This is a genomic window from Chitinophaga rhizophila (assembly GCF_019492185.1).
In the GTDB taxonomy this organism is placed as follows: Bacteria; Bacteroidota; Bacteroidia; order Chitinophagales; family Chitinophagaceae; genus Chitinophaga; species Chitinophaga rhizophila.
On sequence record NZ_JAICCF010000004.1, the window covers coordinates 1,038,083 to 1,095,753 of the forward strand.

The 57,671-nt window shown below is 45.1% G+C and carries 40 protein-coding genes (2 of these 40 running past the window's edge); 14 read left to right on the top strand and 26 right to left on the bottom strand.

The genetic code is table 11. The annotated features are described in order from the left end of the window. The 14 genes from K1Y79_RS23670 to K1Y79_RS23735 form a co-directional block, all read right to left on the bottom strand. Nucleotides 1–859 carry the 5' portion of a glycosyltransferase family 4 protein gene (locus K1Y79_RS23670; protein ID WP_220252669.1) on the bottom strand. 299 nt of this gene lie to the left of the window's left edge, so the window shows 859 of its 1,158 coding nt (coding positions 1–859); its start codon is at nucleotides 857–859; its stop codon lies off the left edge, out of view. Nucleotides 860–886: 27 nt separating this feature from the next. After that, entirely contained in the window at nucleotides 887–1,954 is a 1,068-nt protein-coding gene (wecB, locus tag K1Y79_RS23675) for a non-hydrolyzing UDP-N-acetylglucosamine 2-epimerase (protein ID WP_220252670.1), read from the bottom strand. A 159-nt stretch (nucleotides 1,955–2,113) separates the two neighbouring features. Next, on the bottom strand, nucleotides 2,114–3,427 hold the full coding sequence (locus tag K1Y79_RS23680) for an oligosaccharide flippase family protein (RefSeq protein ID WP_220252671.1): 1,314 nt from the start codon (nucleotides 3,425–3,427) through the stop codon (nucleotides 2,114–2,116). 2 nt (nucleotides 3,428–3,429) lie between these two features. Then, complete coding sequence (locus K1Y79_RS23685; RefSeq protein ID WP_220252672.1) at nucleotides 3,430–4,461, bottom strand: Gfo/Idh/MocA family protein; 1,032 nt, start codon at nucleotides 4,459–4,461, stop codon at nucleotides 3,430–3,432. Continuing rightward, complete coding sequence (locus tag K1Y79_RS23690; RefSeq protein ID WP_220252673.1) at nucleotides 4,462–5,034, bottom strand: acyltransferase; 573 nt, start codon at nucleotides 5,032–5,034, stop codon at nucleotides 4,462–4,464. A 6-nt stretch (nucleotides 5,035–5,040) separates the two neighbouring features. Continuing rightward, the gene (locus K1Y79_RS23695; RefSeq protein WP_236059786.1) at nucleotides 5,041–6,204 is read right to left on the bottom strand and encodes a DegT/DnrJ/EryC1/StrS family aminotransferase; all 1,164 of its coding nucleotides are present in this window, start codon (nucleotides 6,202–6,204) and stop codon (nucleotides 5,041–5,043) included. A 7-nt stretch (nucleotides 6,205–6,211) separates the two neighbouring features. After that, the gene (locus K1Y79_RS23700; RefSeq protein ID WP_220252674.1) at nucleotides 6,212–7,123 is read right to left on the bottom strand and encodes a hyaluronidase; all 912 of its coding nucleotides are present in this window, start codon (nucleotides 7,121–7,123) and stop codon (nucleotides 6,212–6,214) included. Beyond that, complete coding sequence (locus tag K1Y79_RS23705; RefSeq protein ID WP_220252675.1) at nucleotides 7,120–8,388, bottom strand: O-antigen ligase family protein; 1,269 nt, start codon at nucleotides 8,386–8,388, stop codon at nucleotides 7,120–7,122. The genes K1Y79_RS23700 and K1Y79_RS23705 overlap by 4 nt, the downstream gene beginning before the upstream one ends. A 56-nt stretch (nucleotides 8,389–8,444) precedes the next feature. Continuing rightward, nucleotides 8,445–9,761, bottom strand: coding sequence for a nucleotide sugar dehydrogenase (locus K1Y79_RS23710; RefSeq protein WP_220252676.1), 1,317 nt, complete (start codon nucleotides 9,759–9,761; stop codon nucleotides 8,445–8,447). Between the two features lie 48 nt (nucleotides 9,762–9,809). Beyond that, nucleotides 9,810–12,206, bottom strand: coding sequence for a GumC family protein (locus K1Y79_RS23715; protein ID WP_220252677.1), 2,397 nt, complete (start codon nucleotides 12,204–12,206; stop codon nucleotides 9,810–9,812). A gap of 20 nt (nucleotides 12,207–12,226) precedes the next feature. Continuing rightward, entirely contained in the window at nucleotides 12,227–13,072 is an 846-nt protein-coding gene (locus K1Y79_RS23720) for a polysaccharide biosynthesis/export family protein (RefSeq protein WP_220252678.1), read from the bottom strand. Nucleotides 13,073–13,153: 81 nt separating this feature from the next. Beyond that, a complete protein-coding gene (locus K1Y79_RS23725; protein WP_220252679.1) occupies nucleotides 13,154–15,085 on the bottom strand; it encodes a polysaccharide biosynthesis protein in 1,932 nt (643 codons plus the stop codon). Between the two features lie 819 nt (nucleotides 15,086–15,904). Beyond that, nucleotides 15,905–16,189 carry a hypothetical protein gene (locus K1Y79_RS23730; RefSeq protein ID WP_220252680.1) on the bottom strand — a complete coding sequence of 95 codons (285 nt, stop codon included), beginning with the start codon at nucleotides 16,187–16,189 and terminating at the stop codon, nucleotides 15,905–15,907. Between the two features lie 297 nt (nucleotides 16,190–16,486). Beyond that, the gene (locus K1Y79_RS23735) at nucleotides 16,487–17,044 is read right to left on the bottom strand and encodes a hypothetical protein (RefSeq protein WP_220252681.1); all 558 of its coding nucleotides are present in this window, start codon (nucleotides 17,042–17,044) and stop codon (nucleotides 16,487–16,489) included. A 506-nt stretch (nucleotides 17,045–17,550) separates the two neighbouring features. On the opposite strand from K1Y79_RS23735, the gene K1Y79_RS23740 reads away from it, so the two are divergent. Continuing rightward, nucleotides 17,551–19,995, top strand: coding sequence for a S8 family peptidase (locus tag K1Y79_RS23740; protein WP_220252682.1), 2,445 nt, complete (start codon nucleotides 17,551–17,553; stop codon nucleotides 19,993–19,995). A gap of 105 nt (nucleotides 19,996–20,100) precedes the next feature. Here K1Y79_RS23740 and K1Y79_RS23745 read toward each other — a convergent pair whose 3' ends face one another. Further along, entirely contained in the window at nucleotides 20,101–21,129 is a 1,029-nt protein-coding gene (locus K1Y79_RS23745; protein ID WP_220252683.1) for an AAA family ATPase, read from the bottom strand. A gap of 227 nt (nucleotides 21,130–21,356) precedes the next feature. Between K1Y79_RS23745 and K1Y79_RS23750 the strand changes: the two genes are divergently transcribed. The 5 genes from K1Y79_RS23750 (at nucleotide 21,357) to K1Y79_RS23770 (ending at nucleotide 25,820) form a co-directional block, all read left to right on the top strand. Continuing rightward, nucleotides 21,357–21,962 (top strand): hypothetical protein, encoded by a 606-nt coding sequence (locus tag K1Y79_RS23750; RefSeq protein WP_220252684.1) that lies wholly within the window; start codon nucleotides 21,357–21,359, stop codon nucleotides 21,960–21,962. A gap of 353 nt (nucleotides 21,963–22,315) precedes the next feature. After that, nucleotides 22,316–23,578 carry an MFS transporter gene (locus K1Y79_RS23755; RefSeq protein ID WP_220252685.1) on the top strand — a complete coding sequence of 421 codons (1,263 nt, stop codon included), beginning with the start codon at nucleotides 22,316–22,318 and terminating at the stop codon, nucleotides 23,576–23,578. Nucleotides 23,579–23,582: 4 nt separating this feature from the next. Then, nucleotides 23,583–24,332 (top strand): DeoR/GlpR family DNA-binding transcription regulator, encoded by a 750-nt coding sequence (locus K1Y79_RS23760; RefSeq protein ID WP_220252686.1) that lies wholly within the window; start codon nucleotides 23,583–23,585, stop codon nucleotides 24,330–24,332. A gap of 16 nt (nucleotides 24,333–24,348) precedes the next feature. After that, nucleotides 24,349–24,747 (top strand): VOC family protein, encoded by a 399-nt coding sequence (locus tag K1Y79_RS23765; RefSeq protein ID WP_220252687.1) that lies wholly within the window; start codon nucleotides 24,349–24,351, stop codon nucleotides 24,745–24,747. A gap of 56 nt (nucleotides 24,748–24,803) precedes the next feature. After that, on the top strand, nucleotides 24,804–25,820 hold the full coding sequence (locus K1Y79_RS23770) for a GntR family transcriptional regulator (protein WP_220252688.1): 1,017 nt from the start codon (nucleotides 24,804–24,806) through the stop codon (nucleotides 25,818–25,820). Nucleotides 25,821–25,881: 61 nt separating this feature from the next. On the opposite strand, the gene K1Y79_RS23775 is transcribed toward K1Y79_RS23770, so the two are convergent. Continuing rightward, nucleotides 25,882–26,982 (bottom strand): hypothetical protein, encoded by a 1,101-nt coding sequence (locus K1Y79_RS23775; RefSeq protein WP_220252689.1) that lies wholly within the window; start codon nucleotides 26,980–26,982, stop codon nucleotides 25,882–25,884. 797 nt (nucleotides 26,983–27,779) lie between these two features. Here K1Y79_RS23775 and K1Y79_RS23780 point away from each other — a divergent pair. The 4 genes from K1Y79_RS23780 to K1Y79_RS23795 all read left to right on the top strand — a co-directional run bounded on the left by K1Y79_RS23780 (nucleotide 27,780) and on the right by K1Y79_RS23795 (nucleotide 31,242). Then, nucleotides 27,780–28,157 (top strand): hypothetical protein, encoded by a 378-nt coding sequence (locus K1Y79_RS23780; RefSeq protein WP_220252690.1) that lies wholly within the window; start codon nucleotides 27,780–27,782, stop codon nucleotides 28,155–28,157. A 286-nt stretch (nucleotides 28,158–28,443) separates the two neighbouring features. Beyond that, on the top strand, nucleotides 28,444–29,262 hold the full coding sequence (locus tag K1Y79_RS23785) for an MbnP family protein (RefSeq protein ID WP_220252691.1): 819 nt from the start codon (nucleotides 28,444–28,446) through the stop codon (nucleotides 29,260–29,262). An 11-nt stretch (nucleotides 29,263–29,273) separates the two neighbouring features. Next, nucleotides 29,274–30,308: a cytochrome-c peroxidase gene (locus K1Y79_RS23790; protein ID WP_220252692.1), complete on the top strand. Its 1,035-nt coding sequence runs from the start codon at nucleotides 29,274–29,276 to the stop codon at nucleotides 30,306–30,308. Between the two features lie 10 nt (nucleotides 30,309–30,318). Beyond that, nucleotides 30,319–31,242, top strand: a complete 924-nt coding sequence (locus K1Y79_RS23795; RefSeq protein ID WP_220252693.1) for a transporter — start codon at nucleotides 30,319–30,321, stop codon at nucleotides 31,240–31,242. A 109-nt stretch (nucleotides 31,243–31,351) separates the two neighbouring features. Here K1Y79_RS23795 and K1Y79_RS23800 read toward each other — a convergent pair whose 3' ends face one another. The 8 genes from K1Y79_RS23800 to uxuA all read right to left on the bottom strand — a co-directional run bounded on the left by K1Y79_RS23800 (nucleotide 31,352) and on the right by uxuA (nucleotide 46,045). After that, complete coding sequence (locus tag K1Y79_RS23800) at nucleotides 31,352–33,907, bottom strand: glycosyl hydrolase 115 family protein (RefSeq protein WP_220252694.1); 2,556 nt, start codon at nucleotides 33,905–33,907, stop codon at nucleotides 31,352–31,354. 642 nt (nucleotides 33,908–34,549) lie between these two features. After that, on the bottom strand, nucleotides 34,550–36,013 hold the full coding sequence (locus K1Y79_RS23805) for a DUF3526 domain-containing protein (RefSeq protein WP_220252695.1): 1,464 nt from the start codon (nucleotides 36,011–36,013) through the stop codon (nucleotides 34,550–34,552). 16 nt (nucleotides 36,014–36,029) lie between these two features. Beyond that, nucleotides 36,030–37,421, bottom strand: coding sequence for an ABC transporter permease subunit (locus tag K1Y79_RS23810; RefSeq protein WP_220252696.1), 1,392 nt, complete (start codon nucleotides 37,419–37,421; stop codon nucleotides 36,030–36,032). Beyond that, the gene (locus K1Y79_RS23815; protein ID WP_220252697.1) at nucleotides 37,421–38,128 is read right to left on the bottom strand and encodes an ABC transporter ATP-binding protein; all 708 of its coding nucleotides are present in this window, start codon (nucleotides 38,126–38,128) and stop codon (nucleotides 37,421–37,423) included. The genes K1Y79_RS23810 and K1Y79_RS23815 overlap by 1 nt, the downstream gene beginning before the upstream one ends. 18 nt (nucleotides 38,129–38,146) lie before the next feature. Beyond that, nucleotides 38,147–40,516 carry a TonB-dependent siderophore receptor gene (locus K1Y79_RS23820; RefSeq protein WP_220252698.1) on the bottom strand — a complete coding sequence of 790 codons (2,370 nt, stop codon included), beginning with the start codon at nucleotides 40,514–40,516 and terminating at the stop codon, nucleotides 38,147–38,149. Nucleotides 40,517–40,580: 64 nt separating this feature from the next. After that, a complete protein-coding gene (locus K1Y79_RS23825; protein WP_317197502.1) occupies nucleotides 40,581–42,356 on the bottom strand; it encodes a PAS domain-containing protein in 1,776 nt (591 codons plus the stop codon). Nucleotides 42,357–42,475: 119 nt separating this feature from the next. Further along, entirely contained in the window at nucleotides 42,476–43,225 is a 750-nt protein-coding gene (locus tag K1Y79_RS23830) for an SDR family NAD(P)-dependent oxidoreductase (RefSeq protein WP_220252700.1), read from the bottom strand. A 45-nt stretch (nucleotides 43,226–43,270) separates the two neighbouring features. Beyond that, nucleotides 43,271–46,045, bottom strand: a complete 2,775-nt coding sequence (uxuA, locus tag K1Y79_RS23835; RefSeq protein WP_220252701.1) for a mannonate dehydratase — start codon at nucleotides 46,043–46,045, stop codon at nucleotides 43,271–43,273. Between the two features lie 299 nt (nucleotides 46,046–46,344). Between uxuA and K1Y79_RS23840 the strand changes: the two genes are divergently transcribed. From K1Y79_RS23840 to K1Y79_RS23855, 4 genes are all read left to right on the top strand, one after another. After that, the gene (locus K1Y79_RS23840; RefSeq protein ID WP_220252702.1) at nucleotides 46,345–47,379 is read left to right on the top strand and encodes a LacI family DNA-binding transcriptional regulator; all 1,035 of its coding nucleotides are present in this window, start codon (nucleotides 46,345–46,347) and stop codon (nucleotides 47,377–47,379) included. A gap of 76 nt (nucleotides 47,380–47,455) precedes the next feature. After that, entirely contained in the window at nucleotides 47,456–49,948 is a 2,493-nt protein-coding gene (locus K1Y79_RS23845; protein WP_220252703.1) for a glycosyl hydrolase 115 family protein, read from the top strand. A gap of 33 nt (nucleotides 49,949–49,981) precedes the next feature. Further along, nucleotides 49,982–51,085 carry a glycoside hydrolase family 43 protein gene (locus K1Y79_RS23850; RefSeq protein ID WP_220252704.1) on the top strand — a complete coding sequence of 368 codons (1,104 nt, stop codon included), beginning with the start codon at nucleotides 49,982–49,984 and terminating at the stop codon, nucleotides 51,083–51,085. Further along, nucleotides 51,082–52,995, top strand: coding sequence for a sialate O-acetylesterase (locus K1Y79_RS23855; RefSeq protein ID WP_220252705.1), 1,914 nt, complete (start codon nucleotides 51,082–51,084; stop codon nucleotides 52,993–52,995). The genes K1Y79_RS23850 and K1Y79_RS23855 overlap by 4 nt, the downstream gene beginning before the upstream one ends. A 70-nt stretch (nucleotides 52,996–53,065) precedes the next feature. Here K1Y79_RS23855 and K1Y79_RS23860 read toward each other — a convergent pair whose 3' ends face one another. Further along, the gene (locus K1Y79_RS23860) at nucleotides 53,066–54,637 is read right to left on the bottom strand and encodes a RagB/SusD family nutrient uptake outer membrane protein (protein WP_220252706.1); all 1,572 of its coding nucleotides are present in this window, start codon (nucleotides 54,635–54,637) and stop codon (nucleotides 53,066–53,068) included. A gap of 24 nt (nucleotides 54,638–54,661) precedes the next feature. Continuing rightward, nucleotides 54,662–57,671 carry the 3' portion of a SusC/RagA family TonB-linked outer membrane protein gene (locus K1Y79_RS23865; RefSeq protein WP_236059787.1) on the bottom strand. 176 nt of this gene lie beyond the right edge of the window, so only the last 3,010 of its 3,186 coding nucleotides appear in the window; its start codon lies beyond the right edge, outside the window; its stop codon occupies nucleotides 54,662–54,664.

Below are 57,671 nucleotides of genomic sequence, written 5' to 3' on the forward strand. Positions count from 1 at the left end.
TGTTTGTCACTGCCGCTATCCTGACTACCTGTATCTTGTCTGTTACACGGCCTACATGATCGTTAAATGTCTGTTCGTATGCGTTCTCCATATTCCCGATGAACAAGGCTGTCACTTTCCTGTCTCCCAGCACATCCTTTAGCTTCTCCAACGCCATCAGTATATTATGCGGCCCTTTTTTGAATGTATGCTTACCCGTGTAAGTGATGACAACTGCTTCCGGATCTATACGATGTTTCCTCCTGAAACCTTCACCTAATTGTTTGTTAAAGCGGAACAAATCTATATCTGCACCCAGCGGAATCATCTCCACCCTGGACCGTGGGAATTTATACTGGTCTACGATGTACTCTACACATTCGTCTGCCACACCTACTATCCTATCTGCCTTTTCATAAATATTACGGAAGTTGAAAGCTTTGTAATACAGCTGTCCCAGCAATGAATGATTCTTTTCTGATATCAGCATATGATCATCTACTACCAACCTGAATCCCAGTCTGCCTTTCAATTTAGCTGCCCGTAATGCATTGAAGTTGCCAATACCATGGCAAATCACTACGTCCGGTTGAATACGCTTTAATACCCGGGTTAATCCTCTCAGCCATACCCGCTTGCTGAACTCAAAAGCAATATCGAGTTTTATTACCCTGAATCCTTCATAGTCAAATTCCCCCGGGTCACCAATTCGCTTACCCAATACCGGAAACACCGTATTATCGTAGTCAGGAAAGGGAAAATATCTTTCGGATGTTACTACTGTTACCTCATGGCCCATCTTGGAATGCTCGTTGGATAAAAAGTATTCCTGATACCCTAGTTTTGGCTGAAAGTAGTTGCACAAGTGTACGATCCTCATAATGCTTGCTATTAAATGTTCAGGACTTTATTTTAGCAGTTCGGCAACGATCTTTGCTGATGCGTCACCTTTTCCATATAAATCTGCAGAGAAGTCATTGTCCTTCTGCAACATCGTATGATATCCCTCCAGGATGCGGGCGGTATCACTGCCTACACAAACATTAAAACCGTTGTCTACCAACTCAACCCATTCTGTTTCGTCCCGGAGTGTCACGCAGTTTTTACCAAAGTAAAATGCCTCTTTCTGTAATCCGCCACTGTCTGTCATGACCAGCTCACTTTTGGTGATAAGGCTGATCATATCAAAATACCCTACCGGATCTATTGCTTCAAAGCCTACAGGTATGTTATTCTTGCAGATAATACTCTTTGTACGTGGATGTATCGGCACTACTACCCTTGTCTTTGAGGAGATTTCATTGATAGCTGCTACAATTGACCGTAGCCTGTCCAGATCATCCGTATTCTCGGCACGGTGTATTGTACACAGGATAAATTTCTCTAATCCCAGCCGCTGGATGATGTCAGACTTTTGCGCTGCCTTTACAGCATAAAACAATGCGGCGTCCAGCATCACATCTCCGGTTTTGTATATTGCTGCATCCAATGCTGCATATCCCTCTTTCATCAGATTATCAACGGCCGTCTGCGTCGGACAAAACAACTTATCTGATATCCTGTCTGTCAGTATCCGGTTGATCTCCTCCGGCATGCGGATGTTAAAACTGCGTAGGCCTGCCTCTACATGTGCTACCTTTATATGAATCTTTTTGGCGGCCAACGCTCCTGCGATAGTTGAATTAGTATCGCCATATACCATGACATAATCCGGCTTCTCCGTTAACAGTATGCCCTCAATTCCCTTCAGCATCTCTCCTGTCATCGCCCCGTGGGATAGCCCGTTGATGTTAAGATTATAGTCAGGCAATGGAATCTCCATCTCTTCAAAGAAGATATCAGACATATTTTTATCATAATGCTGGCCGGTATGAATGATCACCTCTCTGATATCCTTGTCCTTTTGTATTTCGCGGCTAACGACAGCCGCTTTTACGAACTGTGGCCTTGCTCCCAGAATTGTTACAATCTTCATGCTATATCGCTTTTTAGTACACGGACAGACAATTGTAGTCCGGCAACTGTGAATAACGGAATCTGCCAGTACAAATGAGAGATATAAACCAACTCATTCTGACATAGGAAAGGACAAAACAGGTGACTTATCTCCGGATACCTATCCGAAGGCCTAGTATCAAAGCCGGTATTGTGCTTTTGAATACCTGTAAGTCATATAAATCGTCAGCAGACTAAACACACAGTTAGTCAGTGTGAACAGACTGATTGACATGTAAGCATCCTTAAAAAACGCTTCCCCTGCCCACAATGCGCCGATACCTGTTACTGTGTTCAGACATTGCAACCATAGATATGCTTTCTGCTTACCAATCACATAGAACAAGGTGCTGAGGGGTGAGGCTATAAAATCAAGCGCCAGCATAATACATATGATCCTGGCAAAGTAACCCGAAGCCTCCCAGTCCTTCCCGAAGAAGATGACAAACAGCAATGGCGATACTATCCAGAGCACTGCATATATCGGTACAGAAAGCAACGTCAGCTTACGCAGCGTAGCCATGTACAGGTTTCCGAAATGTCCGCCCGAGCGGATGCTATCTATTGCATCATTCCTGAACACATTGCCGATAGAGGTAGTCAGCACAATATTCGGTACTCTCAGCATCCTGTTGGCCAGTGAAAAGAAGCCTACTATGGCTGCGTTGAACAGGAAGGAAAATATGATCGGCACCACCTGTTGCGACGTTGTCAGTAACAAACCAGAGAACGTCATATACTTTGGAAAATCAATGAACTTCCTCGCTACTGAGCCTATGCGTGTCAGGCTGATGCCTTCAAAGCTGGCGGTCTGTCGCATCTTTATCAGCAGGAATACATTACCTCCCAACTGTCCCATCAGCAAACCTGCTATCAACCCCCACGCCTTCAGACCAATCAGGCCCAATACAATGTTGATGAGGGTAGAAAATACCGCCTGTATCACCGTTGATCCTGAGACCTCCATATAGGACTTCTTCCTTTGGTTCCAGTACACCAGGCAGGAGTAATTAGCTGCCAGGAATGTGTATGCAGGCACCAGGTACATCGCAGGCTGATATAGCAGACTGTCTGCTGGTATGGCTTTCCATGCGATCTGCCTCAACAGCATGATGATCAGCAGATAACACGCCGATATCATGAATGCAGTCAATACGGTCAAGGCGAATACATTCAGCGCTTCCTTTTCCGCTTCAGGCAAACCGATGGCCAGTTCATATCTTCCCGTGGTCAGTATGGCAGCTAGCATACTGATACTGGTAAAAAGCGCCAGTACTCCAAAATCCGCCGGACTATATATCCTGGTCAGAAAAGGCGAAGCGCCAAAAATGATAAGCTGACTTAGTACAGTGCCGGCGGCTAGTGTTGACACGCTCTTCAGAAAAGCCGACCTCCGTACTCTTGTTATATATCCATTTAATGACACACTTTTCAACACGCTGTTTTTACTCATTGTTAGCAATGTTCTGCCTGCTGATAGATCCGCTCTATGATGTCTACCACCTTCAATCCTTCCAGGGCATTGGTAGTAATTGTAGCGCGCTCTTTCAGCACATCCACCACATTCTCAATGATATAATGGTGGTTAGCAGCCGAGCCTTTATAAGCGCCGTAATCATTCCCCGGATTCGTAGGCGCGAGCTCAGGCATCTTATAGTCTTTGATGTTACAGATCTCTACTTTGTCCATGTACTGGCCGCCGATCTTTACAGATCCCTTCTCAGCAATGATTGTCATAGAGCTTTCGAGGTTCTCATTCCATACAGAAGTGGAATAGTTGATACAACCCATTCCTCCTTCCAGGAAGTTAAAATTCACGAAGCCGCTATCCTCAAACTCTGTCAAGTCCCGGTGATTGAAGTCTGTTACTCTCGCTTTGATGTTTTCAATATCCCCAAACAGCCAGTACATGATGTCAATAAAGTGAGAGAACTGTGTAAACAGCGTGCCGCCATCCAGGTCTTTTTTCCCGTGCCAGTTATCTCCTTTATAATACCTGTGGTCCCTGTTCCAATAACAGTTCAGCTGTACCATAAATATTTTCCCGAGTTTGCCGGATTCAATAACTTCTTTAATCCAGACACTCGGTGGCGAGTACCTGTTCTGCATAACGGCAAACAGGTGCTTGTGTACATGCAGGGCTTTAAAGATGACCTTCTCGGCGTCCTTTCTCGTAAGCGCCATGGGCTTTTCTACAACAATGTTTTTCTTCGCTTCCAAGCATTGCAGGGCCTGCTCAGCATGATACCCGTTAGGAGTGGCAATGTTGACCACATCTATATCTGCAGCTACATCTGAGTACAACAGATCATCCACTGATGAGAAAAAAGGTACACTGTACTTGTCGATTCCTAACTTATGTTTGGGACGGTTATCGACCAGTGCTACCAGCTCGGCTTCGGGATTACGGCAGATCATCTCCGCATGCCGCTTTCCGATATGACCGCAGCCAATCACTGCAAATTTTACTTTGTCTTTGTCAGTCATTTATTTAATCCTTTTTATAGCATTATTTACCAACTGGTATTCCTGCCCGCTCTCTTCACAAACCGCTATATTGGCTTCATTAAATACCAATCTATGTCCGTATTCACTGATCCAGCCTATCTGTCTTGCCGGATTACCAACTACCAATGCATAAGGCGGTACTGTCTTCGTTACCACTGCACCGGCACCGATAAATGCATATTCGCCTATATCATGGCCACATACAATCGTGGCATTTGCTCCTATGGAAGCCCCTTTTCCTACGTGCGTTCTGAGATATTGCGACTTGCGTACGACTGCACTTCTGGGGTTAATAACATTGGTAAATACCATTGAAGGCCCCAGAAACACATCATCATCACAGATCACCCCTTCGTAAATAGACACGTTGTTCTGTACTTTCACGTTCCTGCCCAGTACTACGCCGGGAGAAATAACCACGTTCTGACCAATATTACAGTTCTCTCCTATTTTACATGATGGCATAATATGACAGAAGTGCCAGATCTTAGTGCCATCGCCAATATCACTACCTTCATCTATAACCGCCGTTTCGTGTGAATAATATCCCATCTGTTTTTATCTTTTAAAAAATGCTTTAATTACATCTGTTATAAACACCTGTTGTTCTTCTGTCAATTCTGTGTGCATAGGCAGCGAGAGTACTTCTTTACACAATTGTACAGTAATAGGCAATGATCCTTCTGCTCTGCCCAGCCCCTTGAACGCTTCCTGCTCGTTCAGTGGCAGCGGATAATAGATCATGGAAGGCACCCCATTATCTTTCAGAAACGCCTGTAAGGCATCCCGGTCGCCATTAGTAATACGCAGGGTATACTGATGAAAGACATGTGTAGAAGCTGCGCTGCGGACAGGAGTGACCACCTCAGACATGTCTGCAAGTAAGGTATCATAAAGGATGGCCGCTTTATTTCTCGCTTCGGAATATGCATCCAGGTAAGACAACTTCACCTCCAATATAGCCGCCTGTATGGTATCCAGGCGGGAGTTACAGCCTATATAGCGGTGATGATATTTTTTGCTCTGCCCATGATTGGCTATCATCCCTGCTTTTTCTGCGAATATGGCATCATTGGTATACAGCGCACCTCCATCTCCATAACATCCGAGGTTCTTGGAAGGGAAAAAGGATGTACAACCAAAGGTACCAATTGTGCCTGCTTTCACCCTGCGCCCGTCTTTATAGATATAGTCAGCGCCTATTGCCTGCGCCGTGTCTTCTACTACAAATAAGCCATGTAACGAGGCAAGCTCCAGGATAGCTTCCATGTCGGCACATTGTCCGTAAAGGTGTACTGGTACTATTGCCCGGGTGCGTGGTGTAATTGCCTTTTCTATTGCCGGAACCGAGATATTAAAGGTCTCAGGATCCACATCTACCATCACCGGTACCAGGCCAAGTAGTCCAATCACTTCTGCTGTGGCTACGTAGGTGAAAGCCGGCACAATGATCTCATCTCCCCTTTGCAGGTCCAGTGCCATCAACGCTATCTGTAATGCATCTGTACCATTGGCGCAGGGTACTACCCTTTGAACGTCCAGGTAGTCTGCCAGTTTTGCTGCAAATGAAGATACCTGCGGACCATTAATAAAAGCGGCATTATCAATACAATCATGGATTGCAGCATCAATCTCAGACTTGATCTGCTGATATTGCTTCTTCAGATCGACCATCTGTATGTTTCCCTGTAGGATAGCAGCTTTACTCATATCTTTCAGCATGTTGTTGTTATTGTCCTTTAGTGGCTTTTATCAGTTCTGCGGAGTACTGGCGTACCAGGTCGCTAAAATGTTTACCTGCATCCTGTGCCTTACCAGCTTCCCGCATCAGCACTTTGTTATTTGTTCTGTAATAGTAACTGTCAGCTCCCCACCACACTATACCTGCTACTTTGTTTCCATTGACATCCACTGAAAGAATATCCCGAGCTTGTTGCCTGAATACGTTCAGTGGTACCAAAGAGAAATCAGGATACCGGTGATATATAAAAGGCAGTACCGGCTTACCGGTCTTTGCACCGAGTGTCACAGCCTGCCTGACATTATCCTTGGTATAATCGCCACTTAACACATTATTGACAGTGGCAGAATTATACAGCAGGTATATAGAGGGGAACAAAGCATCCTGTTGCCGCAGCAAGGGCAATAGCCTGTTACCGCTCGCTTTCCAGTCGCTGTTCCGCTTCCAGAACTCTCGTACAGGTATACCATAGAATCCCCAGGAGACATTAGGTCTGGTTTGTTGTGCAATAGACAGTACTGCCATCATTTTCTTCATTGCATCCTGGAATGCCGGGTCACTCTCCGGTTGCCTGCGCAGTATACCCAGCTCCTTTCCTTCCCAGTCTAGTACGCCAATACCCTGCATGAGGCTATCCGGAAATGCTTTCCTGATGGCGGCGATGAGTGTTTTGCTATTTATCACCAGTGTATTTCCACTACTGATATCTGCGCCGCCAATCAGCTTAACAGCACCCATATTATTGGCCTGGCGCTCACTGCTCATATCGCTGCCGGCATTATCCATACACAGGTAAACGCGTGGCTGACTACTTTTAAGCTGTACTTTCTGCTGTGCCGGCAACTGTTTGCAAAGCATGCTACCTGCGATTATCAATATGGAAAAAATCAGATATTTCATTGTTCAACTATTAAATGATGCCTGACAAGAACCGGATTAACCACTACTCTTTTTCTAGGCTTATAGAGCAGATTATCTACTAGCGTAATCAGTGCCCAGAACTTGAATCCACCCCAGAGACTCCCTGTTGTCAATCCCGATAAAAGGCACATGATGCAAAGCAGTCCGACCCAACATTTAGTATCGTCTTTCAGCAGCTTCACTGAACCGACAAAAGCATGGATATATATTGCCAGCATAATGATGCCTCCCAGGAACCCCGTTGTCATACAAGCCTCTACGAGATAGTTATGCGGATACATACCTAATTTTCTTTCTTCAAAGGAAGTACCTAGCAGCGGCTCATCCAGGAAGCCATTCCACGCGTTCGTCAGCACCTGTAAACGGAGGTTATCGTTCACATTACCGGTATTACCGGTGGTGTTGATGCGTTCTATCAGCACGTCAAACACCGGGAACGCTGCGCTTAATACGATACATGTAATCACACAACCTACAAATGCCAGTGCGGCATACCCCCAATACTTCCGCTTCAGTTTAAAAGCTGCCAGCAATAACAGTGTGATGATCAGCTGCATGAACGGTCCGCGGGAACCTGACAATGCCACATTAATCAGTCCCGTAAGCATCATCAGGTAGATGAACAGTGCGTATAGCTTCTTTCCGGCAGACACACCATTTATCAGCAGACAAACGCCCAGTAACACCAGCATGGTACCCAGCTGACCGTATGAGATGGGATTCAGGAACTCATTGCCCACCATTCTGGCGGCAGAGGCGCTCATAGTGGCGGTAGTCAGATTAGTATATAGTGCAATTATATTGACTACTGCTGCCAGGTAGAAAGCATACAGCATGGAAGTATAAATAGTTATCCTCCGCAATGGTACCATGTAGGCAAATATGGGAATGAACCCCAGGCAGAAGGCATATAGCCAATACTCTTCTACCGGCCTGGCAAAACGGTAGGCTGTGAAAAAGGAATCATAAAAAAGCCTGGTCAGATATGCGGCCCAGAACACCATGATCAGCGCCATAAAAAAGCTGATCTTAGGCCTGCGCTGGGGTAGTAATCTCAGTGTTACAAATACGCAAAGCAGCAGAAAGAAACTCCTGTATGGCACAGTTATTAAGCGGGATTCCACACCTAACCATCCTGGCAAAAAAGATATCAGCTCATATCCCAGTAACCCCAATAATATTGGCCATACTTGTAAGAAATTAGGCTTTTCTCTTCTTACCGGCGCATGCACTAGTTCTGTCATATCCTGAATATTATACACGTGCAGAAATTGGCAACCTGCTCTCTCTCATTGATCATTTACAGCCTGGCGTCTACCAGTGTTCTGTCAAGGCAGGACTTGGTATCGAATATGACGCCGTTATTACGTTTGATCTTCTGATAGTCGAACTTTAAGAACTCATTATGTGCTACCGCTACGATGATGGCATCGTATACGATGGTATTATCCAGCTTGTTCAGGACGTCTACGCCATATTCATGTTTCACTTCATGTGTATCAGCCCATGGATCATAGATGTCTACATCCAGTCCGAACTGACGTAGCTCCGTATAAATGTCTACTACCCGTGTATTGCGTACATCCGGACAGTTTTCTTTGAAAGTGATTCCCATGATCAGGGCGCGGGAACCTTTAATCTTGTGGTCCTTTTCAATCATCAGCTTAACCACTTTATTTGCTACGAAATGGCCTACGTGATCATTGACTCTACGGCCTGACAATATCACCTGGGGATGATAGCCCAGTGCCTGTGCTTTATGAGCCAGGTAGTAGGGGTCCACCCCTATACAGTGACCGCCTACCAGTCCGGGTTTATACTTCAGGAAGTTCCACTTGGTACCGGCGGCTTCTATCACATCGTTGGTGTCTATACCGATACGGTCGAAGATGAGGGCCAGTTCATTGACAAATGAGATGTTCACATCGCGCTGTGCATTTTCGATAGCTTTCGAGGCTTCGGCAACTTTAATGGACGCCGCTTTATGGGTGCCGGCATCAATAATAGATCTATACAGATCATCCACCCTACTGGCTATATCTGGTGTTGAGCCGCTGGTCACCTTCTTGATACGGGTAAGCGTATTGATCTTGTCTCCCGGATTGATACGTTCAGGAGAGTATCCGGCAAAAAAGTCTTTATTGAACACAAGCCCGGACACCCGTTCCAGTACCGGTACGCAATCTTCTTCCGTACACCCCGGATATACAGTTGATTCATAAATCACGAGATCCCCTGACTTCAGGATGCGTCCCAGCATTTCTGAGGCCTTCAGCAATGGTCTGAGGTCGGGAGCTTTAAACTCATCTATCGGCGTAGGCACTGTTACAATGAAGGTATTGTATTCTCTCAGGTCTTCTACAGATGACGAGAATGCCAGTCCGCAGCCTTTGTCTTCCGCCCTGGCGGCAATCACTTTTTTGAGATCTTCTATGTTAGCTTCCTTTGTACGATCTTGTCCTGCGGCCAGTTCTTTTACTCTTGCCTCATTGATATCGAATCCGATAGTACAATACTTTTTTGCAAATTCAATAGCCAGGGGCAATCCTACGTATCCGAGGCCAATAATGGCAATTCTGGCGTTGGCTACTTTGTTTAACTTACCGTTGTTACCCATCTTTGGTGATGTTTTCGAAATGCAATAATTAGTGTAAAGTGTGCCTTGTTATTTGGTCACCGGCTTCCGGGATTTCTTAAACAGACCTTTCTTTGGCGGTTGATCGTTCCCGTATCCATAGCCATAACCATATCCGTAACCATAACCGTAGCCATACCCTGCCCCGGTTTTTACATCGTTGACAATCAGGTTGATCTTCGGCATTTTTCTATGTTGGTAAAGGTCTTTGGTAATATTCAGCTGTTGCTTATAGGTATATCCCTGTCTGACGAGGTACAGCGTCGCATCCGCGAAGCGGCCCAGAAGCTGCGCATCTGTTACCAGTCCGATAGGTGCTGTATCGACAATGATATAGTCAAACAGCGTACGGAGGTGTGCAAATAGCCTGTTCGTCTTATCAAGCAATAGCAGCTCTGCCGGGTTAGGCGGTATAGGGCCGGAAGGTATCAGCCATAGTTTATCACTGATACCTGAAGGTTTGATGATCTCTTCCAGGGTGCTTTTACCTATTACATAGGTGCTGAATCCAACGGAGTTATTAAATTCCAGCATCTCGGAAATCTTTGGTTTCCGCAGGTCCATTTCCATCAGAAGTACCTTTTTACCGGAAAGGGACAGGACTGCTGCCAGGTTGGTAGCCACGAAAGACTTGCCCTCGCCGCTCATGCTGGAGGTAAGCATGACCACCTTATCGCCTTCCCCTGAAAGTATAAACTGCAGATTGGTACGGATAGCCCTGAATTGTTCGGCTATCGGTGTGCGCGATTCACGGCCTACCACAATCAGTTCCTTCTCTTTGTTATGCCCAATCTCTGCCAGTATAGGCACAGGAGTGTTATTCAGAATATCCTGTTTGTTGCTGATACGTCGTCCTAACAGGCCCTGCAGGTATATCCAGATGGAGGGGATAACTACTCCGGCAATAAACCCTATTATATAAATGAGGGTACCTTTCGGTTTAAAGGGGAAAGGATCGCTTTTACCGGAGTCTACCACTCTGGCGATAGCAATATTGGATGACTTGGAGATCGCCGATTCTTCCCGCTTTTTAAGCAGAAATAGATATAGTTCCTGTTTTACTGCCTGCTGACGGGAATAATCCAGGAATATTCGCTCCTTTCCAGGTACTTCCCGTATTTTTTGGGTGATGCTCCCGGTATTACGTTGCAGCTCATTAATGCTGACCTGTATACCCTGCTTTAAGGATGCCAGGTTGTTACGCAGGTCGGCACGCAGGCCGGACAACTGCAGATCCATATTTTTGACTACCGGGTTCGACTCTGTATTAGACATCAGCAGTCTTTCCCTTTCCAGGAGCAGGGCATTGTATTTCTCTACAATACCCAGGAAAGTAGGATCTTGTACGATAAGCGAAGACGGCACTACCCTTCTGGCGTTCTGTTCATCGCGCATATATTGTTCCAGCGACTCTACCACATTCAGCCGCACCTGCTGTTCGGTCAGCTGTTTCATATTGTCACTGGTATTGGAAACCAATAGTTTAGATTGTTCGCTCAGATCAGCCAGTTGATTGGACTGCTTGAACTGTTCGATATCTTTCTCTACACTGGTCAGTTCTGTGGTAACAATACCCAGCCTGTTGTCAATGAAAGAAATTGTACTGTCAACGATCCTGTTTTTATCTTCTACACTGGCATTCAGGTAGTTTTCCAGCAGTTTATTCAATATCATCTCCCCTTTCTCGGGAATGGTATTGGTAAGGCTCAGATTAATAGTACTGGCCTGTTTGTTAGGGATGCTGACATCCAGCAGCTTCTGGTAGCGACCCACTGCATAGTCAATCGAGGTAACTGTGATCTGGTATTCCTGACTGGTAACAGGATACAGTTCATTCCGTTCAATCTTCACAATACCTTCAGGCAGATGAAAAGTGTCATTCCAGGCAGCATCCCGTTGAATGCCCCTGGTGCTGAGAGACAGTTTGTTGTCAGCAAGGATATCGATCACATAATTAGCCTGATTGAGTGTATCTTTTATATAAAGCCATTTTAAGCGAAGCGGCAGTCTAACGAACTGCTCTGTTTTTTTGACGCGGCCTTCCACGAAGTAGCTGACGTTCAGGTCGAGATCGCGCACTACCTTTTCCATCAGTGAGCGTGATTTCAGTATCTCCACTTCATTATCGACGTTACTTTTATTGCTGAATATTTCCAGCTGCTGTAGTATCTCTGCTCCCGGCAGACTGGAGTTCTTCTTATCGTCCTGAACGATCACTTTAGCGCTGATTTTATAACTGGGTGTTGAATAACGCATGTATAGCCAGGCACAGGCAAGTCCGCCACCGATAAAGATGACGAAGAGGTACCAGTACCGGATCATCTTATCAACCACTTTTCTCAGGTCCAGGCCTTCTTCATTTTCATATTCGGTGGAAAAGGTCTGGTTATTTCTGGAGGCTCCGTTTGTATGCATATTCTCAATCATAAAAAACAGCAATAAAAGTTTTAGAAGTTTATCCTCGATATAGCCACCACCAGCAGGGTAAGTGCCGATGTAATCAGTGCGATACGCTTTACTGAGTTTGCATCAGTAGCAGCAACCTTGTTCTCATTTGGTTCTACGTATATTACATCTCCCTGGCGCAGATAGAAATATGGGGATGTGAACGTCCTGCTATCGTTAAGATTAAACCGTACAAATTCTTTCTGAGGTCCTGCATCCCTGATCAGCATCACATTCTCGCGTTTACCATAAATAGTCAGATCTCCGGCCATACCCAGGGCATCCAGCAATGTTACCTTCTCATTGGGCATGATGTAGGTAGATGGCCTGGTTACTTCTCCCAGTACAGTGATCTTAAAGTTGGCGAACCTGACATTTACTACCGGATCTTTATAATATTCAGCAGCTTTGGTGCGGATATCATCTCTTACCTGGTCTGTGGTCTTTCCTTTTACCATGACTTTGCCTATCAGGGGCAGTACCACATAGCCATCTTTGTCTACCAGGAAGCCACTGACATTCGATCCGGGGGTATTAGTGACTGGTTGCGTTGCGCCACTTCCGGTTACGGGCCATGCAGCGGTACCAGGTTGATTAAGCATCGCTGTGGAAGCAGGATCAAGTGTTTGTATAGTCACCTGCAGGATGTCGTCTGCCTGGATCTCAGGTGTGGAATAGACAGCCTGGGTAATACTTTTTTTAAGTACAGAGTCCGGGATATCCCGGAAGTAGGTAATGTTCTTCGGAGTACTGCATGCCAGGAAGGATAAAGAGATGATGGCTGTTACTATCCAGCGTAACGAGCAAAAGGGTTGACTGAAAATGTTGTCGAAATGTCTGATTCTCATTAGAAAAATAACTGTTTAAATGCCATTCCGCCACGCTCATAGATGATCCTATGCCGCAGACGCCTTTGTATATAGATGATGTTACAACTTGATTTTATCTTTGTCCAGCTGCTCGTATGTTGAATTTTTGCTGATAAACTCAGGAACCAGTTGCTTCATAAGTGCAACAGTCGGAGTAATGTAATGCTTCTGGGCAGAAGCAATCAGTTTTTCAATATGATCATTCACCTCTACAAAGTCATATTCCCGTACTCTTGCTATCATGATTTTTTCATGGTAGGTACTTAGCGTATTTTCTGCGGTGTTCAGCAGTTCTTCATACAGTTTCTCGCCGGGTCTGAGGCCGGTGTATACGATCTGGATATCCACGCCCGGTTCTCTTCCGCTCATCCGGATCATCTTATTAGCCAGTTCTGCAATCTTCACGGGCTGTCCCATATCAAAGACAAATATCTCTCCTCCCTGCCCCATGGCCCCTGCTTCCAGTACGAGCTGGCATGCCTCAGGTATTGTCATGAAGTAGCGGGTGATATCGGGATGAGTGACTGTCAGCGGACCACCTTTTTCGAGTTGTTGTTTAAAACGTGGAATAACGGAACCGTTAGAGCCTAGTACGTTACCAAACCTGGTAGTGATAAACCTGGTAGGCGGATTACTGAAAACGGGACCAGTCTTTTTAAATTGCCGGTTAACGTGTGTACTGAAGGATTGTGTAAAGATCTCCGCGATTCTTTTAGAGGCCCCCATTACATTAGTAGGGTTGACGGCTTTATCAGTAGAGATCATCACAAATTTCTCTACGCCAAATTCCACTGATAGTTCTGCCAGCATTTTTGTACCCAACACGTTGTTGAGTACCGCGACGGAAGGATTCTTTTCCATCATGGGCACATGTTTATAGGCAGCGGCGTGGTATACTACAGAAGGCTCGTATACCTCGAACAGTTGCTGCATGCGGGTTCTATCGCAGATATTGGCAATATAGGGTACAATGGTAATACCGGGTTTCAGTTCAGCCATTTCAAGTTCCAGTTCATGTAATGGCGATTCTGCTTTATCGCATAACAGCAGTAAGGAAGGTTCCAGTTTTGCAAGCTGCCTGACAAGCTCACTACCTATTGAGCCGGCAGCGCCGGTTACCAGGATGGCTTTACCTTTTGTTTCCCTGCTTACTTCTTTGTTATTGATACTGATAACGGATCTGTCGAGCAGGTCTTCAATCCTGATATCCTGTAATTTGGCGGGGCTCCAGCCGGCATTGATCCATTTATTGACGGGCTGTACTTTCTGTACTTTGATATTCAGTGCGAGGCAGTGATCGACGAGGTCATTAAGTATCTGTGTATCGGGGGTTTCAGCAGCAACGATGAGCAGCTTTATCTTTTCCTGTTTAACTATACGTTCCAGGGAAGCGCGGGATGTACTGAATATGGGTAATCCATCTAACCTTTTACCGGTTCTTGTGAGCTTATCATCCAGGAAACCGGCGATACGTATACTACCCGTCTGGTCTTCATTGATAGCCTTACGTACTACGAGGCCGGAGTGGCCTGCGTTATAGATGACGGCTTTCGTTTTATTGATAACGCCGTACCTGCTGTAGTAGCGGAAGGCCCACTTTACAAAGAGCCGATAAGAGAGCAGGAAGAAGGTGTTAATGAAGAAGTTGATGGCGATGACAGACAACGGGAACATATTCTCTTTGGTATATGTTACAGCTGCTACATTGATATAATAATAGATGATGGCGCTTAGCAGGCTGACGCAGGATATACGGCCAATGTCAGCCATACTGGTATATCTTACGATACCGTTATAAGTGCGAAAGAGAAGTGACAGTAATAAGTTGACGCTCACTACAACCAAAACAATATCCTGCATTGGGTATCGACCAAAGTCTTCGAGGTTAAAATTAAGCCTGAGTAGAAAGGACAAGCTCATCGCAACGATCGAACACCCGAGGTCTAATAACAAAATCAGCCAGGACGGGGTAATCCATGATCTCTTAGTCATCGGTTTAATTAGATAAGGTTAAAACGTATCAATGTTTTTCATCAACGTCGGAATCGTTCAAACAATATGTCTATCAGTAGTTTATGTTTTAACCTACGTGCAATATAAATACATAATGTTATAATTTATCCAGTTTACAGACGAGTTCAACCAGATGTTTTTTACTCTAATATTAATATTCCATCATATTAGAATTGCGTCGATTTGCTTAATTCCTCTATACAGCGTATAACCGTGCTTTTAATATTTCAAACGTTTTTCTATAGTGGTGGAAGTTAGGACTAAGTGGAATTTTATATTACGTATTTATACGCAATGATAAATGAATATTACATGATGACATCACAAAAACCAGATACTCTCACAATGCGATGGCGTCTGACCGTGCTGTTTAACGTGGCGCTCTTCTTAGAAACATGAATGTAATAACCTGAAACAATGCGTCTTTCATGGCATGTCAGTTGACGTGTTTAGTATGACTCTAAAAGCGTTGTCAGCAGACTTTAAAGTTTATGCTTTTGATCCGGTTATTCAGTGAGACAGTTGGAACAAACACTATACCAAAACTCAGCAATGCGTTAATTCTTAGCCACTGCGATTGATAACAAAATTGAAGAGGGGTTTGTTTTAGAATTTTCGAGGCGGGAAGCTCAGCCGTTATATTTAAAGGAAAGGGAGTAACAGATAATAATTTAAACAAATTCAATTTTGTATAATTATGAATCAGTCGGATTATCTGTCAAAAAAATACCCGATGCCGGCTTCAGCATCGGGTAATCTTTACTACAAAAAAATATATGTTTTTCCGTTATTCCACAGTTAGTGTGCCGGTATAGCCACAGGTTTTGGTCTAACAGAAGGCGCTTTAATTTTGATTGGCGCACTGACTGTTTCCTCTTTTTGTTCAGGTTTGTGCAATATATAGCTTGTCTTTAAACATGAGTAGCAGATAAACTTGCGAAGCGGTAAAAAGCCTAATACGTACTTCACAAAAAAACCACGGGGTAATCTGTCTTCCAATACACCGTGTTTACATTTAGGGCAATCATGCAATTCAATACGTTCAACGTCTGAAGAAGAGCCCTGCAGCAAGATGTAACTCATAGGTAATTAAAAATTAGTTTAGGGATACAAATAGTCTGTTCAGACAAACTACCTTGCAAAGGTACGAATATTATTTATATCTTATTTAAATTTTATTGACTTTAATAAATACGTAATGTGCATGATACTTAGATTCAGTTGCTTAAGTCAATCTTATTGATGACCCCGCAACGACATTGACACACAACACTATAAGTGATAAAATAATTTTAAAATGGGGTAATTACATAGGTTTTTATCCTCAGCCGGCACCAAAATCCGTGAAGTAGGTAGGCAAAAAAATTTCCGTACTGTAAGCTATTTCTGCTGCTTTATTTCTGGTATCGCTAGTTCCCGCACTCCTTCATTGCCCGGCAAATCTCTCGCTACTGCCACAATCCTCCCTCCTGCCGGCAATGAGCCCGCTGTGTAATGCCACTCAACGCCATTCCGCCGCATAATCGCAACTCCCTGTTTAACAATACCTCCCGCAGCATCTATTACGTTAACCTTTACCTCCGCGACCCGAAACTCATTTCGTACCGTAATAGTCACGCCCTCATCTACTATCTCAACAGCCTCAATCTCCGGTGCATGATAGGCGTCTTTTACCGCCATATTATATGCATTCTGACCTGGCCCCGCCAGCGACGCATAATATGCTTTCAACTCCGGATCAGCCAGCATCTGCTGCGCCTTGACAACAGCAGCCGCCATTCGTTGCCTTGCCTGCAACTGCTTCAAAGTAGGTTTCTTATTCGACGGGCCGCGCTTCTTCGCCATAATTACCTGCCCGTTCCTTTCATAGATGGTTATTTGTTTACCGATGGAGCCCCGCACCAACTGCAGGATAAAATTGTCTTTCACAATGGCCATAATAATGATTTTTGAGGTGATGAATATGAATTTACTGGTTTTTGACCAGGTATCGGTCTGTTATTCATACCAACTGAGTAGTAATACGTCACTTCTATATCACTTCAATATCGGAGGGATATATAGGTGATATAGAAGTGAGCTATTGGTGAAGGGATGGTGTGAAGATTAGAGCGAAGGAAGAGGGAAGTATTACCACAGCCTGACAATGGATATCAGGATTTTTCCGGTATTTATACATCACCTAAGAAAACCGTGCATCACGTGCGTAATTTTGCAGAGATCAAATTTTCTGTACAACTCCAAGACTAATGCGCAATAGTAAGTGGTGGAACCTATCTCAATCATACCAAGATGATAAAAGCTACGATTGTCTATGTAAAGACAACTGAATATATAAATTAAATCACCCTTCTTATACACCTATAGTTGTGATGAAAAACAGCATCAATTCCATTGCAGTAACATCCATATTATCAAACAGCACCTTATCTTAAACTTATACCATGGCAAATAAACATGTATTACTGGTGAATCCGAGATCCCAGCATCCTTCCTTCAAACGTCAAAGAAACATCTCTCGTGTTGAGAAAACTGATGAACACGAAACTCAGTCGCTCAAATCAATACAGGCGTTGCAAAAAGAACGACTAAGAATTGACGCAGCAGCTTTTTATACGCGGCGAAAATTGCGGAATGAAGCGCGTACAATACCTTTCCCTAAAGTGATCGATCTGGTACGCATTTATTTTTTCGCCATATTCAACGATGATTTAAAGTACAAGTTCTTTAAGAGATACGGCTTAAGCCCTGTTGAGTATAACCAGTTCAATAAAACAGTTCTGTTTGAGATACTGGACGAACAGCTGTTTGCTGACTTTGATCGGCATATCAGGCAGATTATTGATAGTGCAGAAGGTACTTCTTATGAGCATCAGGAATTTAATCTTATTGCACTCATACTGAATTTTGAATTTGTCGGTACTGATAACAGAGTACAAACCACTCGTGAAAGTGGTTTGCTTCTGACGCTGATATCTTCATCTAACACGGTGGCTTCTATTCAGAAGAAAGAGTTGTTCTCACTGCTGGAAACGCAGGATACAAATTATACTTATGATGAAAGAAACCCTGATATTATTGCTGTGAAGCGTTTGTCAAAGCAGCAGACAACTATCATCGCCAATAATATTGACATTGTCAGATCGATTACAAGCACAAGACCACTGAAAATCCGGCCCGGAGTATATGGTACAGTAAGGCGGGACTTTGGTTTTACAGTTGATATACCAGAGCATCTTGCAACGGTAGGTGTCATAGATACCGGTGTATCCAGGATAGAGCCAATAAAAGAGCTACTGACAACATTTTCCTACGATCATACCGGGTACGGTGCATTCTGGGACGAGTCGGGGCATGGCACAGCAGTTGCTGGACTGATTGCACTAGGCGATGATTTTCAGAAAGAAGTCAGCAATCGTTATATTGCCAAAGCCAGAATTGCCGTAATAAAGGCTGTGCACAACAACAATGACGAACTTAATATTCCTAAACTGTTAGCGGATATAAGGCATGCAAGACAAAACTATGGCATCAGGTTGTTTAACATGTCATTAAACATTCCGCTTGCCAAAAAATATAATGATGGATACGGCCACTTCGCCTATGAGTTGGATAAGCTATCTTACGAGGAAGACGTTCTCATATTCATTTCTGTAGGTAACGTTGATCAGGAATACCTGAAAGAAATTATTGAGATCGATGCGCATCCTGATCATGAGTATCCCACGTTTTTCTACAAGCCGGATTCATCCAGTCAAACACACAATTGTAAGAATACTAACATTTCCGAACCAGCTGAATCACTTAACAATATTTCAATTGGCGCACTTGCCGGCAATCTGGAAGACAACAATAGCGTAGATATTACGCCAGATTGCTCATACCCTGCCTACTATAGCCGGAAATTTCATTTTGATTATTCTTTACCAGTTAATGGAACACGTCTGAAAAAGAATCAGTTTAATAAATACTTAAATAAACCGGACCTAATATTTGAGGGTGGCGATCTGTTTGAATACGCGTCAGGAATGGAAGTACTACGCTCCCCACTAACAATTGGCGAACAATTTTATGGGAGAACATGTGGAACGAGTCTTGCAACCCCCTTGATTACATCATACGCAGCCCAGATACTCAGCATGTATCCTGGACTGGCAACCCAAACAGTAAAAGCATTACTGATTAATTCCTCCATATATCATAAAGAAACTGCTTTACCACATTTCAGCTCCAGGAGCGACAAGTTGTTGAAAAAGCTTGTCGGATTTGGCCGCCCACAGAAAGACAAGCTGTTGCTGAACGAAGATCATGCTATTGTGTTCATCATCGAAAATGAGATTGGGAACGGGCAATTACTGACAATTCCTATCCACCTCCCCTCATATCTGAAAACGACGGAGAACAAAATCAGGTTTGATATTTCTATGTGTTATAGCTTCAGGCCTGTTAAGGATAATCATCTTAGCTATTTACCTTTACACGTATCATTTAACCTGGTACGTAATCTGCCGGTGCAGGATATTGCCTATGTTGAACAGTCAGAATATGGCATCAAAAATGGGTTCAGTTGGAGCGAGGATCATTTTGGGTTAGAAAACCGTATTTTCTCTAACGCACAGTCAACGTCATACATGCTGCAACCTAAGGATATACAGCAGGTGGGGGATGCAGTTGCCCTGGCGATCAGGTGCTTGTCAAAAACTGAGATTCCGGAATCAGACTACCAGTATTACTCCCATGCCAGGCATAAGGTATCAGTAGTTATACGGATAACAGAGATAGCTGTGGCGAACGCACCCGGGGAACTTTATAATGAAATGTTAGCTTGTAATACAATTGAACTGATTGACCAATTAACCGGCGACATTGACGCAGATCTGGATGTCTAAAAAGAAACTGCCAATACAGTTTTTCTTCCTGTATTGGCAGTTTATACCTTTAATAGGTGACTTACCTTGTACTAGATATGTGCACGTAAGCCCGTAGTACAGATGTCATAATTTAAGTATTGCTTCACGCTCTGATTTAATGAGTTCAGTCCATATAGCCATATCAATTACCACATCCTCACTTACACCATTTACATTGCTGTTAAAAAGACTTCTTTTGATAGCAGTTATAAGCGTCTTCTGAATACTATAGTAGCTAAGGCCTTTCAATTCCTTTATGACGGCCTGGTAGGATACCTGATCAGAAAATTTGAATCTCCCGTCACGGATAGTTAATTTGATGAGATCTTCTATCTGAGATTCATCAGGCAGCTTAAATTCAATATTGACGTCAAATCTTCTCAATAATGCATCATCCAGCATATCGTTCTGATTCGTAGCAGCTATCACCATACTGCTTTGTGGCAGATAGTCAAACAGTTGTAAAATTGTATTAACAACACGTTTCATCTCACCATGATCCTGGTTATAGTCCCGGATCTTCCCTAGTGAGTCAAATTCATCTATGAAGATGATACATTCTTCTGCAGCCGCCTTACGAAAGATCTTCGCCAGGTTCTTACTGGTTTCGCCTAATTTTGATGATACTACGGCCCCCAGATTAACAACAATCATCATTTTGTTCAGCTCACCCGCTATAACATAAGAGGCTAATGTTTTACCACATCCGGAAGGTCCATGCAGGAGAATCTTGTTAGATATCGGCAAATTATATCTGTTCAGTAAGTCAGCAGACTTATGTTCTTTGATGAATAACTCAAGTTCATGTTTGATTTTCTCAGACGTCACCAGGTTCTGAAAAGAATAATCTGAAGTAAGTTTTTCCAGTATCAAATCTCCTATCTCTCTATCCTCTATCCTGTTAAAATATTCAGGAGAGCCAACTTTCGTAAGGCTATTGCTCTTTTGCTGTCGAATTGCATCTTTCAGAATAGATTGAAGCTGCAAGGCAAAATTGGTTTTCTTTGTCTTTTTTGAATACTCGATCAACTCGCTCAGTACAGACAACAATTTCTCCTGGTCATTCTCTAACCCAAACCTTGCGATATCTTTAATAAAATCAAATTGGCTCATATGCGTTCACTCCTGAAAGGAAGATATACAAATTTATGGTTTTCCGATGCTTCCAAGTGCATTCTCAACATAAAAAGCAGAAATACCGGTAATGGATTTCAGCATACTGAACAATGAGGACGGCGCACAATAATTTCGGTTCAGTATATATTTTGTCCGTTTCATCAGACAGATCGTTGCGAATAACCATCTCTGACAGTACCTTTGCCCCACACAAAAATGACCGAATGAAGCTTATTAAAACATTATCGCTGTTACTTTTCATAACAGTGGTAATCTCCGGATGTGGAATGTTAAATCCTGCAGCACAGGTAGAGAATTTCAAAAACTACAAGTACGATGTACAATCAGTTACCGACTTCAAAATTGCGGGTAAATCGGCAGAGAGTCTTATAGGAAAGGGCAATACAGCGCTGACCTCTCTGCCTGGGTTAGCTTTTGCTATTATCAGGAAAGACCTGCCATTGGAAGCTAAAGTGAATATGAGAGTCAGCAATCCTACCGGCAAGGTGGCTAATATCGGCTCGTTCAAATATCTGATAGAGATTCAGGGCAAACCGCTTGTTGAGGGCGAAGTAAATGAAGACGTGAGACTGGAGAATGGTTCCAGCGCTACTATTCCATTCAGATTTGGTGCAAACCTGTTTGGAGTAAATAAGGACGAGAAGGGCATTGACAAGTTACTGGGTGATATACTTACGCGGGAAGGAAATGGCTTTATCGTACTGAAGATTAAGCCATCTGTTAAGATCGGCGGAAAAAGCGTGTATTATCCTGGGTATATTACAGTTGATAATGACTTACTGAAAAGTGTATCAGGTTTGTTAAAATAATTGGGACATTCATATTTAATATGGAACGGGATCAGTAGCAGCTACTGGTCCCGTTTTTATTATCGTTTAATAGCAGGTGTTGACAAGTGGAAGGCGAGTATGCAGCCCTCTTTGCAAAATTTGCAGCTTTGACAATAAATGATAAAAGGAAGCGTAAAGACACTTTTTCGCTGGTTTACAGTAGTATCATGTTTGCATTTAGCTGCCTTTTGACATTTGCAATTATATGCAAATTTGCATTTTGTTGCATATTAACCGGAAATTTGTATACATTTGCACTGTAAGAATAAAACCGCCTGTTTAGGGTCCGGTATGAATGTCATGTGAGTCCTCGGACCTTACTACTGTCATTAATGGCAAAGCTGCTGTTCATACGTTCCGGGAAGGCAATACGCACCAATAGTAATCAACATATGCAGCTGGAAGAGCAAGGTTTAAAACGAGCCCGCCGGGCAACACAATTAATATTTCTTGTCTGCGGACTGGGTATCGCCAGTTGGGCCCCTATGGTACCTTACGCGAAAGATCGCCTGGGATTACATGAAGGGCAACTCGGTCTTTTACTCCTGTTTCTCGGTTGTGGTGCACTGGTAATGATGCCCATTACCGGCATCCTGATCAACAGGTTCGGTAGCAGAGTCGTTATAGGAGCAGCAGCTATGCTGATGGCCATACTTTTGCCATTGTTGCTGATCATTGATACATATGTCCCGATGGCAGCAGCACTGTTGCTATTTGGAGCAGCCGTAGGATCCATAGATGTGGCAATGAACGCCCATGGTGTAAAGGTGCAGCATCTATATGGCAGGCCTATTATGTCTTCCCTGCATGGCCTGTTCAGTATCGGCGGACTAGCAGGATCATTAGGACTTGGATTTTTGATCAAGGCCGGACTGGAACCGGTACACGCGGCTATCAGTGTATCCATTCTGCTCATTATTATCACGTTCAGTCAATTTAAATCACTTTTCAATAGCACGTTGGAAAGGCAGGTCTCAACTACATATTCCACAGCAACGGGAACTCAGGTCCAGGAGAACAGGTTTCTCTGGCTTCGGGGCAGCGTAATCTTTCTTGGCATGCTGTGCTTTTCGGCCTTTCTGGCTGAAGGCGCTATGCTGGACTGGAGCGCCGTATTCCTACGTGACACGAAGGGTGTATCACAGGAACTAAGCGGTGCAGGTTACGCTGCCTTTTCCATTGCCATGGCTGCAATGCGCCTCGCAGGGGACGGTCTGGTGGAGCGATTCAATAACAAAACAGTTGTTTCCGGAGGTAGCTTACTAGCGGCTATCGGTTTAACCATAGCGATAGTCAGTCCCTGGACACCACTCGTACTTGCCGGATACATTTTACTGGGTATAGGCGCTGCCAATATTGTCCCTATATTTTTCAGCGACGGAGGCAGCATACCAGGGATTCCTGCGGCCATCAGCATTCCGGCTATTACTACAATAGGTTACGCCGGACAACTGGCAGGTCCTGCCCTGCTGGGATTTGTTGCGCATCACTTCTCACTTGCTGCGGCATTTGGCTGCTGCGCCGTATTACTGGCAGGTATATCTGTCGCTTATTTGTTGAAGAAACAGCATACTCCATTGACCGCTACAAAGTAAATTTATGATAAAGGAACAGCGCTTTGACTATATCTTAAATGCACTGAAAGCGCAGGAACAGGTTACCTACGAAACACTAGCCTCATCACTGCAGGTCTCTGAAGATACCATCCGAAGAGATATCGATCAATTATATCGTAATGGCCTGCTGTCGAAGATACGCGGTGGCGCTATGCTGCCAGCCAAAAATCCGCTTACCTTCCAGGATCGCAGCCGTTTCTTTCAGGAAGAAAAAGACATTATTGCCATGAAGGCGAAGATGTATATCAAAGATGGTATGACCATTTTCATGGATGGAGGCACGACTATTTGCGCCATCGCCGATGCACTACCAGCTGACATTTCATTGCGTATTGTCACGAATAACATACCTGCCGTGCAGTTGTTATCCAGATTCAGAAATATAGAACTCATCGTACTCGGCGGTACTTACGACCCGGGAACAGCTACGAGTACAGGCATTATAACCTGCAAGGAAGTAAACATGTATCTGGCAGACCTTTACCTGATGGGAACATGCGGCGTTGATGATAAAGCCGGCATATCTGCGAGCGTAGCATCCGATGCTCATGTAAAACGGGCGATGTTTGACAACGCGAAGACCGTGATATCGCTTGCGAATCATAGCCGGCTACACCAGGTGGAACCTTTTCGCGTGGGAAGTTTCAGTGACCTTGATATCATGATAACAGATCTCGAAAGCGATCACGCAGACCTAAATGGATTCCGGAATCTCGGCGTACACATTATATAAACCTAAATCATAGCACATGCATATTGATCATCTTGCAATCTGGGTAGACGATCTGGAAAAGATGCGCGAATTTTACCTCACCTATTTTGATACAACCTGCAACAAAAGATATGTGAATCCGGTGAAGCAGTTCTACTCCTACTTCATTACATTCAACCAGGGCGGTAGCCGCATTGAACTGATGTACAGACCGGATATACAGGGAGGCATGCCGGATCGCGGGTCAAACAAGGGACTTGCACACCTGGCGATTACAGTTGGCAACAGGCACAAAGTAGACAGCATGGTAGCCCAACTGCGGAATGAAGGGTATACGATTGCAGGAGAACCAAGAATCAGCGGCGATGGCTACTATGAAGCCGTTATACTTGATCCGGAGGGCAATTGGGTAGAATTACTGGCTGAACAGGAGTAAACAGCATAACGCTGAAACTTCTTTCCCGTTTGCAGATTCTTTGTTATTTTCCCGGAATGAAAGGCTTGCAAATAGATACCAGCAGCAAAATTCCCGTTTACATGCAGATTGCGGATTCCATAATGGCCGCTGTGCGCGATGGTATATTGACCCGTGACCAACAGATTCCTTCTATCAATGAACTGAGTGAACAATACCTGCTCTCCAGGGGCACCGTAGAGAAAGCCTACAAAGAACTGAGAGACAAAAAGGTGATCATTTCTGTGAAAGGTAAAGGCTATTTTATCAACCGTACGGACGTAGCCATTCCTTTACGCATCCTGCTGCTTTTCAACAAGATCAGCAATTATAAAAAACAGGTGTACAACGCATTTGTGAAAACATTGGGAGAAGATGTATTTGTAGATCTGCATATACATCACCATAGTGTAGCGCTGTTTGAAAATCTGATCAACAATCACCTGGGGGATTATGATTACTACGTGATTATGCCACATTTCTATGAGCAACCGGAAAAGGTGCTGGAGATACTAAAGAAAATTCCATCGGAACAGCTGATATTGCTGGATAAAGATAAACAGGAACTCAAGGGGCATTATGGCATTATATACCAGAATTTTGAGAAGGACATCTATGAGGCGCTGCATGAAGCGCTGCCTGCGTTAAAGAAGTATAGCAGCCTCGTATTTGTCAATCCTGGCTTCACCCCCTACCCTGCCGAAATCGAAAAGGGATTCAGGTATTTCTGCCGCATGCAGGATTTTAACTTCTCCATCATAGAAGGCATTGAAATGAATACGCCGGTCACCAAAGGACAAGCATACATTATCATAGAAGAAACAGATCTCGTAAATCTTGTGAAGATCTGCAGAAACAAACAGCTGAAGATTGGCAAAGATGTAGGTATTGTTTCGTACAACGAAACATTGCTGAAAGAGATACTATTAGACGGTATCACCGTCATCTCTACCGACCATGAGCAGATGGGCGCAACCGCTGCCCAGATGATCCTTGACAAGAAGCTGGATCGCCTGAAGAATCCTTTTAAATTGATCCTGCGCAATTCGTTATAAGATTGTTATACAAAATCAGGGAGAAGGAGGCAGCCGATGCGCTCCTCCTTCTCCCTGAAAACTACTCCATGACCAGCGTAAAGTCTGCCGTCAAAGTAATACCCACAGTAGTAGTTGCTTCTACTACCAGTTTGTACTCCCCTGCATCAAGTATACTATTTTCAGCTACTGAAATCTTACCAGTAGTTTTATCTACACTGAAGATATCATAACTATCATTGTAAGGTGTGCCTCCTTTGCTGATAGACAATATTCTGAAACTGCCTTTGTATTTCTCAGGATTGAGCACGGGCGCAGGAGATGTGTACCCATTCCAAAGCGCGATCACCACACTGTTCTGCACAATAGTCAGATCATATTCCGGATAATAAGTACCATAGAGGAACTTTGGTTTAGGCATCAGAACAGCGCGAAACTGTTTAGTAGCAACGGTATAGCCATCTTTTGTAAGGATAGCAAACAGGTCGTATGTCCACTCATGCTTTTTTAGCTCGTCACCTGCGTCTTTATCCAGCACAATCTTGTCGCCTTGCAGACTGATACGACTGTCAGGACGGCCATTCTGATGATAAGTTAAAACAGTACCTGCCTGACTTAAACCATTGTAATCGACAGTATAAATTATGTCTTTGTTATCACTGTACAAAGAATAACCATACGGTATAGGATCCGTTGCTGAAAGTTCTTTGATACCCAGGGCAGCAGGTAGTACTTTTAGTTTAACATCAGACCTGACAGCTTTCAGACCAACTGTTGACTCGGCAATGAGGCTAACATAATATACATCCGGCAAGCGGAGGCCACTGGCATCTGAACTATTATTGTTCGGATAGAGCTTGCTGCCGTCTATCCGGATGCGGCTATTTGCAGCATCAACCGTAATTGCCTTTGCCAGCAGTGCCTGCAGAGAGTCTGTATTATTCACTTTCAGATTGGTATTAGCTTTGAAATCCAGCCGGAAGTGTACATAAGGCCTGTTCTTGTATTCATCAGGTAGCGTAAGCGTTAGTATTGTACCGTAGCTCATGGTAACGGAGTCAGGCAATGTAGCAGGCGGCAGGTATCCCATATCGACAATAGGATCTTCCTTACCACAAGCAGCAAAAAGAAAAGCGACAAAGCTCAGCAACAACAGGTTGCGAGCCGACCTGAAAATATTCATAAATGATTTAATAAAGTGTTAGATGTTCATGGTTCCGTGCACTGAACCGGTGGCGAAGATAAGTACTCGCTATATATTTTGCAACAAAGATGCATTTATTTAATTTATGTTATCATTTTGGGGCTGCGAAGAAACGGTTTAGCGAGGTGGCGTGACGCCAACGTATCGTCTGATTAGCGAGTGGTTATTGCTTGTTGCTATGAGATGTATGTTTTTAGTTTCCGGCAGGCTGACTAAGGGAGGTCTTTATAGGCTTAATGGTAGCCGGCGTTATCGGACCGTGATTACAATATAAACTGACTATCATCTTCCATACACCGTTATCAGGTAGCCAGATAATGGTAAATGTAGCCAGACCGTCAAGAGATTCCCGGGTACCTTGTTGGATGACATAGAAGGCATATTCTCAGATTAACATGCCTGCATATGACTGGTTATTTTTCCCGGGCGGATATAATTTTAAATATGCATCTTTGCCGGGTAAGATGGTGCCGCTTTATAAGTTATAGGCAGGACGTTGTTACAAGTGACACGTTCCATAGTATATAAAAACAACAGCATCAATGATATTTTAATAGTTCAGCCGACTATTTACTGCTGACACAACTATTTTTACACCAATATAAAGTGAACGAAAAGACAACCGGGTATTCCTGCCTGGTTATAACTTCTGCATAGGTATACCTATCCGGATGATTATGTTATCTGATGACGTGCGTCTGAAAATAAATGGTAATACTAGCTTTATTTGGATTTAATGTATAGCTTTGCAAACTCATTCCATTCCTTCATTACCCATGCGGAAACAACTCATCACATTCCTATTGACACTGATCTGGTTAAGCCAGCTCTCAGGACGTTATCTGGTGATGTTTGAGTTCTATCTGAATCAGGAGTTCATCGCAAAGAATCTTTGCATCAACAGGGATAAACCACAGGTACAATGTAATGGTAAATGTCAGCTGAAAAAGCAGCTTGCCAAAGAGAATAAACGTGAGCAGGAAAATCCCGAACAACGCGCTGAGCTGAAAGCTGAAATCTTCTATCCATCTGTCACCGAATGTCTGGTACCTGTAGCCTATTACACAAGTGTTCCAGCAACTTATAACATACCTACCACTATAGGTGTTCCTATAGATCAGGCATCTGCCATATTCCAGCCACCGTGCGTATAGCGCGCTTCACATAGCTTATTCTGCTGTTTTCTTTCTGACAGGGCATGCCCTGAAAATTATTTCTATGTCCATCATATACGAGCTGCACGCTGCCTAACAAGTAAGCGTAAGCATCGCATATTAACTGCTGTACAGTCCTACAGCAGTCGGGACACTTATTGCCTCTAAATATTACGTAGAGAACATAGGCACGAATAGCCTGTTCATCTACATTGACCGACCACATTTTCTTGAAAAGGAAATGTAGCCGGAACGGAGATTCCTTTACTATTTAAATACTCTTTTTATGAAAACATTTAATCACCTATTCTTCCTGGCATTTATCACCATAATAGGCCTCAACGCATGTTCTAAAGATGATACACCCCCTGCTCCTGACGGTCAGGAGAAAGCAGTATTATCTATTCAGTTTGACAACATTGTTGGTGATAAAAATCTGCAATTGAATACGGGCGTCTACAAAAACGCAGCTGGTGAAGAATTTAAGATATCACTGCTACGCTACTTTATCAGTAATATCAGCGTTAAAAATAGTACTGGAAGTGAGTATGTGATACCACAGGATAGTTCCTACTTCATTGTTGCAGAAAGCGATCCTGCATCTCAATTCATTAAAGTGAACGTACCTGCCGGAGACTACCATTCACTCAGCTTTACACTGGGCGTTGACAGCCTACGCAGCACGATGGATATCAGCAAGCGCACAGGAGTACTGGATCCGTCGGGGGGCATGGAAGACGGCATGTACTGGGGCTGGAATAGCGGATACATCTTCTTTAAAATGGAAGGTATATCTAGTGTTGCACCATTAGATCCCAGCGGACAAAACAAGTTCCGTTACCATATCGGAGGCTTTGGCGGGTATAGCGCTCCTACGCTCAACAACATCAGGAAGATAACAATCGATCTGACAGCAGGAGGAATAGCGAAGGTCAGGTCAGACAGGCAGGCTAATATCCACCTCATGACAGACATTCTGAAGCTGTTTAACGGCGCTACGACAGTTAGTATAGCAGCTAATCCGACAGTCATGTTCAGCGATTTCAGCGTGTTGGTTGCGGACAATTACGTGAACATGTTCCGGCATGATCATACCGAAAACTAAGAACAGGACATATGCATAGAATACATTGGATCATTGTTATTGTTTTCGGATTGTTTCTCATAGCCTGTAGCAGGGCATCGGAGATAGCCGCGTTCACCGGTTTCAGTAAACCACCTCATTTTCCGGCAGCCGCTTACAGGCTGGAAAACAACCTTATTACCCAAGAAGGCTTTGAATTGGGCAGGAAACTATTTTATGAACCCAGACTTTCCAGGAATAATACCGTTTCCTGCGGATTCTGCCACTTGCAGGCATCTGCATTCACCCATCATGGGCATGATGTCAGCCACGGTATAGACGACAGGCTGGGTAGTCGTAACTCCCCTCCTATCATGAACCTGGCATGGAACACAACTTTTATGTGGGATGGTGGGGTATTCGATCTTGATCTGCAACCTGTAGTACCTATTACCAATCCGGTTGAAATGGATGAAACAGTAGAGAATGTGCTCATCAAACTGCGTAATACAGCGCCTTATCCGGAAATGTTCAGAAAAGCATTTGGAACTACGGAGATAACGACCGCCCGGATGATGAAAGCCCTGTCTCAGTTTATGGTGATGCTGGTAACCGACCAGTCAAAGTACGACAGCGTCACTCGCGGACAGGCAACATTTACTGAGCAGGAACAGAGAGGCTACACCCTCTATAGTCAGAAATGCAGTAGCTGTCACCGGGAGCCGTTATTTACAGATCAGTCCTTCCGTAATAATGGCATTGGAGCAGGCCCTAATAACGACCAGGGTCGGTATGATGCCACGTTAAGACCGGAAGACAGGTATAAGTTTAAAGTGCCTAGTCTGCGGAACCTGGCATATACCGCACCTTACATGCATGACGGCAGGTTATATACGCTTAGCGGTGTACTGAAACATTATAAGGAAGAAGTACAGCCATCTGCTACACTTGACCCCTTGCTGAATAATAATGGTAGGTTAGGAATACCGCTTACCGAAGCAGAACAGGAATTGCTGCTGGCGTTTCTGAATACTTTGAATGACAGAATATTCGTGACAGACAAACGCTTCTCTGAAGAAGCACAATAAATATTACAGGATGAAAAAAATCTTCATTGCTATCATCTGCCTGATAACCATGACCGGGCAAACACATGCGTGTGATATCTGCGGATGTGGTGTAGGCAGTTATTATATTGGGATTCTGCCGGAATTTAGGAAGCGGTTTGCAGGGATAAGATATCAGTATAAGACGTTACGCTCTCACCTTGGACCAGGAGGTACCACCTCTTATCTGACCACAGATGAGACCTATCAGACAGCCGAACTCTGGGGAGGATGGAATATTGGTAAACGTTTCCGCATTCTTGGCTTTGTACCGGTTAATTTCAATAGTCGCGTTAACCAGGGCATAAGGCTGAACAAAGCCGGCTTAGGAGACATTGCATTAGTCGGATATTATCAGCTGTTCAATACACAGCATGCCGTTGCAGATAAGCTACTGGTACATTCACTCTGGCTGGGCGGCGGTATTAAAGCGCCTACCGGCAGGTATGAACCTTCCGAAAGAAAGGAGAATGAAGATACGCCTAATAATTTCCAGCTGGGTACAGCGAGTACCGATTTTACGTTCAACGCCATGTATGATATACGATTGATGGATGCAGGCATTAATGCGAATCTGGCTTACAAGATGAACACCAGCAACCAATATGCATATCGCTATGGGAACAAGTTTACCGCTAACCTGCTGGCATATTACAAGTTCAGGGTTGCGGAAAAACTAACAGCCGCACCTAATGCAGGTATCCTTTATGAACAGGCGGCAAAAGACAAGGAAAGTAATAAATACAGCGTAGATGTCTCAGGGGGATATTCACTGATAGCTACCTGTGGGGCGGAAGTCAGCGCAGGCATCATCTCAGCAGGGGTTAACTACCAGCCGGTTTTATCGCAGGAGCTGGCCGGTATGCGTGTAAAGGCGGGCAACAGGGCAATGGTGCATGTAACATACTTATTCTGATTCCCCGAAATGTAACAATCAGACGAAGCAGGCGCTATACATCGCTATGGAGGTGACTCCGTAGCGGCAGACTGGCGTCTGCTCACGTTATTTATTGACAGATGGTCAATTACCTTGGGGTAATAATCAGGCGATTCAGCGCAAGACCGGTATCCAGCAGGTACACCCTGATAATAGCAGTACCTGAGTAGGTAATTGTCACAGGCGCTGTTGCTTCAGCATATCCCCTCAATACATTTACCTGCCACAGCCGGTCTTCCTCCTGGTGATTAATATCTGCAAATATGGGAGGCTGCCCATTAATAGTAATAGCCATACCCAGGCGTCGTCCTGCATGAATGGCCTGAGTAGGCAGACATTGAAGAGATACGATGTGCGCACCGGCGCTCAGGGATACCCGGTACTCCGTATATGGTGCGTCTTGATAGGATGCTTCGCTGAATGATTGTCCGGTGAATGGATAGCGGGATACACTTGCGCCCCCGACACCCAGTCCAGGCATCCTTTTGATACTATCACCCGGCAGATGCCTGCAAGCAATATAGGAAGTGGCCTCCTTTAGCTGAACAGCTGCCGTGTCCGGGGTATGAATAAATGTACCAGGAATACTGTCGATGTATTTGCGGAAGTTCTTGGGAACCGTAGTTGTATCCGGACCTCCTGCCACAGGGGGCATGTTGAATACCGGAAGCTTACGGGGTGCAGCACTCATTATACCATTCCATTTGCCATTTTCCAGATTGTGATTGTAATAATCAGTGAGAATCTGAATGCTGTCAAAGGCATTTACAGCTTTACGGGAATAATATTGTGCTTCCTGAACATTTTTCATCTGTTCTTTTTCCAGACTGATACGGGCATATAACTCCTTCTGATTCATATAAGCGGCTCCTTTCACCGGATATTCCACCAGCTGAAAGAAAGCGCTCTGTAAGCGTACGGGCAGACGTCTTTTAATCTGTTCAACGTCGTAGATCAATAGTGTATATGCCCTCAGTCGTTCCTCCCTGGCTATGGGATCAAATTGCAGCATACGCATATGTTCAGGTTTACCATGCTGCGCCAGCAGGTAGTACCGATCCTTGATACCTGCGATTGCAGCTGCCTGTTCTTCTCCGAATATTTCGGCTGCCCAGCTATAGCTATACTTTGCCGCTTGCATTGGCGACCATTTCCCGACGTTCCAGGCAAGATCCATGAAAAACTGGGTTTCCATTTCATTGGGTTTAATATCGCCCACATTGACCACCCAGAACCTGTCAGCGCCAAAATGAAAGGCTTTGGTCATCTCGTAGGAGATCAAAGCAGGTGAATGAGTACTCAGCCATAGGTAGTCATGTGGCGCGCCCCAATAGGAGATATGGTAATAAATGCCACTTGCACCACTACGTCGCTGCTCCTGTGGCGTAGACAATTGTCTGATATAACCAAAATTATCGTCGGGCCATACAATTGTCACATCTTCCGGCAGCTTCAGTCCTGCCTGGTAAAGGTCCAGCACTTCCTTATAAGGGCAAAAGATCTGTTGGCGGGCAGTAGCATCGCCGAACTGTTCTCTCAGCATATCGCGCTGGTCAGCTATAATCTCATTCATAAGTGTAATCTTGCCTGCTTTGTCTTTCGGACCGGGAAGTCCGCTGTCATGAATACCACGCATCCCAACAGTATAAATAGCCGCGTATTTCCCGGAAGCCTGTACCCTATCCTTCCAGTAACGATAAATCCTCGACTTATTGGTATCGTACCGCCATTCTCCCGGGCTAACGCCGTATTCCTTTTCAAAGTTTACCTTCCATTCAAAAGGGTTACTGCGCAACATGGGTTCACAATGGTTAGAACTGACAATGATACTATACTGGTCTGCCAATTTAGGATTGTCTGGGTAGTGGTAAAAGGCTTTGGTACATTCATGCATAGCGGGCCAGATAAAATTGGCGCGCAGGCGTAATAACAACTCAAAGATCCGCTCGTAAGTAACAGGACCAATGTCTTTGATTACAGTATCCATCCGGGTAGCCGCCCAGGGCTGCAGCCCCCAGTCTTCATCATTGAGGAATATGCCCCTGTATTTAACGGCAGGACTTCCTACAGTTAATGTACCATTACTGACGTATAGGGCCCTGCGACGTTCGGGATGAATGTCTGCCCACCAATGGAACGGTACAACACCTATCATTTTGGAGAGTTCAAATACACCGTAGGCCGTGCCTCTAGGATCACTGCCGGTAATGACGAGCGCCTGTTGTACACCCGGGAAAGGATTCTTAACGATTGTCAGCAGATAAGATTCCCATTTACCCCTGATTGCTTCAATGGACAGTTTCCCGGCCTGGACTAATTTGCCAATAAGTTGACTTTGTCCCAGTGTACCAATAATGACGCACTGCGCGCGAACTACTCCTGTGGTATCAATTTCCGGACTGGAACCAGTTACCAGTTGTATATCCTGTTTCAATGCGGTGGCTGCTAACTGAACTACGGGAGCATCCTGTGAATCTGTGATTATAGCAGCAGTCTTCTTGTTTATTACTAATGGGAATGCGTTAGGAGTACTGTTCTCGCTAACTGACATGGGTATAACCGGATGTTGTGCCAGCAACTGAGGTACTGAAAAGAAAATTATAAAAAATGTCAGGAATAACCATATTGGTGTGTAAGCTTTCATACGTGGAAGTTGGGTTGAAAGACGGGTAACTGTCCGTGGGCATGCTATGGTTAACACCAGCATTAGCACCTCGGCTGAAGTAGAAATTATTCTATAAATATGGAGGAACTGTCCTATTGTATCCTATAAAAAGAACAGCCGGCTTCCTGACTGGAAGCCGGCTGCTGTGGTGATAGGGTTGATATTATTGCAACTTTGTGCTCTGACATCTTACAGGTCTACATTTTTTCTTACGACGGTTCCAGTACTTTTCAGCAGGAACATCACAGGAATAGCTTTGACACTGTAGGCATTGACCAGGTCTTTACTATCAAGCAAACCATGCCATGGAAATTTCTATGTATCGTTAGCCTTCTTCCAGTCAGCAGCGCTTTTGTCAATAGATACGCTGATGATTTCGATATCGTTACCATTCATCGCTTCGATAATTTACTGCGCAGAATACACGAACCCTTTGTAGTACATATTGTACAAATTAGCGGAAGCGGCATCATTTCACGATTGGAAAAGAAGTATCAATTCTTATTCTTTATAATAATGGTTGATTGGCAAATACTGACCAAATTCCTTCTGTACCGACAATCCAGGAATAAACTGGCATGGAAAGTAACCGCCCGGCAGGACTGTCTTGGCGGTTACTTATTATTTCACGATGGCAAGCAGACGCTTATATGCTGTCAATAGTAACACTACAGTAACACCTATATATGTGAGTACCAGCGCCGGAATATCTGTCCAGCCATAATCTGCATACACTTTAGGATTGAATCTGGGTATTGCATCTACATCTTTCAGGGTAAAAGACCTGAATGTTGACTCTTCTGCCATCTTAGGAAAATAAAAACGTTGCGTCTCTCTCCTGAATGTATCCACGTCAATGCTAAACTTGTTAAACTGCCGCCAATGTGTACCTGCAAATGCTGAAAGCTGTTCCTGGAGCAACAACGCTGGACTAAGTAACTGTAACCGCTGAATAGCATTTTGCTGCCGCTCAATTTGTCCATATAGCTTTCGCTCTGCCACAGCTGCCGCTGCATCCTTGATTTCCTGGCTTTTATAAACAATGACGCCATACCCATACACCATACCGGGAGTTACAATAGAGGCCTGCCGGATCATAGTACGTGGATTATTGAAAACTTCTTTAGTTAATGTCTGACCATCCTTCTCAAAATACTGATTCAGTGCATTGCGCTCTTCGGTAACCATCGATATACGACTGGGAATAGGATATATTTTATTGAGACCTATCTGGAGCAGATTTGGAACAATGATTCCCGTGAACAACCATATAAAGATCAGCGTCATTGCGTTTAAAGTAGAGCTGAAGGAGAAGCTATTGATAAACATAGACAAGGCAAACCAGAATGAAAAATACAACGAGACACAGATAACCGTCCACCACCAATTGGTAGTGAAGAAAAAATCTACGCCAACTAATAGTACTAATACCGGCGTAACAATCATCCAGAAAAACATGATGAACAACAGGTACCGGATAGCTATTCGGGCAGTAATCAGCCGTCCTAATGACTGGTTACTTGTCTTTAGCAATACCCAGGTACCCTGTTCTTTCTCCGAGGAAAGCACATTGTAAGTAAAAACAATGATCAACAAAGGAAAGAGATAAACTACTACGAAGGCAAAGTCGAAGTTTCCTATAAATTGCAAAAAGCTATTTCCAATCTCTCCGTCGTAGGTAAGATATTGCTTACGGGTAATGTTAACTTTGTAATAGAAGGGCTGTAGATCGCTTTGTCCGACAGTAAGTGCCTGAAGAGAAAAGGGTTGCTTTACTGCAAACTGCGGACCTTCATTTCTTGCTGTATTATATGCAAACGTCGGATCATCCCATATAAAGCCCGGATAAATCATGTCCTCCTTCTCAATACGCGTAATTCGCTCCCTCAGACTATCAGTGATCTCTTTGTCGTACGCCTTAATCTGCCGGATGGTGCTGAGTTGCTTCTTATACATGCTACTTCCGATCCATAGGGCAGAGAGCAACATAAAAAATATAATTGAGAACAGGTACACAAGTACCTTGTTCCTCACTAATAATTTTATTTCGTGTTTAACAATCGTTTGCAACATTAATCTGTTCATCTTCTTCTTTATTGAGTCAGACTGTCATCTTACGGTAAGAGAAAATCATAAGGGCAATAGCTGCCAGTGTCCAGCCGAGCATTATAAGCATAGCGGGACCAGCAGCCACTAATCTATGCGTTAATCCAGGCGGCTCATATTGGAATTGCGGGACAGTCTTCCAAAATTCATTGGTAGCCTCAACATGTTTCTGGTAATATTCATCTACGATTACACCGATTTTACGCCTGTGCTGTTCTGCTTTCTCAGAGAAATCATTATGGGTTTCCATATCTGTGGCTGTCACATGCATCGAAAAATCACGGAAAGCAAGGAATGGAGACAACATGGCAACACTTCTAACTAATCCATTCTGTCGCGCTTGATTCTGGTCAACTGCACTATAGGCCCTGTCCATTACCTTCCCATCCGACTCTTCAAAAAATTCAATCGTTATAGGGATAAAGTAAACCGGCAACTGCTGGATACTATCTACGTGATATTCAGCCAAGGTCCTTTCAAGCAACTTTTCCCTTCTATAATCCTTGGTCCCTTCGTCACCTACACCATACTGCATTTCATTAAATGTGACATGGTCAAATTTTACAGAAGTGATGGCAGGATATACATGTTTGGAAATCTCCCCCGCCAGCCTCGGAAGAAGGAAAACCCCCATTAGCCAAAAACCGGCCAATATCACCAATGAGAGTGTACTGCTTCTTGTCAATAAAGAAACAGATACAGCAATACTGGTCAGGATTACCGAAAACAGGCAAAGTCCTGACAAGTAAATAAGATAGCTTCCCATTACCTTTTCCAGATTAGCGCTAGTAGCAATCAATACTGTTGAAGACAAGAATAAAATTATACCGATCAGCATAGATACTACGCAGAGGCATGCCAGCAACTTGCCCATATAGATATCCCGACGTCCAACCTTTGATCCCAGCAGCAGTTTAATAGTCCCATTTTCCCACTCCTTAGAAAAGATGTTGTGACAAATCAAGAATATAAATAATGGAAAGATGAATTGAATTAAATAACCGATATTTAGAAATCCGAAACTTTTCAGGCTGGTCGCATCAGTTACTTCTCTGAATTTGATAATGCCCCTCTTATGAGGTTCCAGGTAAAAGGAGCTACCTGTATAATCTTCGATACCATTATCTATCATGGCCAGATCTGCCGTTGGCTTATAAGCATAGAAGCCAAAATGCGCACCAAGATGAGGATTTTTATTACCCTGAGATATAAATTGTTTATAGGTAACTTCCTGAGATTCCTTCAGTAAACTGCTATGGGAAGTGTAATAGGTATAGCCGTTGTAAACGGACAGGGCAATCAGTACCAGCAGACCGGCAAACAGCCAGGCAATCCTGGATGTTCTGAAGATCTCTTTCAATTCTTTTTTTACTACGATCCCTATCATTAGATGACTTCTTTTACAACATCAATATATAATTTGGTCAGGTCAGCGTCTGACACTTCATTGGCCGTCATCTCATGCCGCAGTCTACCCTTATGCATAATACCGATACGGTTACCAAGATTTTTAGCCATTAAGAGATCATGGGTCGCCATCAGTGTAGACACACCCTGTTCACTTAACCTGGTAATGATCTGTGAAAATTCATTACTGGCATGTGGGTCCAATCCTGAGGTTGGCTCATCAAGAAACAAAGCTTTTGCTTTTTTCACTAGTGCTATTGCAATACCGACTTTCTGACGCATCCCCTTGGAATAGGAGGATACCCTATTGTCCAGAGCACTGCTTTGCAGACCAGCAGTCTGCATATAAGACTGTAACTGTTGCTTTGTATGCCGGAAACCGGATAATGCACTGAAGTATTCGAGATTTTCCATACCACTCAGCGTAGGATACAGGTTAACGATCTCCGGAATATAGGCGACCATATTTCTTGTAGCTGCATTATTCACCGAGACTTCCTGCCCGTCAATCAATGCACGGCCGTCACTGGCAGGTATAAATCCAAGAAAGATATTAATGGTTGTTGATTTCCCCGCCCCATTAGAACCCAGCAGGCAGTATACCTCTCCTGCTTTGATCTCAAGATTGAGCCTATCTAACGCAATGTGTTCCCCGTATTGTTTCGTTAAATTTTCTGCTTTTAACATATTCGGATGGGTGTTTTATCAGAAGTTATAGCTAAGTGCAAGTCTACCGTTGATTGATGCCTGTGGTACCCAATAATAAAGTCCACCTCTAAACCATGGTGTGGCAATCAGGTGTTTGTTCAGGAGGTTATTTACAAGCACGTTTATGTTAATCTTATTGCACTTCCAGCCTATTCCAGCGTCTAAGCGGAAAAAGTCAGGTGTTATCTGCTGATTCGCAGTCGCATAACGTTCTCCTCTGCCACCCTGGAACTGGTACCCCAGGGAGAAAGAGAATGTGTTTTCCTCTTCTAATGGCAGTTCATAATTAAGCCATGTATTTTGTACATGTTTCACATACATTGGTGTGGGTGTACCTATCAGGAGCTTATTGATATCACGTTCAATGGTAGCGTCATTATATGCATAATTGATGACTACATTCAGGTGGCGGAATAACTGGCCGGTAATATCTATATCAAATCCTTGAGCGCGTGTTTCTCCTACCTGTATACGGTACTGGCTATTATCAGGGTCGGCAGACATGATACCGGTACGATGGATTTTATAAAATGCCAATGTACTGTTCCACCTTCCTGCCATCCAGTTTTTCTTAAACCCTATCTCATAATTCCGGCCCTTCAAAGGCTGAATAACAGTACCGCTACTTGTGATACCTGCCTGAGGTACAATAGTTTTATCATGTAATGCATACACAGTAAAAGCAGGCAGGATGCTATAGCTTATACCAAGCCGAGGCGTAAAGACCTTATCCGCGGAACTTGTTGTAAGTCCGGAAATGATGTTATCAGTACAAATGCCAGTAAATCGTCCGCCAAACGTAAGCCTTAGCTTATCTTTAAATGCAGACAGTTCATCCAGAACGTACAGAGAATAATAAGCAATTTCCTGCCTTGTATTTCCATTACGAATACCCCCTGGGGTATGGTATCTGGGTATCAGGGTACCGTATTGAGGAGCCTGGATATCGAGCGGATAATAGGTGGGCTGAGCGTTCCCATATCCATCCAAGTAAGTGTCATATGAGATGTAACTATCAGCAAGGAACTTCTTCTGGTTGACATCTATACCTGCCAATAACTGGTGTTTGACAGAACCAGTATGAAATTTACCATTGATGAAGGCCTGTTCTGAAAAGACCACCGCCCTGTCGAGATCGTATTTAGGATTACGCAGCAAAATATGCGGATCAGCAGTATTCACACCAGTTACCCACATATAAATACCTTCTTTATCATTACGCATCATCGCGCCTCTTACAGTAACCTGCCATTGGTCATTGAAGCGGTGTGAAAATGTTAGAAATGCTGTATGGTCCGTGACGTGATAAGGCGGCAAGCTTTTTTCCGTAATAGTAAAATCATTGGGCAACGTACCAAAACCATCAGGTGACATCACAATGGGACTCATCAACCCATAACGAAACTGCTGGAAGTTGTATTCGGCGGTTATGGAAGTACGATCATTAAGCACATACTTCAATACAGGTGCGATCAGAAACCTTCGATTAAAATCATATTTGACAAATGAGTTGGTAGCCATGCCCATTATATTCATGCAGTATTGAAGCCTTTTCTTTTTATCCAATACGCCACTCAGATCAGCTGCAACTCTGTAAAAATCCCAGTTACCCAGCATGACATCTACAGACTGACGTTTAATGCCTGTAGGCTGTTTGGTTACAACGTTAAACGTACCTGCGGGATCACCGATATTACTCATGAACAGGGATGGACCTTTTATAAACTCAACGCGATCAATAATGGCAACATCTTCAGGTACAGGCCCTCTGTAAATAGGTGTCAGGTCAATACCATTGCGGAGTGAAGATATTTGCCCGCCACGCATGAACATATAAGGCCCGAGATTATTTGACACCTCTTGCCTAACCACACCACTAACATTTCGGGATATACCTTCTGTCATATTAAAGGCTGCCTGGTCACGAATTACTTCCTGACTAATCTCCTGGATATGCTGGGAAAGGTTAATTAGCGGCGTTTGTAGCCTTAAAGCACTTGAAACAGTATTTAAGCTGTATTGTTTGTAATACTTGGAAGTGACATTAAATTCATTCAGAATCTGAGGCCCTACTGGCTCCAGGAGGATTGATAGAATGCTGTCTTCAATTGGGACTTGCTGACTTTTATAGCCAACACATGATATGTATATTAATTTGGGAAACTGATAGATCAAAAGATTAAAAGCGCCCACCGAATCGGTCTTCGTACCCAGGGACGTACCTGGAATAGTGACCGATGCCTTACTTACGGGTTGGTTACTCCCAGCTTCAGTAATAACTCCTTTTAGCAGGATCTGTCCTATGACCGGCTGGATAAGGAAAAATAAAAAAATGGTGGCAAAAAATAACAGTCTTATTGCAGGCATTATCGCTTCTGGTTGAACAAGAAGGCGCGAAGATAGCAAAAACAACAAAATTACACTCTAGCAGTTAGTTATCTCTATTCTCAGTAATAGCCTGGCTCTTTTCTATGACCTTTCTGATGATGTCATCAAGTTCTGTAGCCGACACCAGCAAATAAGAGAGCAAAGTAGTCTTAGTATCTGCATCAATTCCATTATCGACAAGTAGTTCTACAAGTCCAAGTATTCGCGCTAAAGGAGCTCGTACAAGATGGGCCTGTGTCCAGGTTATTTCTGCAAGCTTTTCGTTATGTTCTTCAATTTCCTGAATATAACGCATACGTTCTGCCTCTGCTAGCATACGTGGAGTAACATCGCGTGAATTAGCAATAATGCCCCGGATAGTTTCATCTTCCCGCATATCCGTCACTACTGTTTCCACCCAACGGATGTTTCCAGAACTATCTATAATACGGAAAGGATCTACTTCTACACGTTTTTCATTACCTAATTTGGAGAAGGCACCAATTACCCGATCCAGATCCTCCTGGTGAATAGATGCAAATGCATCTGTGCCCAATAACTGCTCTGCACGAATCCCCAACGCATGTTCTCCTGCCGGACTGATATATTTGATTTTCATCTCATCATCCAGTACTGCGATTAAATCAGAACCTTCCTGTATCAATCTGCGGAAACGTCTTTCGCTGTTCGCTAAAGCCTCCCGTGACTTGATCTTTTCCGTAACATCCACTGCGGCAACTACTCGTGCTTCCCTGTTTCCATAGTTGATGGAATTACCGGTGACATTCATAATCATCGTCTCACCAGACTTCTTCACATGCCTGACCAGTGCTGAATGTCCTTTATTAGGAACAACGTTAGTCTGCATCAGTATAGCAAACTCCTTTCTATCTTCCGGCCGCCTGATATCAGCAAGCGTCATAGCCAGAAACTCCTCCTTGCTATAACCATACAAATTCACAGCTGCTTCGTTAACATCCAGGAATTGATAGCTTTCGAGGTCATATACCCACATCGGCAACGGACTAAGATGGAACAGATCACTATAGCGTCTTTCTGAAGCTTCCAAGGCTGCTGCTGCCTCATGCTGGGCGGTTATATCCCTTAGCGCGCCAATCATTCTGATAGCATTACCGTTGTTATCGCGGATGATATAACCTGTCTCCTCGACATATAGATACCTGCCAAGTGCATGCATAAAACGGTAATGTGCATTCCAGTAATGGCTCCGACAGTCTTTCAAAGTGCGCCGCAGACTCTCTCTTACTGTTGTTACATCCTCTGGGTGCACCATTTTCTTCCAGCTCGTGAGCGGATATTTCCTGCCTGCTAACGAATACCCGAACACACGGCAGAAGCCGTCTGCCCAGTAAATGTGGTCTATATTGATATCCCAGTCATATATCGCCTCATTACTAGCTCTGCTGGCATAATTAAACCTTTCGTTACTTAGACGTAGCTGGCGTTCTGTCTCTTTTGCCTTCTCCCGCTGGGTCACATCGACAGCTGAAATGACGTGCGCATGCTCATGCCAGGAAGGCATGGGTGCAGATGATACCTCGACCAGAATCACCTCTCCAGTGCGGATAATATGCTTGTATATGTTATCATCAGACTCAGTAATATCACCTTCCGCTGCTATTACATCTATAGTAAGAGCGCAAAATTCATCAGCGGAGTATCCATAGCTTTTACACGCAGCTGCATTGGCCGCGAGGATTTGCATATTCTCAATATTATAGACCCACATGGGCACGGGGCTGAAATTGAACAGCTCTGACAGGGCATTCCTTTGTTCCGAACTCATCATAACAATATAACAGGGACCGGTTGCACGCATGCGAATGCCGGACTACAAAATTAACTAATAGTAGCTCACAGATCTCATATTAATTTACCTTGTTTCACACCATTTTAGTGTTAGTCCCTGGTTATTATTTGCTCAGATAAGTTTAGTAGTTAAAAGCCTACCGCATTTCCACCATCCACCGGCAATATCACCCCGGTAATGTATTTTGCCGTGTCTGATGCCAGAAACAAAGCTGCTGCTCCAATATCCGACGGCTGACCCAGGTATCCCATTGGCGTACGCCCTATTGCTTTCGATTTCCGCTCAGGATCTGCGTCGAGCGCTCTGGCACTCATATCTGTAGCAATAAAACCGGGTGCTATGCAGTTGATCCTGATACCATGGGGCGACAACTCTGTAGCCATCGCTCTGGTCATACCTTCAATGGCTGCCTTTGAAGCGGTATAGGCAATTACCTTTGGGATGCCATATTGGGAGGCCATAGAACTAATATTAATGACAACTCCCTTTATACCCTTGGACAACTGATGTTTTACAACCTCCCTGGAAAAGGAGAAAACAGCTGTTACATTTGTTTGGAGGATACCCTGGAAATCCTGATCTGTGACTTCTATAAATGCCTTTTTCATGTTAATGCCAGCATTGTTGACCAGTATATCAATATGCCCATACTCCGCTATGATCCCGGAAACCACTGACGGAATCTTATCAAGCTGAGTCAGGTCGCAACTAATACTATTGCAGTTGCTTCCCAGGCGGTCACAGGCAGCGCGTAGCTTCTCCTGATCCCGGCCTACAATTATAGTGTGTATATCGCTCTGGACAAATGCCTCTGCTATGGCAAATCCAATACCGGAACCGCCACCGGTGACAATGGCCAGTTTTTTCTTAGTCTTCATTGTTAGCTTGTGATGATCTATATGTCTGTTAAAGCTTGTCAGCCATTATTTATAACGGTAGAGTTTTACGTGTTGTATACCCCAGTCTCCCATAGGAATACGAATGTGTCTACCCTGATGTGTCTGATCACCATTCAGTCTCCTGCCTGCCAACCACTTACCCTGAACATATTTTCCTTCTTCCGCCTCCAGGATGCCAGCTAAAGGTTGTTCATTGTCTGTCGAATTGACTGTCAATACAATACCGGTACCAGCAATAATATATTCGTCTTCTCTAAGACAAATAATAACGGCTCCACTCTCCGGCCACTTGTCTTTCGGTATACCTGACCATCCGAGGGTACCGTCATGCGCTACTGAAAATGTATATTTACCTGAACTGATAATTTGCCGGGTTTCTAAAGTGTCGAGTAATACGCCATCCATATTACCAGTGCCGCTGTTGCTACTAATGATGGGAGCTAGTTGCCGTAGCAGATCGTAACTCGCGGCAATTGTTTCTTCTGCTGGCCTATGTGTTGACTCTATAGAAAACGGAGAAAAACCAATTGCCTGATAATGCCCTATGGCATATAACGCCTTCACCCCATCAGACGGTTCAAAACGGATTTCAGGTATAAAGAGCGGATTATCTCTCCGTACATAAAGGTCATTATAGTACTTAAAACGTGGATTATAGAAGTCAGGAGACAGGAACTCTATCGCGGGAGCTCCCGCCTGCCATATGTCCATCAGATGAGGCAATGGACCACCGCTGGGATATTGCCCCGGGGCTACATTTTTATGGTTAAGCGCGGCATTTACAAACATAGGTAAAGGATACACTTGCTTGCCTGCACTGGCAACTGTATTAGTATACTGTGCATACTGCCATGCCTGGAAAAGTTCTTCCGTTTCAATACCTTTCCCAAAAACCTCTTCCCATGTTCCTTTAGTGCGATATCCATTACGTGCCCAATGTTCCTTCAGTTCAGGTACAAGATCTGCCTTATGTTTGTGCAGGTAACCAGTTAATGCAGACGGCACCTGCCCCTTAAATGCTTTATCTGCTGAACTGGTATGCTCCCTTGCCTCAGGCAACATTCCAATCTCGTTCTCTACCTGTACCATAATAACGGTACTATAGTCTACGTCAATGTCTCTGACATGCTGCATCAATGCACGAAATGCCTTGACATCGGCCAGCAGGTTATTTTCACTAAAGGCAGATAAAATCTCCTGTCCGGTACCATCACTTTTTAAGGCACGGGGGAAACGTTTGGTATCTGTCTTCACCCAGGATGGCACATAGCAACTCATGCTATTTTTCCAGCTTCCAAACCATAAAAGCACCAAATGCATATCCCGGCGACGTGCCTGGTGAATAATACTGTCTACAACCGAGAAGTCGAACCGCCCTTCATCAGGTTCGACAAGCTCCCAATACACGGGAGCGAGGATCGTATTCAGATGCATTTGCTGCAATGTGTCCCACAATGGCTCCATATAGGAAGCACTTGAAGAACTTGAATTACCCAATTCACCGCCTAGTACCAGAAAGGGTGCTCCTTTTACAAATAGCTGCATAGTACTTCCCTGACGCTTCAACTGCGGGTAGCCAGATGCATATTGCTGTGCTTTTGCAGACATGCAGACGGTGGTAAATATTGCCAACAGCAAGAGTGACAGGTTACGCAGTATACCTGTTTCCAGTCCGCGGAGTTCCGCCAGCCCCTTTAGACGGCCTATTGCGCTATATCCCGGGTAAGTCATTTTATCAAGATCATCCAGCATCTGATGCCCATGGTCCGGTCTCATAGGAATAGCAACCTGCCGTTGCCGCATTAGCAGCACGATCTCTTTTACAATAGTATACATGTCAGCATCTCCTGCCAAGTGATCTGCTTCATAGAAGTTACCAACTGTATCCCGTTTTGTATTACGCAGATGCAGGAAATGAATATGCGGACCAAATCTTCTGACCATTTCGGCAAGGTCATTATCCGGCCTTGCACCTAATGAACCGGTGCAGAAACACAATCCATTAGCTGGTGACGGTACTGCTGCCAGTAGTTTTGCTATATCATCGGCGGTACTGACAATACGTGGTAGTCCAAGTACCGGGAAGGGAGGATCATCCGGATGAATAGCCAGTTGTAGCCCCACTGATGCTGCTACTGGTACCACTTCCTGCAGAAACGCATAAAGGTGTCGGCGTAATATCTGCGCGTTGATACCTGCATAGGTATGCAGCGCTGCTATTACTTCTTCTGCAGTAAATTGCCCGCCGGTTCCTGGCAAACCGAGCAACGCATTGTTGTAAAGCGCTTCTTTCTCTGACGTAGTCATCGCGGTATACCGTTCATGGGCCGCTGCTATCGCTGCCTGATCATATTCCTCTACCGCGCCCGGGCGTTGTAACTGAAACAGGTCAAATGCGGCAAATGCAGCTTTATCAAAGTATAAGGCCCGGCTGCCGTCTTCCATGTGATAGTCGATATCTGTACGTACCCAATCCAGTACTGGCATAAAGTTATATGTGATCACTTTTAAGCCACACGTAGCCAGATTATGAAGACTCTCTTTATAATTTTCGATATGACGACGGTAGTCGCCGGACTGGCGTTTAATATCTTCACTTACTGGTAAACTCTCTACCACAGTCCATGTCATACCAGCGGCTTCAATCAACTGCCTGCGCGCCATTATATCTGTCACCGGCCATACTTCGCCCGGGGGTATATGATGTAATGCTGTTACGACACCGGTACAGCCAGCCTGCCTGATATGAGTCAGCGGCACAGCATCTCCAGGACCAAACCAACGCATTGTTTGTTCCATCTGCATAATGAGATTATGTTTTCGATCAGCGGTTGATAGTGATAGTGGTATAAATAATAGTCAAGGAATTATTCTAAACGGGAATACTCAATCAAACGTACCGAATCGCTGCAACAGTCGTTTTCCACAACTAAAGTAAAGACAATTTTGAAAATTGCAACCGATTGTGTTATTTATTTTCCAAAAAAGTTTACTTTAGCTGTACATTTAGCTGGCGCAAGCGATTGTGCCAGGCAATGTCCACGATATGAGTGCCGTCATTAGCTTTCTCATTTACTTTATACCGACATCTGACATTTATGGCAAACGAAAGAGAAGTGACCATATATGATATCGCCAGAGAACTGAATATCTCAGCGACTACGGTCAGCCGCGGACTCCAGGACCATCCGACAATCAGTAAAAAGACAAAAAAGAAGATACTGGAACTGGCAGACCAGATGGGCTATCGTAGTAACCACTTTGCACGTAGCCTGCGCAACCAGAAGACCAACACCTTCGGTATCATTGTACCCAGATTGAACAGCCACTTCATGTCATCCGTCATTGCCGGTATAGAAAATGCTGCTAATGAACAGGGCTTCTCCCTCCTGATCGCTCAATCCTCAGAATCATCCGTCAAAGAAGCTTCCAGCGCCCGGACAATGTTTGACAGCCGCGTCGATGGACTACTCGTCTCACTTGCAGTAGATACGACCGAGCTGACACACTTTGACAACTTCTTCAAAAAAAATATACCCGTTATATTCTTCGACCGTGTACAGCAGCATGAAAGTTCTGTTAATATACTGATCGATAACAGACAAGCTGCCTACAACGCCACCAGACACCTGATAGAACAGGGCTGCCGCAAGATCATTCACATTACTGCTCCGGCAGTGCAGAACGTATATAAAGACCGGTTGAAAGGCTATAAAGAAGCCTTAAGTGATCATAAGATAAAGTTCCGCGAAGATTATGTGCTGATCACTAACCTGAGCCAGGAAGCCGGAGCTACAGCAGCACAGACTATCCTGCAGATGAAACCCATGCCTGATGGAATCTTTGTTGCCAATGACAGCTGTGCAATAGGTTGTATGCTTGCAATGAAAGAACAAGGCATCCGCATACCGGAGGATATTGCTTTCGTCGGCTTCAACAATGATCCGGTAACCCAGGTCATCGCTCCCAACCTGACAACTATCAACTATTCAGGCTATGAAATGGGACAGGTAGCTGCCAGACACCTGATTAACCATGTCAGGGATGTCTCCTTCATCAGCAGCACCAATACCATCATACTCAGATCAGAACTGATAATACGCGCTTCCTCTCTCAGGAAAGGGAGCAAGTAACAGATAAAAGGCACTGTTAAGGCCTGCTGCAAAACCCGGCAGCAGGAAAGTTCCGTGCATTCAAAATATTCCCATTATGAAAAAACTAAGCACCCTTTTACTCATGCTGGTTGCCGCGCAGTATATCCATGCACAGCAACTGCTGACCTCCAAACCAGATAAAAACAGCTTCCCCTTGGTAACCGCCTCCCCTGCTGCCATTTACACCGACAGCACCGACGACTGGCTGGTCAACAAAAGTGCACAACTACTACAGGCCGATATAGAAAAAGTTACCGGTAAAAAGCCTGCGCTTATACATAATATTGCAGATGCTCCTGCCAATGTTGTCATCATTGGATCTCAGAATGGATGCCAGCCGCTGCAATCTCTTGCCGCCAATAAACGCACTGCCTATAAACCCATGGAGCCTGCATGGGAAACCTATCAGATACAGACGCTGACCAGACCCTTCCCCCATATTAATAAAGCACTGGTTATTAGCGGCAGCGACAAAAGAGGCGTCGCATATGGCGTACTGGAAATCTCCAAACAAATAGGCGTTTCTCCCTGGTACTGGTGGGCAGATGTGCCAGTAAAGAAGCAGTCCTCCCTTTACATCAAAGGTAACTCATTTCGGTGCACCTCTCCCTCAGTCAGATACAGAGGCATTTTTATTAATGATGAAGCGCCTGCTTTTTCGGGCTGGACTAAAGAAAAGTTCGGCGGCTTCAATCACCACATGTACGAACACATGTTTGAACTGCTGCTACGCCTGAAAGGTAATTACCTCTGGCCTGCCATGTGGGGCAATGCGTTTAACGATGACGATACATTAAACCCTGTCATGGCACACAAATGGGGCATAGTAATGGGATCTTCCCATCACGAGCCTATGCTGCGCGCTCACGACGAATGGCGGCGTTATGGCAAAGGCCCTTGGAACTACGTTAAGAACGAAAACACGCTCCGCGACTTCTGGCGTACAGGTATTACCCGCATGCGGGATCATGAAAGCATTGTTACTATAGGCATGCGTGGCGATGGCGATGAGCCCATGACCGAAGGCACCGCCACTGCCCTGCTGGAACGTATTGTGAAAGACCAACGGCAGATCCTTACAGAGATCACCGGTAAACCTGCAGCTGCCACGCCACAGTTGTGGGCATTGTACAAAGAAGTTCAGGACTACTACGACAACGGTATGCGCGTACCCGATGATATAACGTTGCTACTCTGCGATGACAACTGGGGAAACATCCGTAAACTACCCGACCTTCAGGAAAAACCAAGAGGCGGCGGCTACGGTATATACTATCACTTTGACTACGTTGGAGATCCCCGTAACTACAAATGGCTCAATACAAACAATATTGCCCGGGTATGGGAACAGATGCATCTTGCCAAAGCTTATGGTGCCGACAGGATCTGGATCGTTAATGTGGGTGATCTCAAACCCATGGAATTTCCTATTTCCTTCTTCCTTGACTATGCCTGGAATACCGATAAATGGCATGCAGATAACCTCCGTGACTATTATACCAAATGGGCGGGCGAGCAGTTTGGTGCTACCTATGCTACCAGGATCGGTGAGGTGTTACGCCGCTACGGCCAGTACGCTGCCAGAAGAAAACCTGAGCTGTTAAACGCTGATACCTATAGCCTAACCGCCTATAATGAGTTTTCCCGTGTATTGCAGGAGTGGGAAATCCTGCTGAAAGATGCAACGGCCATCGGGGCCAGCCTCCCGCCGGCATACAAAGACGCTTACTTCCAGCTGGTACTACACCCGGTTAAAGCCTTTACCATCGTACACCAACTATATCATGCGGTGGCCTTGAACAGATCTTATGCTGCCCAGCAGGATACCAGCGCCAATGCCTGGGCCAATAAAGCCAGGCAGCTGTATATCAGCGACTCGCTACTTTCGCAGGAATACAACCAGCATGCTAATGGCAAATGGAATCATATGATGGATCAGACGCATATAGGATATACCTACTGGCAACAACCAGAGGTAAACAGTATGCCTGCTGTATCCTATGTGAAGGCACATCGCCCTGTAACCAGGACCGATTCACTGCCGAAAGATACTTCCCGCTATTTCTCGCTGCCTGCTGCCCGTTATACCAACGCGGTCAGCAACGCCGGTATATCCTGGAAGGCCATTCCAGACATTGGCAGTACCGGCGACGGCATCACCACTTTCCCGGTTACCAGGTCTGTTTCCCTGGGAAAGAACAGTCCGCATCTTGAATATGCTATTTATAGCCGGGATACAGGTACTATCTCCATTACCGGACACTTCTCCCCTACGCTTGACTTTACCGGCGGCAAAGGGCTTAAATATGCTGTTTCTGTGGATAATGCGGAGCCGGTCATCCTCCAATTACACGATGAAGGCAATTGGAGCAAGTGGGTATCCGAGAATGTCATCCGGCAGACTTCCACTCACCATCTCAGCCAACCGGGAAAACATATTGTGAAATACTGGATGATCTCCCCAGGTATCATCCTGCAACAACTCACTGTCAATACCGGCGGACTACAAAACAGCTATCTACCTCCCCCGCCTACGGGTTCCCGCTAACCATTCATTTATACACTTCAATAAACTTCAGATATGCGTACCTTACAATCTGCTTTCGCCCTCGCTGTACCAGTAGCACTTACCTGCCTGTGTTACAGCTGTCAACCTGCCGGTTCTTCAAAAGCGGCAGACAGTACCCAAACTACTGTCTCTGCTGATAGCTCCGGGAAGAAATACCTCTCCCAGCCGCTGGTCAGTCATATCCATACTGCTGATCCTTCTGCGCATGTATTCAACGGCAGGATCTACATTTATCCTTCCCACGACACTGCCACCGGTATACCGGAAGACGATTTAGGCAGCCACTTTGATATGAAAGACTTTCATATCTTATCCATGGATGCTGTAGGCGGACCGGTAACAGATCATGGTGTGGCCCTGGATATAAAGGATATTCCCTGGGCAGGCAGACAGCTATGGGCACCAGATGCGGCCTTTGCTAATGGGACCTACTACCTGTACTTCCCCGTAAAAGATAAAAAGGACATCTTCCGAATCGGTGTGGCTACCAGCGATAAGCCTGAAGGCCCCTTCAAAGCTGAACCTGCACCTATTCCAAACAGCTATAGCATTGATCCATGCGTATTCCGTGATGACGACGGCAAGTTCTACATGTACTTCGGCGGTATCTGGGGCGGGCAGTTACAGCGATGGAATAACAATAAATACGACTCCACCCAAGGTAACCGTAAAGCAGACGACCTGGCCATCCTTCCAAGAATGGCGATCCTCTCACCAGACATGAAACATTTCGGTGGCCCGGTTCAGGAAGTAAAACTACTCGATGAAAACGGACAGCCTTATCATGAGAAAGACAATGACAAACGTTTCTTCGAGGCTGCCTGGATGCATAAGTACAAGGGCAAATACTACTTCTCTTATTCTACCGGCGACACCCATAACCTGTGTTACGCCACCGGCGATAGTCCATACGGACCTTTCACCTATAAAGGTGTGATACTGAAACCGGTAGAAGGATGGACCAGTCACCATTCCATTATCGAAAAAGATGGCAAATGGTACCTCTTCTATCACGATGTACAGTTATCCGGCAAGACTTACCTACGTAATGTGAAGGTGACCGAACTGCACTACAACGAAGATGGCGCTATTCAAACGATCAATCCATCCGTATGACGCTGATCCTACGCGCTATCACCGGCGCTGTACTTTGCAGCCTGCTATACACCCCTTCCGATGCCCAGGTAAGGCTGCCAAGACTCGTGCGCGACAGCATGGTACTTCAACGCGACGCACCGGTTAAAATATGGGGGTGGGCCACTCCCGGCGAACAAATACGCATCCGTTTCCAGGGCAAAAGGTTCAGTACCCGCACCTCGGCCGACAGTACCTGGTCGGTGGTCATGCCAGCTCTCAGAACTGGTGGCCCCTACATCATGCATATCGATGCCAGTAACCATATCACACTACGGGATATTCTGGTAGGCGATGTATGGTTCTGCGCAGGGCAGTCAAATATGGTCCACCAGCTGGCACTGCATAGCGAACGCTATGCTGCTGATATCAATGAAGCTGCCTATCCCGAGATACGGCATTTCAAGATACCTCAGACGTCTAACTTGAAGACGACTTCAACCGACATTACGGATGGATACTGGAAATCAGCCACACAAACTGATGTGGCTGACTTTTCTGCAGTAGCCTACTTCTTTGCCAGGGACCTCTATCGACGTTATAAGATCCCTATCGGACTTATAAACGCGTCAGTAGGTGGTACGCCCATAGAAGCCTGGACCAGCAAAGAAGGGCTACAGGCTTTTCCTTCCATCATGAATACCATCCATGACAACGAAAGCAGAACGGCCCCTCCTCCTGCTCCGTCACTGCCGGCACTTACTGACGCAGGACTGGACAGCCAGCCAGCCTGGTATGACCCCTCCTATCAACCCTTACAATGGAGGCCTATCAATGTACCGGGTTACTGGGAAGATCAGGGTACCCGTGATCTGGATGGCACAGTATGGTACCGCAGGGAAATAGATATTCCTGCATCCATGACTGACAAACCAGCACTTCTCAGACTGGGCCGTATTGTTGACGCAGATATTGTATACGTGAACGGTAAGCTGGCTGGTAATACCACATACCAATATCCGCAGCGACGCTATCAGCTTCCTGCCGGCATGCTGAATCCCGGTAAGAACCTGATTGTCGTACGTGTTACCAATCATGCCGGTAAAGGTGGCTTTATTCCTGATAAACCTTATTACCTCGCTGCCGGCAATGATACCCTTGACCTGAAAGGCACATGGCACTATAAGGTTGGCGGCGTATATAGTACACCTCCTCCTGCCGCCACATTCAGAGAACAGAACTGCCCTGTTGCATTGTACAATGGCATGGTGGCCCCCGTTATACCGTACGCTGTAAAAGGCGCTTTGTGGTACCAGGGTGAAAGCAATACCCACAATGCCAAAGAATACGAGCAACTGCTGCCGGCACTGATCGCTGACTGGAGACGCCAATGGCGACAGCCACTCCCGTTTCTGTTCGTACAACTGCCAGGCTTTATGGATGTACAGTATCTTCCTTCCGAAAGTAACTGGGCCATGCTGAGGGAAGCGCAACGCAAAGCACTAAAGGTACCCAATACAGCCATGGCAGTAACCATTGAACTGGGAGAATGGAATGATGTACATCCGGACCGTAAAAAGGAAGTAGGCGACAGGCTAGCTCTCCTGGCAAGGAAATATGTCTATGGCGAAAAACAACTGATTGCTGAGGGGCCTTTGTTTACTGAAGCAAAAGTTGACGGCAACAAAGTGATCCTGCATTTCAGCAATACCGGTACTGGTCTTACCACCAATGACGGGCAACCGCCTGCTCAGTTTGCGATAGCTGGCGCAGATGGCAAGTTCATATGGGCACAGGCCAAAATAGCAGGTAATACTGTTGTGGTATGGGCTGATGGTGTTAACAAACCTATGCGTGTAAGATATGCCTGGGCTGACAACCCTGCACAACCTAATTTGTACAATAGGGAAGGCCTTCCGGCCTCCCCCTTTGAAACTACTACGGATATATAACACAACCTTCTTCAAACATCAGGACTTAAGCATGAAGCTGGTATTCGCCTCATTCTTAATTCCTGATTGATTAATAGCCTTGATTCTGCTTGGCGATACCGCCAGCCCCCAGTTCCGGATTATTGTCAATCTCCTGCTGCGGGATAGGTAGCAACTCATCCCTGTTAGCCCTGAAGTATGGCAGGGGATCTGTTGTAAAATACCCCTTCTTCCTCCATCTTAGTATATCGCGGTTACGTATCTCTTCGCCGCCCATTTCTACCCATTTTTCATGCATCAACGCCCTGGTTACCTGTTGCTTATTAGACACCGGATACTGGGCTGTCGGATATGCCGGCATATCTACTGAAGCCCTGCTCCTGATCTGGTTGAGATAACCCACTGCTGCACCGGTATTACCTAGTTCGTTTTCACACTCTGCCAGCATCAGCAACACTTCGGCGTACCGGATAATACGCTGGTTGTTACCTCCGGGGTGGTAAGATGCTGCAGACAAACTCTGTTTGTAAATGATCATAAACTTACGCCAGCTGATCTTTTTAGTAACTCCGTTCAGCACAGAAGAGTTACCATTCTGCATAGCGTCTGTCAATACATCTGCGTCATTATTGAACCTGTCTCCGGTCTGATATACTGTATTTGAGAAACGCGGATCTGTTTTCGGAGCGCCGGTAGCTGTATTCTCAAACTCATTGATGAATTTGTTGGAGGGAATCAGGTTCCGCCATGCTACCGGACTATACTCCTGGTTCCGGATGGTAGATTGTGCAGTACCTGCGCCATCTCCGGTACCATTCCAGTCAAAACCGTTATCGCCTCTGTCAAAGTATACTGCTTCCCAGATAGATTCAGCATTGAACTCTGTTTCCTCCAGGAAATTATCAATATAGTTGTCTACCAGTCTATACAGGCCAGCGCCGGTTACTTTCAGCAGCGCTTCCTTAGCGGCTGCATAATCGCCTTTCTGCAGGTGTACTCTCCCTAACATCGCGTTAGCTGCACCTGACGTTACACGGCCAAGATCGGAGGTGCCATATGTTGGCTTCAGTACAGCTACTGCTTCTGTCAGGTCTTTGATGATCTGTGTATACACGGCATCTTCTGCGACTCTTGGCTGAAACTGGTCAGGCGCACTGACTACGGTAGTGTACACCGGTACACCTCCCCATAGCGTTACCAGTTCAAAATATGCCCATGCACGGAAGAACTTTGCCTGTGCAACGCACTGATCGCGTACCTCATCATTGTCTGTTACGTTTGGTTCACTGCCAATGACTGTATTGGCACGGTGAATAACCGTATACAAACCTCTCCACACGCTACCCAGCACAGGGTTATCTGAGGAAGTGGCTCCATTCAGGATCTGTGCACGCGGCACTTCCAGCTGACCACCACCAGACGATACATCGTCGCTTCTCAGGTCATGTACAAAGAACCATTCCCTGCCAATCAGATTGCCGGCATGAAATGCAGAGTAAATAGCATTGGTGCCTTTCAACATCTCTGCACTGTTCTTAAAATAGTTGTCCAGAGTGGCATAACTCGGATTCGTCTTATCCAGATCCTTGGTACAGGAAGTGGTCAACATTGCAGCCGATAACATAGCTGCCATTATATAATTGAAATAAGTGAATTTTTTCATGTCTGATCTTTTTTGCTGCGCTGTTTAGAAACCTACCTGCAAGCCAAACTGGAAGGACCTTGCAGATGGATACTGGCCATAATCAATACCGTTGGTGAGTGTCGTATTCTTCGTACCGATCTCCGGATCCCATCCTTTATAGGAAGTGAAGGTCAGCAGGTTCTGCGAAGACACATATACCCTGAAGTTGGTGATCGCACCGTTTGTCAGCGTACGTAGCGCTGATGCCGGCAACGTATACCCCAGTATCACGTTTTTTAGTCGCAGGTAAGAGCCGTCCTCGATCCAGCGGTCTGATACACGGGCGTTCTGGTTAGGATCGCCGCTGATCGCTCTTGGAATATCAGTATTAGTATTGGTTGGCGTCCATGCATCCAGTACTTCTACGCCTGCTCCGAACAAACGGGCCATACCTTCGCGCAGTACCCTGGTACCGTTAAAGATCTTGTTGCCCTGTACGCCCTGGAAGAACAGAGACATATCAAAGTTCTTGTAGTTGGCACTATAATTCAGGGCATAGGTGAACTTAGGAATGTAAGTACCCAGGAACGTACGGTCGTCTGCTGTAATCCGACCGTCGCCGTTCAGATCTTTGAATTTGATATCGCCAGGTGCGGTAGATTTGGCGGGATCGGTACCTGCTATCTGTTCAGGGCTTTTGTTTACTTCATCCTGGCTCTGGAAGATACCATCCACTACATACCCATAGAAAGACTGGATAGGCTGGCCCGCAACAGTACGGGTCATATTACCATTACCGAAATCTGCATCTGCACCGGCATCGATGGTAGCTCCTGGTGTATTCAGGCTAAGTATCCTGTTGGTGATGAAGCCGATATTACCGCTTACATTCCAGGTGAAGCTACCGCTGGTTTTGTTGTAGCCTAGCTGTATATCCACACCGTTGTTCCTCATAGATGCCGCATTCAGCTGAGAACCGGTGCCACCGTAACCAAAGCTGTAAGGCGTTGGAATGGTCAGGATCAGGTTGTCTGTCTGACGACGGTACCATTCTGCTGTCAGCGTTACTTTGTTATTGAACAATCCCAGGTCTACCCCGATATTCAGTTGTTTTGTCTTCTCCCATTCCAGGCCACTACTGGCCAGCTGGTTGTAATAAGAGGCATTACCCACGCTGATTGTATTACCGAACGGATAGGTTGCTCCATTTGCCTGTACGACTGCCTGCCATGGATATTCATTGGCCAGGATAGAATTTTGCAATGCAGGGAATATACCGATGGCATTCAGACCGGTGATACCCCAGCCTCCGCGCACCTTCAATTCGGAGATAGCGGTGACTGGCTTCAGAAATTCTTCCTGGTCTATCTTCCAGCCTGCCGATACAGAAGGGAAGCTCTGGAATTTACGGCCCGGTGCCCATACAGACAGTCCATCACGACGTATAGCGCCGCTCAGCAGATACTTGCCGGCAAAGTCATAACTCACGCGGCCTATATACGACTGTATCAGTGTAGCTGTACGTGCAGAAAAGGCTGTTACATTGGTAGCGCCTACGAATGTCTCTCTGTCATTAGTAGTCTGGTTACCGGATTGCGTCTCGCCAAAGTTATCCGCCTGCTGCCGCTCATATACTGCCACGGCATTGATATGATGTCTGCCAAATGTCTTATCAAAGGTCAGCTGCTGCGTGTACAGTAAGGTCGTTCTGTTCGCCCGCTGGTCATTGATGGTTGCTACCGTCGCATTTCTACCCTTGTCGTTATAGATAGGCAGGAACTCATGCTGATAGGTAGATACATAGTCAGCACCGAATGTAGAACGGAAGTTCAGCCATGATGTAAGGTTCACCTGTGCATACACAGTTCCCAATAACTTGAATACCTGCCTGTGCGCATCTCCCAGCAGCAGTGCATCTGTTACGGGATTGGTCGGGTCAGCACCATCCACGCTGTTCTCTGCATTACGGAATCCACCGTTGGTAGTAGGGTCATATACCGGCAGGTAAGGCAAGGCTCTGATCACATTTGCCAGCCGGGTTCTGTTACCCTGTGTATTGTCATACCGTTGTTTGGAGTAAGACAACAGTACGTTCTCTCCTACGGTAAATACTTTGCTCACATTATGCTCTGAGTTAATACGGAAGTTGCCGCGTTCATAATTCACGCCTTGCGCAATACCATCCTGTTTCAGGTGGCCGGCAGACATGAAATAACGGGAGGCGTCATTGCCGCCACTTACAGACACATGTGATTGTGTAATCAGCGCCTTTTTGAAATACGCATCCTGCCAGTCTGTATTGGTTTGCGCAAACGTCTGGTTAGTACCCTCATAGATGGGCTGATTAAAGTTTGCATCTTCCAGGCGTGGTGGTCTTGATATGCCTGCGGCGCCGTTCAGTGCACGCTCATATTGCAGATATTGCTGTGTATTCAGCAGGTCTATTGTTTTCCAGGCTGACTGTACACCTGCGTATGAATCGAAGGTGACGCGTGGTTTACCTTCGCGGGATCCTTTTTTAGTCGTGATGATGATGACACCATTCGTAGCACGGGAGCCATAGATGGCTGCTGCACTTGCGTCTTTCAATACTTCCACGGATTGTACGTCCCGGCTGTCAAAGCTGGCCAGGTTGGACGTTGGAAATCCGTCTATTACATACAATGGATCTGATGCATAGCTGATGGAACTGATACCCCTGATACGGATAATTGGGTCAGCACCAGGCGTACCATTGTTAGTAACGGTCAGACCGGCCACACGTCCCTGCAGTGCCTGCTGTACACTCACAACAGGTAATTCTGCAATGGTCTTGCTGTTCACCGAAGCAACGGAACCTGTCAGGGAGCTTTTCTTCTGTGCACCATAACCAATCACAACCATCTGTTCCAATGACTGTGAGTTAGGAGCCAGGTTCACCTGATAGTTCGCACCACTACCTACGGTTACCTGCGTGGCAGTATACCCGATAAAACTATATTGCAATACTTCTCCTGCCGACGCGGTGATAGTATAATTACCATCAGCGCCGGTCACAGTTCCTCTATTGGTATTCCTGACGGCTACAGTAACA

Bases quoted from the DNA above. Each gene is read 5' to 3' on its own strand.
- wecB (WP_220252670.1), bottom strand. From the start codon at position 1,954: ATGAAGATTGTAACAATTCTGGGAGCAAGGCCACAGTTCGTAAAAGCG.
- K1Y79_RS23680 (WP_220252671.1), bottom strand. From the start codon at position 3,427: ATGAGTAAAAACAGCGTGTTGAAAAGTGTGTCATTAAATGGATATATA.
- K1Y79_RS23685 (WP_220252672.1), bottom strand. From the start codon at position 4,461: ATGACTGACAAAGACAAAGTAAAATTTGCAGTGATTGGCTGCGGTCAT.
- K1Y79_RS23690 (WP_220252673.1), bottom strand. From the start codon at position 5,034: ATGGGATATTATTCACACGAAACGGCGGTTATAGATGAAGGTAGTGAT.
- K1Y79_RS23695 (WP_236059786.1), bottom strand. From the start codon at position 6,204: ATGCTGAAAGATATGAGTAAAGCTGCTATCCTACAGGGAAACATACAG.
- K1Y79_RS23700 (WP_220252674.1), bottom strand. From the start codon at position 7,123: ATGAAATATCTGATTTTTTCCATATTGATAATCGCAGGTAGCATGCTT.
- K1Y79_RS23705 (WP_220252675.1), bottom strand. From the start codon at position 8,388: ATGACAGAACTAGTGCATGCGCCGGTAAGAAGAGAAAAGCCTAATTTC.
- K1Y79_RS23710 (WP_220252676.1), bottom strand. From the start codon at position 9,761: ATGGGTAACAACGGTAAGTTAAACAAAGTAGCCAACGCCAGAATTGCC.
- K1Y79_RS23715 (WP_220252677.1), bottom strand. From the start codon at position 12,206: ATGATTGAGAATATGCATACAAACGGAGCCTCCAGAAATAACCAGACC.
- K1Y79_RS23720 (WP_220252678.1), bottom strand. From the start codon at position 13,072: ATGAGAATCAGACATTTCGACAACATTTTCAGTCAACCCTTTTGCTCG.
- K1Y79_RS23725 (WP_220252679.1), bottom strand. From the start codon at position 15,085: ATGACTAAGAGATCATGGATTACCCCGTCCTGGCTGATTTTGTTATTA.
- K1Y79_RS23730 (WP_220252680.1), bottom strand. From the start codon at position 16,189: ATGAGTTACATCTTGCTGCAGGGCTCTTCTTCAGACGTTGAACGTATT.
- K1Y79_RS23735 (WP_220252681.1), bottom strand. From the start codon at position 17,044: ATGGCCATTGTGAAAGACAATTTTATCCTGCAGTTGGTGCGGGGCTCC.
- K1Y79_RS23740 (WP_220252682.1), top strand. From the start codon at position 17,551: ATGGCAAATAAACATGTATTACTGGTGAATCCGAGATCCCAGCATCCT.
- K1Y79_RS23745 (WP_220252683.1), bottom strand. From the start codon at position 21,129: ATGAGCCAATTTGATTTTATTAAAGATATCGCAAGGTTTGGGTTAGAG.
- K1Y79_RS23750 (WP_220252684.1), top strand. From the start codon at position 21,357: ATGAAGCTTATTAAAACATTATCGCTGTTACTTTTCATAACAGTGGTA.
- K1Y79_RS23755 (WP_220252685.1), top strand. From the start codon at position 22,316: ATGGCAAAGCTGCTGTTCATACGTTCCGGGAAGGCAATACGCACCAAT.
- K1Y79_RS23760 (WP_220252686.1), top strand. From the start codon at position 23,583: ATGATAAAGGAACAGCGCTTTGACTATATCTTAAATGCACTGAAAGCG.
- K1Y79_RS23765 (WP_220252687.1), top strand. From the start codon at position 24,349: ATGCATATTGATCATCTTGCAATCTGGGTAGACGATCTGGAAAAGATG.
- K1Y79_RS23770 (WP_220252688.1), top strand. From the start codon at position 24,804: ATGAAAGGCTTGCAAATAGATACCAGCAGCAAAATTCCCGTTTACATG.
- K1Y79_RS23775 (WP_220252689.1), bottom strand. From the start codon at position 26,982: ATGAATATTTTCAGGTCGGCTCGCAACCTGTTGTTGCTGAGCTTTGTC.
- K1Y79_RS23780 (WP_220252690.1), top strand. From the start codon at position 27,780: ATGCGGAAACAACTCATCACATTCCTATTGACACTGATCTGGTTAAGC.
- K1Y79_RS23785 (WP_220252691.1), top strand. From the start codon at position 28,444: ATGAAAACATTTAATCACCTATTCTTCCTGGCATTTATCACCATAATA.
- K1Y79_RS23790 (WP_220252692.1), top strand. From the start codon at position 29,274: ATGCATAGAATACATTGGATCATTGTTATTGTTTTCGGATTGTTTCTC.
- K1Y79_RS23795 (WP_220252693.1), top strand. From the start codon at position 30,319: ATGAAAAAAATCTTCATTGCTATCATCTGCCTGATAACCATGACCGGG.
- K1Y79_RS23800 (WP_220252694.1), bottom strand. From the start codon at position 33,907: ATGAAAGCTTACACACCAATATGGTTATTCCTGACATTTTTTATAATT.
- K1Y79_RS23805 (WP_220252695.1), bottom strand. From the start codon at position 36,013: ATGAACAGATTAATGTTGCAAACGATTGTTAAACACGAAATAAAATTA.
- K1Y79_RS23810 (WP_220252696.1), bottom strand. From the start codon at position 37,421: ATGATAGGGATCGTAGTAAAAAAAGAATTGAAAGAGATCTTCAGAACA.
- K1Y79_RS23815 (WP_220252697.1), bottom strand. From the start codon at position 38,128: ATGTTAAAAGCAGAAAATTTAACGAAACAATACGGGGAACACATTGCG.
- K1Y79_RS23820 (WP_220252698.1), bottom strand. From the start codon at position 40,516: ATGCCTGCAATAAGACTGTTATTTTTTGCCACCATTTTTTTATTTTTC.
- K1Y79_RS23825 (WP_317197502.1), bottom strand. From the start codon at position 42,356: ATGCGTGCAACCGGTCCCTGTTATATTGTTATGATGAGTTCGGAACAA.
- K1Y79_RS23830 (WP_220252700.1), bottom strand. From the start codon at position 43,225: ATGAAGACTAAGAAAAAACTGGCCATTGTCACCGGTGGCGGTTCCGGT.
- uxuA (WP_220252701.1), bottom strand. From the start codon at position 46,045: ATGGAACAAACAATGCGTTGGTTTGGTCCTGGAGATGCTGTGCCGCTG.
- K1Y79_RS23840 (WP_220252702.1), top strand. From the start codon at position 46,345: ATGGCAAACGAAAGAGAAGTGACCATATATGATATCGCCAGAGAACTG.
- K1Y79_RS23845 (WP_220252703.1), top strand. From the start codon at position 47,456: ATGAAAAAACTAAGCACCCTTTTACTCATGCTGGTTGCCGCGCAGTAT.
- K1Y79_RS23850 (WP_220252704.1), top strand. From the start codon at position 49,982: ATGCGTACCTTACAATCTGCTTTCGCCCTCGCTGTACCAGTAGCACTT.
- K1Y79_RS23855 (WP_220252705.1), top strand. From the start codon at position 51,082: ATGACGCTGATCCTACGCGCTATCACCGGCGCTGTACTTTGCAGCCTG.
- K1Y79_RS23860 (WP_220252706.1), bottom strand. From the start codon at position 54,637: ATGAAAAAATTCACTTATTTCAATTATATAATGGCAGCTATGTTATCG.